Raw genomic sequence first — 57,671 nt, 5'->3', positions numbered from 1 at the left:
CGAAATTCACTGTACGTATGATACTGACAGTAGGAGCGGTAGCGGTACTGAAGCCAGCCTTAGAAAGATAAAAGGTACTATTCACTGGGTATCAATACAACATGCTCTTGAGGCAGAAATCAGGATTTATGACAGGTTATTTACCCACGAAAATCCTGACGGTGATAAGGAAATTGACTTTAAGAGTTACTTAAATCCTAATTCGCTTGATGTTATTAAAGGATATTTGGAACCAAGTTTAAGTGAAGCTAAAGATGGTGACCGATTCCAGTTCCAACGTTTAGGATATTTTTGTGTTGATAGAGATTCTACTACTGAAAAAATTGTTTTCAACAAAACAGTCGGCTTAAGAGACACTTGGGCAAAATTAGAAAGTAAAGAATAACAGATATAAATATTCTCTATCAAAACTCCGGATAACATCCGGAGTTTTTTATTATATATAAATACTATTATTTTTTAGAAATTTATAAATGGTTACTATTAAAACTGACCTTCATAAATTGATTGTAACACATTATTTTTTGTAGGAAAGGTGATTGTAAGGTTATATATGTAAAACCGCTTTATATCTCGTTAATTTAAATTTTTGTTTTATTTAGCCTTCAATTAACTACACATTAACATCCTACAAATGTTAAAGTCTTTACCTTTATAATTATTAACCTAAAAATTCAATAAATTATGGCTGGTAAAACAGAAACAGCAGTAGCTGTATTAGTAGGAGCTGCAATAGGTGCCTGTGTAGGAATTTTATTTGCTCCAGATGAAGGATCAAAAACCAGAAAGAAAATTAAAGACGGTTATGATCATAAAAGAGATGAAATTAAAGATAAGCTTCATGAAATTTCTGAACAGGTAAAAAGTAAATTCGGACATTCTCAGGCAGATCTTCAGTCAGGACTTGACCATTTGGTTGAAACCGTAGAGCAAAAGAAAGAAGATATCATTGCTACACTTGAGAAAAAATTAGAAGAGCTTAAAGGAACGGCAAAAGCTGCTGCAAATAAATAATTAGTTATATGGCATTTGAGGAAATAAAAGAAAATGCTGAGGATTTAAAAAACCAGGCTAAGGAGTTACTGGATGCTAATGTACAGTACTACAAGCTATGGGGTTTTAAAATCTTCATGAAATCAACATCTATGATGCTTAAGGTTATACTTTTAGGCATAATGTTGTTACTTGTTGTTTTATTTTTCTCGATAGCCGCGGCAATCGGTATTGGTTATGCCCTTGATAATATGGCCTACGGATTCCTTATAGTAGGCGGTATTTATTTAATACTGGCCATTATAGTATACTATTATCAGGATAAGATTACCGAGGGACCTTTACTGGCTAATTTTTCACGAATATTTTTTAAAGATTACGATTAGCCATGAAATCAAAAATATATCATAGTTACGAAGAAATCAATAATGACCTTAGAATACTAAAGGTTGAAAAAGATCTTGCGTACCATAAGTTAATCAAAGAAGTTGAAGAAACTAAAGAGAGTCTTCAGCTTAAAAATATAATAGGGGATACACCAAAACGGATATTAAGCATACTTGGTTTGTTTGCCGGACCTTTAAAAAGCCTGGCATTAACCATGTTGTTTAAAAAGATATTTAAATAAAAAGAGCGGCTTACTCAGCCGCTCTTTTCTATTTTAATCTTCGTCGTTATCAAAGTCAGTTTCCGGTTCTATGTATCTGTTAGAATCGTCATCTTTCTTCTTTTTTGAAGCATTTTTCATAGCTTCACCTACCTGGTTTGATGCCGTAAACGATGCTACCATATTGTTTAGCATATCACTACCTGCCTGTGGTGAGTTAGGTAAAAGGATAAGGTTAGAATTTGTATCGCTACCTATAGACTGCAGTGTATCATAGTGTTGTGTTACTACAATAAGTGCCGATGCTTCCTGAGAATTGATACCTACTTTGTTAAGTACATCAACACTTTCTACAAGACCTCTTGCAATTTCACGTCTTTGGTCAGCAATACCCTGACCCTGTAATCTTTTGCTTTCTGCCTCAGCTTTAGCTTTAGCTACAATACGAATTCTTTGTGCTTCCGCTTCATATTCTGCAGCCGATTTTTCCCTGTCGGCAGCATTAATACGGTTCATTGCATTTTTAACCTGAATATCCGGATCAATATCGGTAATAAGTGTATTGATAATGTCATAACCATAAGTGGTCATTGCATCGTTAAGCTCTCTTTTAACTGCAATTGCAATATCATCCTTACGCTCAAAAACATCATCTAGTTTAAGTTTTGGTACTTCAGCACGAACTACGTCAAATACATATGATGTAATTTGATCGTGTGGATATTCCAGCTTATAAAAAGCCTCATATACTTTTTCCTGAATAACTTTGAATTGTACCGAAACCTTCATTTTTACGAATACATTTTCTTTGGTTTTGGTTTCAATAATTACGTCAAGCTGTTGAATTTTAAGGTTTATTCTTCCCGAAATCTTGTCTATTAGAGGTACTTTCCAGTGAAGCCCGGCATGACGTATACTGCCGAATTTACCAAATCGCTCTATAATAGCAGCTGTTTGCTGTTTAACAGTGAAGAATGATGATAGAAATAATATGAATACTATAAACAGTAATACATACAAAAAAACGTTTCCCATGATTAGTTGATTTATTTTTAGTTTTGTTAAGATACGACTATTAGTATAATAAAAAAGCCTCTTGTTACAGAGGCTTTCAAATTTTATAATGTTTCAACGGCTTTTTTAATCCTGTTTACAGTGTCTTCTTTTCCAATTAATGCCATTATATCAAACAAATGAGGCCCTTTTAATGAGCCTACAAGGCTTAAACGGAGCGGTTGCATAACTTTCCCCATTCCTACTTCTTTTTCGCTTATCCAGGCTTTTACAACCGTTTCTAAGTTTTGTGAAGAGAAATCCATAGTATTGTTAATAACCTCGCTTAATTCGCTTAAAAGCGTTCCTGTATCCTCTTTCCAGTTCTTTTTAGCTTTCTCATCATATTCTGTTGGAGCAGTAAAGAAAAAGTCACTTAAGTCCCATAATTCACTTGTAAAAGTAGCACGTTCCTTAACCAGTCCAACAACCTGTTCCACATAATCAACCGGTTTGTTTATACCTTTTTCAAGCAGTGTATGGTTAAATTGAGAGGCTAGTGTACTATTATCCTGTCTAATGAAGTACTGGTGGTTAAACCATTTGTTTTTCTCAGGGTCAAACTTAGCACCAGCTTTATGCACTCTTTCTAAATCAAATGACTGTATCAGTTCTTCCAGTGTGAACAGTTCCTGATCATTACCCGGGTTCCATCCTAACAACGACAGGAAGTTAACAACAGCTTCCGGTAAAAATCCTTCTTCTCTGTAACCAGATGATTTGCTTCCGTCTGCATTAGTCCATTCAAGCGGAAATACAGGGAATCCCATTTTATCACCATCTCTTTTAGATAGTTTACCGTTACCTACCGGTTTAAGTATTAGCGGTAAGTGTGCAAATTCCGGAGCTTCCCAATTAAAAGCTCTGTATAGTAATGAGTGTAGGGGTAGAGAAGGTAACCACTCTTCACCACGTATAACATGGCTGGTTTCCATTAGGTGGTCATCTACTATATTAGCAAGGTGATAAGTAGGCATGCCATCACTTTTAAATAATACCTTATCATCTAAAAGGTTGGTTTCAAACTTCACATCACCACGTATAATATCCTTTAGGAATAAAGTTTCTCCTACAGGTATTTTAAAACGGATAACATATTCTTCACCTGCAGCGATTCTTTTTTCTGTTTCCTCTTTACTAATTCTTAAAGAGTTATCCAGTTTATCCCTGTTGGTATGATTGTATATAAATGTTTTTCCTTGTGCTTCTTCCTGTTTTCTTAAAGCATCAAGATCTTCTGCTGTATCAAAAGCATAATATGCCCAGCCTGTATTAATTAACTGTTCGGCATATTGCCTGTACATTTCCTTACGTTCGCTTTGGCGGTACGGACCATATTTACCCTCTTTACCAATACCTTCGTCAAAAGGTATACCTAACCAGTTAAGGGCTTCAATTATATATTCTTCTGCTCCCGGTACAAAACGGTTTTGATCGGTATCTTCTATTCTTAGGTAAAAAACACCGTTATTTTTTTTAGCAAATAAGTAATTAAAAAGGGCTGTTCTTACCCCTCCAATGTGTAATGGCCCTGTTGGGCTTGGTGCAAAACGTACACGAACTTGTTTGGACATTGTTAATAAATTTTAGCTGCAAAGATACAATTATGATATTTTCAAAAACACCCAAATAAGCTACATATTTAATTATTACATGTAAATACTTAATTATCAAATGTTAAACTTAAAAATTTGAATCTACAGAAAGTAGGATTTTACGTTTAATTATCCGGTAGAAATTGTATTTTTATCAGTTATTAACAATCGACTGTAATTTTGGAGGCAAAAAACATTATTTTCAACAAGCTTGAAGGCTTTATTAAGAAGTACTATACTAATGAGTTAATAAAAGGAAGTATCTTTTTTATAGGGCTGGGACTGCTGTATTTTATATTCACTTTACTTATAGAATATTTTTTATGGCTGTCTACCAGTTGGCGAACTATGCTTTTCTGGATGTTTATAGCTGTCGAAATATTTTTGTTATTTCGGTTCATACTCTTTCCTGTTTTCAAATTATTCAAACTACAGAAGGGTATAGATTATAATGAGGCTTCATCTATTATCGGTAATCATTTTTCTGAAGTAAGTGATAAGCTTACCAATTTTCTTCAGTTATCAAAATCTTCGCATGAGTCAGAATTGTTATTAGCTTCTATAGAACAGAAAGCTAAAAATTTACAGCCTGTACCTTTTGCTAATGCGGTTAATTTTAAAAAGAATTTAAAATACCTGCCATATGCAGCGATACCGGTTTTATTAATTTTAGTATTTACACTTAGCGGAAATTCTTCCATATTTACACAAAGTTTTGATAGGGTGGTGCATTATGACAAGCATTACACGCCACCTGCACCTTTTGAATTTGTTATTGTAAACAATTCACTTACTGCTCAACAGGGAACTGATTTTACTTTAAGAGTTAAAACCGTTGGTAATATTGTGCCAGAGAATACTATGATCACTATTGGTGATGAAAATTACTATTTAGAAAATACTGAAACCGGAGTTTTTGAATATACTTTTGAAAAACCTCTTAAAAATATTGATTTTCAGTTAGTTGCTAATAATGTTACCTCACAAGAGTATCAACTGGCTGTTGTAGCTGTACCAACGATATCAAACTTTGAAATGCAGCTTAATTTTCCGTCTTATCTTCATAAAAAAGCTGAAGTTATTCGTGGAACAGGAAATGCTGTAGTACCCGAAGGGACTAAAGTAACCTGGAAAGTAAGTGCTTTGGCTACCAATAAAATTGAATGGGTTGATAAAGATGAAAGCTTCCTTTTTAATACTACTGATAATGTTTTCTCATTAAGTAAAAACATACTGGGTAACATAGATTATCAGATTATGACTTCTAATGATAAAGTTCAGCATCATGAAAAATTACAGTATGCTATTACTACCATTAAAGATCAATACCCAACTATTGAAGTAGGCACAGCTCCCGATAGTTTGAATTTAAAAAATGAAGTTATATTGGGTCAGGTTTCCGATGATTACGGATTAACCAAACTACAGGTTGTATATTATCCGCAGGGTAACCCCGACAATGCTAAGAAAATGGTATTGCCTGTTAAGAAAGAAACTTTCGACCGATTTTTCTATACCTTCCCACAGGGACTTGATGTGAAGCAGGGCGTTAGTTATGAATACTATTTTGAAGTATTTGATAACGATGTTATACATAATTTTAAGAGTAGTAAGTCTTCAGTTTTTTCTCACAGAGAGTTAACCGATGATGAAAAACAAAATAAGGCTTTACAGGAGCAAAACAGTAACATAAACAGTCTTGAAAAATCAATTAAAAATCAGGATAAACAGCTTAGTGACCTTGACAAACTTCAAAAACTGAATAAGGAAAAATCTGCCTTAGAATATAAAGACCTTAAAAAGGTTGAAGATTTTATTAACAGGCAAAAAATGCTGGAAGAGCAAATGAAGGAATTTTCTAAAAAGCTTAATGATAACCTTGAGGAATTCAACCCGGAAAAGAAGGATGAAAACAAAGAGGAATTGATGAAGCGTTTGGAAAAACAGGAGAAGGAGGCTGAGAAAAATGAAAAACTTTTATCAGAACTTGAAAAGCTTACCGAGAAAATGGAGAAGGAAGAACTGTTTGATAAAATGGAGAAATTCAAACAGAAATCTAAAAGTCAGACTAAAAGTTTAGAGCAGTTGGTTGAACTTACCAAGCGTTATTATGTAGAAAAGAAAGCTGAGCAAATAGCTGATGAACTTCAAAAACTTGGTGTAAAACAAGAGCAATTATCAGAAGATAAAGAGAATTCTGCCGAGAAACAGGAAGATATAAATAAGGAATTTGATAAGCTTCAGGAAGAAATGCGTGAGCTTGAAAAGGCTAACGATGATCTTAAAAAGCCTATGGATATTCCTACTGATAAAAATGAAGAAGAGAATATAGAAGAAGATATGCAAAAGGCAACCGATGAGTTGCAGCAGGACAATAAGCAGGGAGCTTCACCAAAACAAAAATCGGCAGGTGAAAAAATGAAACAAATGGGAGGGCAAATGATGCAGTCCATGATGAGCGGAGGTATGGATATGCTAGAGGAAGATGTAAAAATGCTTCGTCAGATTTTGGATAATCTTTTAGCGTATTCGTTCTCTCAGGAAGATGTAATGAATCAGTTTAAAAATACTACTTCTGGTTCACCAAGTTTTAGTAAATACCTTATCAAACAACAAGACTTAAAGCAACAGTTCCGTCATGTAGACGATAGCCTTTTTGCTATGTCTTTACGTAATCCTAAAATCACAGAAGAGATTACTCAAGAGGTAGGAAATGTTCATTATTACATTGACAAAGCCTTAAATGATTTAGCAGAAAATATAGTTCCACGCGGTGTTTCTAACCAGCAATATGCAGTAACATCTGCTAATAAACTGGCCGATTTTTTAAGTGATCTTTTAAACAACATGCAGATGCAAATGCAAGGTTCAGGTCAGGGGCAGTCTAAGCCCGGTAAAGGTCAGGGGCAGGGAGGTATGCAGCTTAAAGATATTATCCAGAAACAGCAGGGACTTTCAGAACAGATGAAAAAAGGAATGCAGAAAGGACAGAATGAAGGTGATAAACCCGGTGATAGTAAAAGCGGAAAGAAACCTGGTGAAACAGGTGAGGGTGGAACCAGTGGTGAAGGTGAAGCAGGAGATCTTTTAGAGATATATAAAGAACAACAACAGTTACGAGAAGCTCTTGAAAAGGCTCTTGAAAAAGAGGGTATGGGTGGTAATGGTCAGCGTGCTCTACAACAAATGAAGGATATTGAAAAGCAACTTTTAAATAAAGGTTTCAAGAACGAAACACTAAATAAAATGCTTAATCTTAAATACGAACTTTTGAAGTTAGATAAAGCTATTCAACAACAGGGCGAGGAGAATAAACGTCAGTCGCAAACCAATACTAAGGACTTCAAAAATAGCTCGACCAATATACCAGATGAACTTAAAGAATATTTAAACAGCATAGAGATTTTAAACAGACAAAGTCTACCTTTGCGCCCAAATTATAACCAAAGGGTACAAACCTATTTTAAGAACAATGATTAGCTTTAACTACGAAACCGATTTTGAATTGGAAAATGAAACCCTTTATGAGGAATGGGTTTCTAAAATTATAGATTCTGAAGATAAAACAGAAGGAGAAATCAATTACATTTTTTGTGATGATGAATACCTTCTACAAAAGAATATAGAGTTCCTTAATCATGATACTTTAACTGACATTATCAGTTTTGATTACACTATGGGGAACCTTATTAGCGGTGATATTTTTATTTCTGTTGAGAGAGTGAAAGATAATGCAGCCGATTTTAATACTGAATTTATTGAAGAATTAAAACGTGTTATGGCTCATGGTATACTTCACTATTGCGGTTATAAAGATAAAACCGAAGAGGATTCTGCTTTAATGCGGGATAAGGAAAACCAAAAAATTAACCTATTTAACCAATAATAACTATTAAAATTCACCTTACATGTACAAAATTATACCAGCTTTATTATTATGTAGTTCGTCACTTTTTTCCCAAAGTTTAACTGTCGATGAGAGTTTTGATCAGGGAAATGGTTTATCTGTTATGAGTATAGTAAATGATGTTACTCAATTTACTAACGACCAGATTTTATTAATGGGTACTATGAATATGTATAATGGTGTACCGGTTGGTAACATTGCTCTTATTAATAGTGATGGCTCTGTGGATTATAATTTTAATTGCGGTTCATGTTATGATCAAGATATCAGTACTGCTGTTACACAAGGAAACAAACTTATTATAGGAGGTAGTTTTACTGAACTTAATGGTGTTCCAAGGAAATATCTGGCAAGACTTAATGGCGATGGTTCTTTAGATAATTCTTTTGATGCTAGCGATTCTTTTGACGATGTTGTTGAGAATATAAATATATCTCAAATTAGTATTATTGGAAATTATCCTTTTCAGCAATTATATTTTTCTGGTGGGTTTTTAGTAGACGGTATACTTTATGGAAATCCTATTACAAGACTTAATTTTGATGGCAGTTTAGATACAACATTTAATTTCGAAAATATTTTAGATGTTTCTTATATTGAATGTTTTACTGTGCTTGAAAACGGAAAAATTTTAGTTGGAAGTTTAGTTGAAGGATTATTTAGGATTAATAATGACGGGAGTCTTGATGAGTCTTTTAATGTGTTTAATACAGACACCTGTGTTATCAATTCTATGTGTGTGCAGGATAATGGTAAAATTTTGTTAGCAGGCTATTTTAGAAATTATGATACAAATTTAAGGTCACCGCTTGTGAGATTAAATGAAAATGGAAGTGTTGATTATTTTTTTGATTCTTTTGAGGTAAACAGTAACGGTAATAATCAAGAAATTTATTCTATTACAAAATTTAATGATAAAATTATTTGTAGTGGTCAGTTTAGTTCATACTACGGTTTTGATGATTTTCTTGTTTTAAATATGGATGGTAGTTTTGATGAAAGTTTTGACATTGGAGGAGTAACTTCTGAATTTTATGGAGAGAATAATTATATTTCTAAAGCTGTTGTTTTGAATGATAACGAGATAATGATTTATGGTAGGTTTGATAAAGTTGGAGAATCTTCTGTTGTAAATTTAGCACGGTTAAGTTATAATGATTTAAATGCGAATGACTATAACAAGAGTAATGATTTAACTATTTATTCTCAAAATGAAACCACCTATTTTAATTCAGTTAACCAGAATATCTCTAGTATAGAATTTTATGATATTTCAGGCAGACTAATTAACAGTACTATTGTTAATTCTGATACTTATAGCTGTACATTACCAAATAATAGTCTAATTTTGTACCGCATTTTTTTAAATGATGGCACTACAGTTACTGGTAAAGTGATTCGTTAATGTTTCACGTGGAACAGTAGTTTAGGTATCTTTTTTGAGTTTGTGTTCCACGTGGAACATAAATATTTTTTGAGAGTGAATTTTAAAACGTTCCACGTGGAACGTTTGAGTGAGAAGAAAATTTTTAGCGTTCCACGTGGAACAAGATAGGAGAAGTTAAAATGTTTCAAGAAGTATATGATGTAATTGTAGTGGGTGCAGGTCATGCCGGAAGCGAGGCTGCTGCTGCCGCTGCTAATATGGGTTCAAAAACGCTTTTGGTTACCATGAGCTTGCAAAACATTGCACAAATGTCGTGCAACCCAGCAATGGGTGGTATTGCAAAAGGTCAAATTGTACGTGAGATTGATGCGTTGGGCGGGTACTCTGGGATTGTGTCTGATAAGACAGCGATCCAGTTCAAAATGCTCAACAAATCAAAAGGGCCTGCTATGTGGAGTCCGAGGGTACAAAGTGACCGTATGCGTTTTGCTGAGGAGTGGAGATTGATGTTGGAACAAACTCCTAATTTGGATTTTTATCAGGAAATGGTTTCCGGTTTGCTTATCGAGAATGGTAAAGTAGCCGGTATAAAAACATCTCTTGGAATTGAAATCAAATCTAAATCGGTTGTCCTGACAAACGGAACTTTCCTGAATGGATTAATCCATATTGGGGAAAAACAGTTTGGAGGAGGTAGAGCAGGAGAGGGTGCTTCATACGGAATAACTGAAGATTTGGTTAAAGCTGGTTTTGAAGCCGGACGTATGAAAACAGGTACGCCACCACGTGTAGATGGACGTTCTCTTGATTATTCAAAAATGATTGAACAGCCCGGAGATGAAAACCCAGATAAGTTTTCATATTTGGATATAACAAAGCCACTGGTTCATCAACGTTCGTGTCACATGACCTATACGTCAGAATTAGTTCATGATGTGCTTCGTGAAGGATTTGACCGTTCACCAATGTTTAATGGTAGAATTAAAAGTTTAGGGCCGCGTTACTGTCCGTCTATTGAGGATAAAATTAACCGATTTGCAGATAAAGACCGTCATCAGCTTTTTGTTGAGCCTGAAGGATGGAATACCGTAGAGGTTTATGTAAACGGATTCTCTACTTCTTTACCCGAGGATGTTCAGTTTAAGGCACTGCGTTCTGTAACCGGTTTTGAGAATGTAAAATTCTTCCGTCCGGGTTATGCTATAGAATACGATTATTTTCCGCCTACACAGTTAAAGCATACGCTTGAAACTAAACTGGTGGAAAATTTATATTTTGCCGGACAAATTAATGGTACTACCGGATATGAGGAAGCAGCTTCACAAGGATTGATGGCTGGTATAAATGCTCACCTTAAAGTACACGATAAAGATCCGTTTATATTAAAACGTAACGAAGCTTACATAGGAGTACTTATTGATGACTTAATTACTAAAGGTACAGAAGAACCATACAGGATGTTTACTTCGCGTGCCGAGTATAGAACCTTACTTCGTCAGGATAATGCCGATTTTAGGCTAACACCTCTTTCTTATGAAATTGGTTTGGCAAAAGAAGACCGACTTAAAAGAATGGAAAGCAAAAGAGAGCAATCTCACGCTTTCGTAAACTTTTTTAAAGAAACAAGTGTTAAGCCAGAAGAAGCTAACCCGATACTTGAAGAAAAAGGATCTTCGTTAATGAGTCAGCCTGATAAAATGTTTAAAGTATTTTCAAGACCGCAAATTGAACTTGATGATATTTTAAAGTTTGAAAAAGTTCAGGAATACATTAACGAACACAATTTAGATAAAGAAGTTGTTGAGCAGGCCGAAATTCAGGTTAAGTATTCTGGTTATATTGAAAAGGAGAAAAACAATGCTGATAAGCTTAATCGTTTAGAGGATGTAAAAATCCCTCAAAATTTCGATTACGATAAGATTAAATCACTTTCTTACGAAGGAAGAGAAAAAATGAAAAAAATAAGACCCGTAACTATTTCTCAGGCTTCCCGCATTAGTGGCGTGTCGCCTAGTGATGTTTCGGTACTTTTAATTCATATGGGAAGATAATATGAATAGACTAATAATGTTTCACGTGGAACGTAAAATAAAAACCCTTTTTCAAAGAGGGTTTTTTCTGTTTTTGCTGTTTGGAGTTTTACAATCGTGTGTTACACCCAGGCAAGCTATAGATGTGTCCGATTATATTTTAGTTGAGAATGGTAAACAGATTTATGGTAAAGAGGAAGGACTTACCGCTTTTATTTTTCAAAATAATCCTAAAAAAGTAATTTTTGCAGAATTTTTAGGCAATAAGTATAATTTGATGAAGTTTACCGATATTGAATATTGGATTACTTTAGAAGGAATGAAGTTTAAAGTTTTTTTTTATGAAAATGATGAAGTGAACAAATATTTTGACACAACAGATTATGTTGCTTCTAATGTTGTATCTGATTCGGCAGTTGTAGGATCAAAAGTAAAATTCCTGGCAATTTCTGTTGTTAATGAATATAATGAAGATTGCCTGTCTGATTCTTCATTATTCAAAAACATAGTAATTAATTATCTAAAAGACTTAAAGGACGAATACAATAATTTATAATGAATTTTTCAGAAAACAACGTTTATATTACCGTAAAGGATCATTCGGTTTCGGGAGAAGAGTTTCAGTTATTACTGGATACTGATTTGGGATTATTAAAAACCCATCCGCAACCCGCACCCGAAAATTTAGGAAGCTATTACGAAAGTGATGATTACATTTCGCATACTGACGGTAAACGTTCGCTTTTTGAAAAATTATACCATGTTGTAAAACAAAAAGCATTAAGAGATAAATTATCTATCATAAAAAAATACCATCCTGAAAAAGGTAAACTCCTGGATATTGGTGCAGGGACGGGAGACTTTCTTGTAACAGCAAAAAATGACGGTTGGGATAGTTTTGGTATAGAACCAAGTGAAAAAGCTAAAAAAATTGCAGTTTCAAAAGGAATTTCATTCAAAAATGATATAAAAGAACTTGAAAATAGCTCTTTTGATGTGATCACTATGTGGCATGTTTTAGAACATGTTCCTGATATTCAGCAACATATAACCGAATTAAAGCGAATTTTAAAGCCAAACGGACTCATAATCATAGCCGTACCCAATTATAACAGTTATGATGCGAAGCATTATGGAAAGTTTTGGGCTGCTTATGATGTGCCAAGACACCTTTGGCATTTTTCGAAAAAATCCATTAAGCTGCTTTTTTCAAAACAGGGTATGGATTTAATAAAAATCCTGCCAATGAAATTTGACAGTTTTTATGTGAGTCTTCTTTCTGAAAAATACAAAACCGGAAAAATGAATTTTGTAAAAGGATTTTTAACCGGATTACGCTCAAATTTAAAAGCAGCGGGAAATATGGAGTACTCGTCGCTTATTTATGTTATAAAACATGGTAAAAATTAAATAAAACTTCATAAATAAACGTTTGCTGCCTGTAATAAGGAAATGCCTTGACGTTTTTAAAAACGCTCTTAAAAACGATTTATGAAGCCCGATTTTGATTTACATTGTTTATAGCATAGATTTGTTTTCATAAAATTTATTTATGGTTAATTTTTTGCCGTAAATTTTAATAAAAACTTGTTTTTGCATCTTTGATGCGAATTATTACTTTTACCGAAATTTTTTTAAAAATCGAAAAACGCAAATGAAAAAATCTTTATTGATACTTGGTCTTGCCGTTACACTTTTTTCATGTAACAAAAATGAAGGTGGTGCAACCGAATTCAAAACGGCTTATGTTAACACGCAAAAGTTAATGGACGATTCTGAAGCTTTAAAGGATCTTAACTCAAGAAGCAACGTTAAAGGAGAAGAACTTAAAAGGGAACTTAACGATGAGTACCAAAAGTTAAGACTTGATTATGCAAAAGCTCAGGATGAAGCACCAAGAAGAGGAGCGCAATGGGTTCAAACTAAAGCACAGGAATTCCAGGAAAGAGAACAAAAACTTTCTATGATGCAGGATGGTATGATGAGACAGCTTCAGGAAGAGTTTGCTCCGCAAAGGGATAGTATTGTTGAAGAGATGCGTGCATACATCAAAGATTATGGCAAGAAAAACGGTTACGATTATATTTATGGTACCGGTGATTCTGCCAATGTGCTTTATGCTAAAGACAGCTATGAGATTACAGAAGAAATCATTACAGCAGTGAACGCTAAGTTTAAAGGTGAGAATCCTGACGCTGTAAAAACAGAAGAGAAAGCTACTGAAGAAAAAGCAGAAACTACTGAAAAAGAAGAAGCTGCAAAATAATTTCAGTCTTATAATATTAAATTAAGCTCCCAAAAGGGAGCTTTTTTGTTGCCATAAATTTTTTATACTTAATTTCGGGATTCCAATAATTATACGCCTCATGCAAAGTCTATCTACAGCAGCCGAATATACCTTACGTTTTATAAATCAAACTAATAGATCTATTTTCCTTACCGGTAAAGCCGGTACAGGAAAGACTACTTTGCTTAAGGAAATTATTCGTACCACGCATAAAAATGTAGTTGTGGTAGCACCTACGGGTATTGCGGCGCTTAATGCAGGTGGTGTAACCATACACTCCATGTTTCAGTTGCCTTTTGCAGGTTTTATCCCCGATAATGTAACACCACAGGTGACTGATACCGTACGTTTTGAAAATAAAGACAGCCTGCGTAGGCACTTTAAAATGAGAGGGGATAAACAGGCAGTAATCAAAAACATGGAACTGCTTGTTATTGACGAGGTGAGTATGTTGCGAGCCGACTTGCTTGATGCTATGGATTTTATGTTGCGCAATGTGCGTCATAAAGATATTCCGTTTGGTGGTGTTCAGGTGTTGTTTATTGGAGATCTGTTACAGCTGCCTCCGGTAGTAAAAAATGAGGAATGGGAAGTATTGAGTCAGTATTATAGAGGAAAATATTTCTTTCACTCTCAGGTAGTTAGTAGTAATCCGCCGCTGTATATAGAGCTTTCTAAAATATACAGGCAAACCGATGATGCCTTTATATCAATACTTAATAACCTGAGGAACAATGTAATAACTCCAAATGATATAGCGGTTTTAAATAACTACGCCCAACCTGATTTTGATTTGAAAAAAAATCCGGGGTTTATTACACTTACTACTCATAATGCGAAAGCCGATAATATAAACGCCAAAGCACTGGATGAACTGGATGAAAAGGAATTTGTTTTCCATCCTGAAATTGTGGGCGATTTCCCAGAGAAAATCTATCCGGTAGAGGAGGAGCTTAAACTAAAAAAAGGAGCTCAGGTAATGTTTATTAAAAACGACCTTTCTCCCGAAAAGAATTATTTCAACGGGAAAATCGGTATAATCAAATCAGTATCTGATGAAGAGATACTGGTACATTTCCCTGAAGAAGATCTTACCATTGAGGCCGATAAGTACGAATGGAAAAACGTAAAATATCACGTAAACGAAAATACTAAAGAAATAGAAGAAGAGGTTTTGGGTACGTTTGTACACTATCCGCTTAAACTGGCTTGGGCGATAACGGTACATAAAAGCCAGGGATTAACCTTTGACAAAGCTGCGCTCGATGTATCAGGTGTTTTTCTGCCGGGGCAGGCCTACGTAGCGCTTTCACGTTTACGTTCGTTAAACGGGCTTATTTTGCTTTCTCCGCTACAAATGAATGGTCTTACTAATGATATGGATGTAATGGGCTACGCCTCGTCTAAAGTTAAGGAGGAGCAAATGGAGCTGTTTTTACAAAAAGATACGCTTCGTTTTATATTCAATTACCTGAAAAACAGCTTTGACTGGGACGAGCTTACCGATGTTTGGCAACGACATAAACTTACTTACCTGCAGGAAGGACCAAGATCACTTAAATCCAAACACAGGGAATGGGTCAACTTATCTGAAGATAAGATAAAGAAAATGCATACCCCGGGACATAAGTTTATCAGTCAGCTGGCTAAATTGTTTTCCGTGGAACAACCTGATATGAAGTTCGTACAGGAGAGGGTAGAGGCGGCTTACAACTATTTCTTTCCGGTTATGGATAGCCTTGTAACAGGTTTGCTTCAAAAAATGGAAGAGATAAAAAGGCTGAGAAAAGCTAAAGGTTTTTATGAGGAACTCTCAGAACTGGAAGAGTTGCAAACCTATACGGTAATCAGGTTGATGAAAGCTAAAAGACTAATGCTTGCCGTGCTTAATGAGGAAGAGATTATAAAAGAAAATCTTATTACACCCGAAATATACTCATACCGAATTAAGAAACTCGAAACCATACGCAAAAACCTTAAGGATAACCCTGTTACTTTATTGCAGGAGGAAACCGAGGAATATGATAACTATCCGGCGAAAAAGAAACAGCCTAAAAAATCTACGCTTGAGGAGACGTTTGATTTGTGGAAAGAAAAAATGAGTATTGAAGATATTGCCAGAGTGAGGAAACTTACCGAAACTACGGTGCTTAGTCATATTGCCGGACTGGTTCAGCGCGGAAAAATCCAAATTGAGGAAGTACTTGCTGAAGATAAGATTGCCGAGCTTGCCAAAGCCTTTGAAGATTTTGACGGGGAATCACTTACAAATCTTAAAGAAAAACACGGCGAAGCCTTTACCTGGGGTGAGCTACGATTATACAGGGCAAGCCTTAACGATGACGAATAAAAAAAGCCCCTCACTGAGGGGTTTTATATTTTTTGTTTGGTTATTAATATAACCAGTTCAATAACATTACGGTAGGGATAAAATAGATAACAATAGTTCGTGCCCCGTCATAATCTTTGGCAAGACGCTGACCCAATAACAGTAAAAGCAGCGTAGCGCTCGATACTATTGCGGCATAACCGGCAAATTCGGTATCATCGTTCATAAAAATCTGAATGATTCCAATAACCGAAAAAGCACCTGCAACAATCTCAAGGATAAGTACTAAAAGTAATGCGGCCGGAACCTGGTTTTTAATTGCACTTTGTGAAAAATGACCTTTAAGCCACTCTACATTTCCTTTCCAGTCGGCAACTTTATCGTAGCCCGATTGGATAAAAGTTATGGCTAAAAAAATCAGGATAATAATGATAGCTGGTGTCATAATCTTTACTTTTTATGAATTAATCGCGTTAGTTTTATGGAAAGGTCGGTTAGTATAATTTTGGCATTACCGTTTCTTTCAATATGGTATAGTGCGTCCGACAGTTCTTTAAAAATATCATTAATATTATTTCCGTTTACAAACGGAGCAAAATTTTCAAGTTTAAACTTATCGACAGTAGGCTCCATAAAAACCAGTTCTTTTGCCTGATAGTTGAGCAGTAATGCCTGACGGAACATATCGATACAAAAATGGATAAACTGTTTTTGAGCTTCACGGCCAATACCCGCAATCTGTTCGCTCCAGGCAATTAGATCCTGTATGGCAGCGGCGTTTCCTTTTGCTCTAAAAGCGGCGCGTACCCATTGTACAAACCACTCTTCAAAAGGGAAACCGTTATTGTCTTTGTTTAAAATTTGTAATGCCTTATTAAAATTTCCCTGTGCCTGATGGGCAATTTTAAGGGCTTCATTATTGTCAAGTCCTTTTTGGGAAATAAGTGCATCGGCAATAGCCTGCTCACTAAGTCCGCCAAAATGTAATACCTGGCAGCGTGAAAGTATGGTTTGCAGTATATCGTCGTCACTTTCGGCAATCAGCAGGAATATGGTTTTTTGCGGCGGCTCTTCCAGTAGCTTCAGTAATTTGTTGGCTGTTGCTACGTTCATTCTGTCGGCCATCCATATAATCATCACTTTATAACCACCTTCGTATGCCTTTAACGAGAGTGATTTTACAATCTCATGTGCTTCATCTACTCCTATCTGTCCCTGTTTGTTCTGAATATCAATCTTCTTGTACCAGTCAAAAAGTCCGGCATAAGGGGTTTCGGTAATAAACTCCCTCCAGTACTTTAAAAAGTTGGCACTAACAGGATGGCTTTTCACTTCGCTGTTGGTAGCTACCGGAAAAACAAAATGTAAATCGGGGTGTGAAAAATTCTGGAACTTTAGGTTACAGGCAGCATTACCGCTGTTGTTTTCGCTGTTAGTATTGGAGCATAAAATATACTGGGCATAAGCAATTGCCATGGCCAACTTGCCTGATCCTTCGGGACCTACAAAAAGCTGAGCGTGCGGAATCCTGCCGGAATCGGCACTTTTTGTCAAATGGCTTTTAATATGTTCCTGGCCTAATATATCTGAAAAAAGCATAGGGCAAATATAGAAGAATTTATGGGATGATTACCATAATAAACTATTACGTTTTAGTGGTTAATCTCCTAACTGTAAAGCAATGAGACATATATGTTAAATAATGGGGAGCCCCTTATTTTATTATAATTTTTTTAACGGAAAAAACTATATTTGCCTTTAATCAAATTTAAACAACTTAAAATACAGTATGAAGACCCTTAATGATTTTGACTTTAATGGCAAAAAAGCAGTTATAAGAGTAGACTTTAACGTGCCTCTTGATGAGAATTTTAACGTAACTGATGATACAAGGATTGTAGCTGCGAAGCCCACAATAGATAAAATCTTAAATGACGGGGGAAGTGCCATTTTGATGTCGCACCTTGGAAGACCAAAAGGGAAAGAAGAGAAATATTCCCTTAAGCATATTGTTGCCAAAATATCTGAAGTACTTGGTGTTACCGTAAAATTTGTTGAAGACTGTGTGGGTGCTGATGTTGAAGCTGCCGCTGCGGTTTTACAGCCGGGTGAAGTACTGCTTTTAGAGAACCTGCGTTTTTACAGTGAAGAAGAAGCCGGAGACGAAGGTTTTGCAAAACAACTGGCCAATTTAGGCGATATTTATGTTAATGATGCCTTTGGTACTGCACACCGTGCACATGCATCTACAACTATAATTGCAAAGTTTTTCCCTAAAAATAAGTGTTTTGGCTCGCTTCTTGCTAAAGAAATAGAAAGTCTTAATAAAGTGCTAAATGATAGCAAAAAACCGGTAACGGCTGTTTTAGGAGGATCTAAAGTTTCTTCTAAAATAACGGTTATTGAAAACATACTGGATAAAGTAGACCATATGATAATTGGAGGAGGGATGACATTTACTTTTATCAAAGCTCAGGGCGGTAAAATAGGTGATTCTATTTGTGAGGACGATAAACTTGACCTTGCCCTTGATATTCTTGCCAAAGCAAAAGAGAAAAATGTACAGGTACATATTCCTGTAGATGTTATCGCTGCCGATGGATTTAAGAATGATGCAAACACTCAGGTTACTAACGTAACTGAGATACCTGATGGCTGGCAGGGACTTGATGCCGGACCAAAATCACTTGAAAATTTCAGAAAAGTAATATTAGAATCCAAAACCATTTTATGGAATGGCCCACTGGGTGTTTTTGAAATGGAAAGCTTTGCTAAAGGTACAATTGCGTTAGGTAATTATATTGCCGAAGCTACTGAAAGCGGAGCCTTTTCACTTGTTGGTGGAGGTGACTCTGTTGCGGCTGTTAAGCAGTTTGGGCTTGAGCCTAAAATGAGCTATGTGTCTACAGGTGGTGGTGCCATGCTGGAGATGCTTGAAGGTAAAACCCTTCCGGGTATTGCGGCTATTTTAGAATAGCACTGTTAAAATTTATACGAATATTACAAAATTAAAGTTATAGCATGAGTTGTTATTTTTGTAACAATTTGTAATATAACGGTTTAACAAGTAAATTATGAGTAAAAGAACATTGTCTCTGCTGTTAGCAGCATTCTCAATCGGGGCTTTTGCACAGGAAAGTGCAGAGGCCGATGTACAACTGAAGCCGGTAACCAAAATGTCATTTTTGGATTCCATTAAATCAGGATTTGTACGTCATGACGAATTGAGATGTATTGACAGCCTATGGATGAAGGAGTTAACAAACACTGAGTTGTTTGATGACATGCAGGATGATATTGAGATGGTGAATCCTGATGACGATGTGGCTTTTGAGTTATCTACAGAGCTTTTACAGCAAAGGCTTAAGGAACTTGATGCCAAATCGCCGTTTAACATTGAATATAGCAAGGGGCTGGAAAACATTATTAAATCGTACTTAAAAAACAGGCCAAAAAGCTTTTCGCGACTTATGGCTATTTCACAGTACTATTTCCCGATGTTTGAAGAGCACCTGGCAAAATATGATGTGCCTATCGAGATTAAGTACCTGGCTGTAATTGAGTCGGCACTTAATCCGAGGGCAAAATCAAGGGTAGGAGCTACCGGGCTATGGCAATTTATGTATCCTACCGGTAAGCAGTACAACCTTGAGGTAAACTCATATGTTGATGAGCGTTGCGATCCGTTAAAGGCTACCGAGGCGGCTTGCCAGTACCTATCAAGCCTGTACAACATATTTGGCGACTGGGATTTGGTATTAGCTTCCTATAATGCTGGTCCGGGTAACGTAACTAAAGCGATACGTCGTTCTAACGGACAAAAAAATTACTGGAACATTCGTAAAAACCTACCAAGGGAAACACAGGGTTATGTGCCGGCTTTCCTCGCTACCATGTACATTTATGAGTATGGTAAAGAGCATGGTATTACTTCAAACGAAGCTCCGGTAACTTATTTTGAGACCGATACTATTATGGTGAAACGTAAAATGACCTTTAAACAGGTAGCAGATTTGATTGATGTACCGGTTGAGGAACTGGAGTTTCTTAACCCTATATACAAGCTTGATGTTATTCCTTATGTTGCCGATGAGCCGCATTATTTAAGACTTCCAAAAGATAAAATCGGGCTATTCACTTCAAACGAAACGGCAATTTATGCCTATGTAGATTATGAAGACCTGAAGAGGGAAAGACCTAATTTTATTGACGAGAAAGATAAGGAAGCGTTAGCCAGTATAGGTAAAACCACTAAGGTTAGTACAAAATATCACACTGTTCGCAGGGGTGATGTACTTGGGTCAATAGCAAACAAATATGGTGTTTCGGTTTCCGATCTTAAAAAATGGAACAGGGTAAAAGGCAATACTATATATGCCGGACAAAAACTTAAAATACATAAAACCATAATTGTTAACCTGCCTAAAGAAGAAACTGCCGTAGCTGCAAAAACGACAAAACCTAAAAAGGCAGAAACTAAGCCGGAGGTTAAAAAAGCAGAAGAAACTAAAGTGTCTCCAACTGAAGGAGATAACGAGGAAGTAATGGTTGCTGATGCTGAGGAAAAAGTGGAAGAAGCTCTTGAGACTACTGAAACTAAAGTAGCGCTTAAGGAAACTAAAAAACCTAAAACAGCTTATGAGGAAGCCCGTTTATACATTGTACAAAAAGGGGATTCACTTTTCAGTATTGCAAAAAAACACCCAGGTGTAACAGTAGAAAATCTAAAAGACTGGAATAAGCTTAGCGGCGAACATATTAAGCCGGGAATGAAGCTTAAGGTAAGCAGTATAAATTAAACGCATTTCATGTCGGGAATAAAACAAATACTGAATTTTGTTTTTATCCTGTGTATTATTAGCTGTAATAGCGATAGTAGCAGTGATGGCAGCAGTTCTTCAGGAGATATTAATGAGATTTCCATTATCATTGACGATAAACTGTGGAACGGTGATGTAGGTGACAGCCTGCGAAAAAAACTGGCTGCTCCCGTTGAAGGCCTTACACAGGAAGAACCTCTGTTTACCCTAAACCAGTATAACGAAAATATTTTTGACGGAGGACTTACCAAAGGACGTAATATCATTGTAATTGACAGGGATAGTATAAATTCCTTTAAGTTCAAGACAAACAGGTACTGTTCTCCTCAAAACATATTTACCATTAAAGGGCAAACTGCCGAAGAATTACTTTTCCTAATTGAGATTCATACCGATGAGATAGTTAGGAAAATAAGGGAAACCGAAATTGATGAAAACCAAAAAAGGAATGCCAAAACAGGATTGGTAAACCACGGTGTTTTCGAAAAATTCGGGATATGCATTAATGTTCCTTCAAGCTATAATTTTGCCATGAACAGGCATGATTTCCTTTGGCTTAAAAAAGATACTCCCGGCGGAAATACCAGTATTTTAATATACAGGGTGCCTGCCGGTGTTATTGAGCACGACAAAACCATTTTGAACAATATTATCCAAATGAGGGATTCCATAGGTGTTAAGTATATTCACGGTTTGGAAAAGAACACCTACATGATTACCGAAGAGGCGTATTCCCCATATTTTTTTACTACAAGTTATAAAAACAGAATGCTGTTTGAAACCCGTGGAAACTGGGAAATGGCAAACGAATTCATGTCGGGTCCTTTTATAAACTATGCCGTTAGGGATAATGTTAAAAATGATTACTTTATAATTGAAGGGTTTGTTTACAGCCCGTCTACTCCAAAAAGGGATTTGATTGTGGAACTGGAGTCCATAATCAGGTCTGCCGAATTTCTATGAAGCCAATATTCAAAATAAAGCGATTTAACGAGCTTTCTCTTTCTGAACTATACGAATCCCTGCAATTGCGCAGTGAGGTGTTTGTAGTAGAACAAAACTGCGTATATCAGGATGTAGATGGTAAAGACACAAAGGCAATTCATGTTTTAGGCATGTTTGATAATACTGTTGTGGCTTATGCCCGTTTGTTTGAACCAGGCGATTATTTTCAAAACGCCTCAATAGGAAGGGTTGTAATAAGCGAAAAATACCGCGACCGTAAATGGGGTCATGATTTGATAAAAGAATCATTACAAGCCATAAAAACACACTATAATGCCAAAGAGGTAACCATCTCTGCACAGCTATACCTTAAAAAGTTTTATGAATCACACGGATTTATACAACAGGGGGAAGGCTATCTTGAAGACGGCATTCCCCATATTGAGATGAATTTATCTTTTGTTTAGGTTTATACCTTTGTGATAAGGAACTCCACACGACGGTCAAATTCAGAACCTTTGCCTAATGACTGGGTATTTCCGTAGCCTTTGTATGTCATTCTCCTTGCCGGAATTTTTTTAGACACAAGATATTTATAAACTGCATAGGCACGGTTTTTAGATAATTCCCTTTTTTTGGTATCCTTATCTATAGCTTCCTTTTGGAAAGTTGGCGTACAGCAAACATGTCCCTGTATTTCGAACTGAAGGTTTTTGTATTTGTGCAGTATGCGTGCTATTTTGTCCAGTTCCTTACGGGTAGAAAGTTTAAGTTTACTGCTGCCGCGATCAAAAAGAATGTTGCGTAAAATTATTCTGTCTCCTACAACCATTTCCGGTTTAATAGCGTCATAAACTCCGGGATCTAACGGAGGAGGAGGTAATGGTTTAAAGTTTACCAGTACATCCACACGTCTGTTTTTAGAACGCGCTTCCGATACGTTATCAATATCCTCTTCAAGTAAAATCCTGCCACGACCTTCAATGGTAACGATAATCTTGTTTTTTATGCCTTTTGAAACAAGTTTGTCTTTAATCGTATTGGCACGGTTGTTAGACAGTTTGTAGTTGTATTCGTCTTTACCACGGTCGTCACAGTACCCAAAAATCTGGATGCTTTCCACACGGGTAGTATCTAATGCTGTAATAAAGCCAACTACATCGTTAGCCTGTTTTTCATCGAGGTTAAACTTATCAAATTCAAAGTAAACAGAGTGTACGAGCTCCTCCTGTGAAAATGAGATTTTGGGTAGTAATAGTAATAATAAGATGCAGATAAAAGGTTTCATTTGTAAATTTTAGTTAGGATCATCAACTCTTGTCAGATGCAAATCCTCAGGCGGGTGAATTACAATAGGGAACTGCTCTACTTTTACCGAACTGTTGTCCAGCCCGAAAGCACGTCCTTCTGTAAGGCTCACCTTTTTAAGGATAAAGTATATGTCAAGAATAATTCTTTCATACCAAGGCAAATCGTTGTCATAAGACAGGAACTTCTCGATAATCACAAACTTAAAATCACCAATTACATTGTTACGGTTTAGGGACTCATAACGGCTGGTAATATCTACCTCTCCGTTTTTCACCATGTCTTTTACAACGTTTTTAAACATAAGGTTAACCCTTGGCGCCACACGGAAACCAAGATAAAAGTCAACCCTTATCACATCGTCCTTCATTATTTCCCTAACGCGATAATCCATACGGTAAGGTTCGTCTACCACGTTTACGTGAACAAACCAGTAAATATCGGCGCGTTTAGGGCGTTTTTGTAATATCGAATAAATAATTTTCGATTCAATCTCATCGCTAAACTGAGCATTGGTTAAGTATACCAGGTGGGTTGCATATTTTGGTATGGACTTGTCATTACTCAGGTCAGCCAATACGCTTTTGTAATTATCAATTTTCGTGAATTCTGTGTATTCACTACGTATCTTTTTAGCGGTAAACCAAACTGCCATTATAGTGGAAAGCAGTCCGGCGATTATGAGTGATACGTAACCTCCGTGAGTAAACTTACTGATATTAGCAATAAAAAATGAAATTTCTATTGAAAAATATACCATTACGGTAAATAGTATCAGTATAGGGTTGTAACGTTTCATTACCATATAGTAGCCTAATAGGGTAGTGGTCATTATCATACAAAGTACAATGGCTAAACCATATGCAGCTTCCATATTGCCCGATTCCCTAAAGTGCAGTACCACAAATACACAGCCCAAAAACAACAACCAGTTTACCGATGGTATGTACAATTGTCCTCTTAGTTCTGTAGGGAATTTAACCGATACTTTAGGCCAGAAGTTAAGTCGCATGGCTTCACTTATAAGCGTGAACGATCCGCTAATTAATGCCTGAGACGCGATAACTGCGGCCGATGTGGCAATAGCGATACCAACAGGTACAAACCAGTCTGGCATTAGTAAATAGAACGGGTTACCAGGGTTGGAATTATGACTTAACTGTGAAAGGGTTTTACCCGAATGTGATATTAGGTAAGTTCCCTGCCCAAAATAGTTTAAAACCAGCATACTTTTTACAAAGCCCCAGCTTATCCTGATGTTGCTGCGCCCGCAGTGCCCCATGTCGCTATAAAGAGCCTCAGCTCCTGTGGTACAAAGGAAAACAAAGCCCAGCACATAAAAGCCTTCATGGTGTATACTTAGCAGGTGTATGGCATAGTAAGGGTTTAATGCTTTTAGAACAGCGATGTTAGATACCAGTGGGATTATACCCAATATACCCAGCATACCAAACCATATTAGCATCATTGGTCCAAAGAATTTACCAACCAGTTTGGTTCCAAAGCGCTGAATAGCAAATAATATGAAAAGAATACCTATAACGATAGGTACTGTATCGATATCCGGATTGTAAATGCGAAGTCCTTCAATAGCTGAAGAAACCGAGATAGGTGGTGTTATGATACCATCGGCAAGCAGGGCACTACCACCAATGATGGCCGGGACAATAAGTCCGCGTTTTTTTAATCGTTTTACCAGTGTGTAGAGTGAGAAAATACCACCTTCCCCTTTGTTATCTGCCTGTAGGGTAAGTATAACATATTTTACTGTGGTTTGCAGTGTAAGTGTCCAGAATATACAGGATAACGCTCCAAGTACTACTTCTTCCTGTATAGGCAGTTCGCCCATTATGGCTTTCATTACATACAGGGGTGACGTACCTATATCTCCGTAAATAATACCTAAAGTAACTATTAGTCCGCCTAGAGTTACTTTGTTCAAATGTTTGTGACTACTGCTCACGATAACAATAAATTAAAACCGCAAAGGTATACGTTTTTATAAAAATCAATAAATGTATGTAAGATATTTAACCTAAAAAAAATCCCCATACGGTTAAGTATGAGGATTTTCAGGCTTTTATTTTGAAAGAATTTTATTATACTCCGCTGAATTTTTGAGTAAATCAGTCGCTTTTTTAATCTCCGGATTGCTCGTAGTGTAGTATTTATAAAGTCCTTCTTTGTATTGGTATCTGGTTATAATGTCGTCTACAATCAGTTTTTTGATCTCTTCTTTGTTCTGGTCAAGTTCCTTTTCTTCACTCTTTTTAAGTGCAGCAAGCAGCTGATTGTATTCAGCAGCAATAGTTTCATCTACCTTTTCTTTTTTAGCTATTTCCAGCGTTGCTTTTAGTGATTTTTCGGTTTCGGTATCAAAATCAAAATTGGTTGTTTTCAAAAACTGTTTGAATCCGTTATAGTCGGCATCACTAAATGTTGGTATTGCAGTACCCTGATTAGGGTGCTTGTAGTAATAATCAGTTACATAATTAAAAATGGCATCATTACGCTGTAAGGCATCGGCAATAGAGCTTTGTTTGCTTTCTTCCATAACTACATCAGGTAATATACCGCCACCATCATAAACCGTACGCCCGTTGCGGGTTTTAAAGGCATTGTAGTCTTTTTGGTCTATTCTTATGGCTTTACCGTCGGCATCTTTATGGGTGTAATCAAGCGCTTGTATACCACGACCTGAAGGAGTGTAGTAACGTGAAATGGTAACCTTTACCTGTGTGCCGTAAGTAAGTTCAAGCGGACGCTGAACCAAACCTTTACCAAAACTCCTGCTACCTACAACAACAGCACGGTCCAGATCCTGAAGAGCTCCCGAAACAATTTCTGAAGCAGAGGCACTTTTACCGTTTACTATAACCACAAGCGGAATCTCGGTATCAATAGGAGCGCGCTGCGTTTTGTATACGTTATTGTATTTTTCATTTTTAGATTTAGTGGTTACAATAGTTTCATCCTTAGGAAGGAACAGGTTACAAATGTTTACTGCTTCGCCTAATAATCCGCCCGGGTTACCCCTAAGGTCAAGAATGATTTTTGTGGCTCCCTGTTTTTTAAGATCAAGTAGTGCCTCTTTAGTTTCAGATGATGCTTTTGCATTAAACTGAGAAAGTACAATATATCCGGTTGTAGCATCTACCATTGCATAGTAAGGCACAGCATTAAGGTCTACTTCAGTAAGTATCAGTTTTGTACTTAATGTTTTACCCTGACGCAGGTATTTAATATCTATACTTGTATTTTTTGTTCCTTTTAAAAGTTCTCCGGCATCTTCTTTAAAATCAACAAGGTTTACATCGCCAATCTGGATAATTTCATCTCCTGCTTTCAGTCCGGCTTTATCGGCAGGGTAGTCCTTGTAAGGTTCTTTTATTATAAGCCTTCCCTCTTTACGTGTAATAAGCGCACCAATACCGGTATATTCACCAGTGTTATTTATTTTAAATTTGGCCACATCCTGTTCGTTAAAATAAACGGTGTATGGGTCAAGGTCTGCCAGCATGTTTTTTATGGCAATATCCATAAGTTCGCCGGGGTTGGTCTCGTCTACATAGTTAACGTTAACCGTTTTAAACAGGGTTGTAAATATTTCTATTTGCTTTGCGATTTCAAAGAAATCGTTTTTAAAGCTTGCCCCAACAAACAGAAAAGCAACTGCAACTACCGGGATAACATATTTTCTTTTTAGTTTGGATAGCATACTATTATTGTTTTTTTCTTTTGATTCGTCTTCTGATTAAAATAAACACAATTACGAAAATAAGGATAAAAGGCCAAATTTGGATTAAACCGATAAAGAAACTTGAAAGTGAGTTAAACCCTGATTTAAGCGCATTGCCCAGTTTTGCGCCATATGATACTGTGGCGCCCTGTTTTTCGGCAACGGTTTTGTAAAAATAAATGTAAACCGTACTGTATGAAACCTGGTTTTCCAAATACTGTAAACGTGCCTGTTTTGATTCGATTTCCTCACGTATTTCAGAGAGTTCCTTTTCTATTTCCAACATTTCCGAAACCTTATTGGCTTTTTTAAGCAGTTCCAAATAGCGTTCTTCCAGCGCTTTTTTGGTTTTTATGCGGGATTGAGTATCAATATACTCTTCGGTAACGTCGCGGGATGAAATTTCTTTTCTGTCAAAGTACGATACTCCTTTACTGATTTCATCTATAAAATTGTCAAACGATTGGTTAGGTACTCTTATGGTAAGCGAACGGCTTACTGTGTTGTATTCATTTCTTTCTTCATCACTCTGTACCTGTCCATTAAATTTACCAATAGCCTGTTTTATATTGCCGGCAGTAGTTACAAGGTTTTGTGTTTCAAAACGTAGGGTAGCGGTTTTAATGATTTTCGCTTCAGTTTCAACGGTTCTGGCTACACCTCCCTCTATAGACTTATATTTGATTTCATAAGCCGGAGAAGTTTCTTCCACCGCAACTGCATCATCATATAATATCATATTGTCTACGCCTTCAACAGATTTTTTACATGAAATAAGTAAGGCGACAAGACTAAAAGCAAAAAGAAATTTTTTCATAAGTAAAGGTGTTTTTTGTTAAAAACGTAAAAACCTTTACGAATATTACAAAATGTTAAAAAACAGTTTATTGCGCGGTAATCTGAGCTATGAATTTTTCAAACAGCTGTACCGTTTTGGTGTTTATTTCCTCAAAAGATAAACGGTCTTTAGTTTGGTACATCAGCATGTAGGCATAAGGTTGCGGCTGATTTTCAAGTAACAGTTGTTTATTGTGGCGGTAAGTTTCGCGAAGTAAGCGTTTAAAATAATTTCTGTCTACAGCCTTTTTAAAATGCCTTTTTGAAACCGAAACGCCAATTTTTATTGGCCCGGGTTCATTTTCGGGAAGGGGTACATAAACTAAGCGTAAAGGGTACTTTGAAACCGAACGTCCTTCTGCAAACATCAGGTCTATCGTGTTTCTGCTTTTTAATTTTTCCTCTTTAGGATATGTAAACTTCCCTTTTTCCATAAGTGGGGCAAAGGTACATTTTTTTAAAACAGCTTCAGTTTATCTTTAATTAAGAAAATTTTCTTAATATTGTAACAGAAAAAAATACATTATTATGGTTTCTGATCGATTAAAACAGTACATAGAAGCTAAGGGAGTTAGTTACTATGCCTTTGAAAATAGTATAGATGTGAGCCGAGGGAGTATTTCCAAAGCAGTAAAGGACTCCAAGAGTATTGGCTCTAACGTACTTGAAAAAATTCTTTCAGTATATCCGGATCTTAATCCGTCGTGGTTATTAACAGGTGAAGGGGATATGTTTAATAATGATGTTGAGGTTGTAACACCGGATACCGTAAAAACGTACCGACTTAAAACTGACAGGAATATTGAATCGCAGCAAATACCATTGTATGATCTTGAGGCTGTTGCGGGTCTTGTTCCGTTATTCAGCAACAATAAGGCATTAACGCCGGCCGATCATATTTCCATACCGCATCTTCCAAAGTGTGACGGAGCAATTTATGTAACCGGAGACAGTATGTATCCACTGCTTAAAAGTGGCGATATTGTTTTATACAAGGAAGTTAATGATATGGTTAACGGTATTTTTTGGGGCGAAATGTACCTGATAAGTATTGATATGGACGGTGAAGAGTACATCACCGTGAAATATATACAACGCTCACAGGAGCCGGGTATGGTAAAACTGGTTAGCGAAAACAGGCACCATCAGGAAAAAGAAGTTGAGCTTTCAAAAATCAGGGCATTGGCTTTGGTTAAGGCTTCTATCAGGATGAATGCCATGAACTAATATTCTACAAAAAATCCACACCTTCCTTCTACATTTTTACCCGTTTTTCCCCAATATTTTTTATTTAGGGTTAAAAATGGTTTTTTGTTTAAATCGCTGTAAAACAGTAGTGTTTAATGTTTTTTTCTGGTTTAAGGATTAAGGCATTATACTTGTTTTTAAAATAGTAATACCGAGAGGTGTTGCCAACACTTACTGAAATCGAAATTAAAGAATACAATACGGCTGAACCAGCTAATAACCATAAAACCGTAACACACTTTTAGTTGATTGGTTTTTAGCGCCTATATATTTATACAGAAGCAGTGTTTTTTGATTCTATTTTATCTGTTTCAAAAAACCTTCGGGCTTAATTTCTCCGGAGGTTTTTTGTTATCATGAAAAAGCCCTGCATTTGCAGGGCTTTCTTGTATTATTGCTTTACATAAATGTTGTTTTCTTTATTTATGTCGGCCATGAGTTCCATAGGGTCTATCATAATCACCTTTATAGCCGATTTAGGCTTGTTTATGGTGAATTGGTAGGTTGTATGTGCCCAGTCCCAGTTTGCAAGTACTGTGCGCTTTAAATTAGCGTACGGATTGTCTTTTTGGTAGTGCATTAAGCTAAGCGGTACATAGTACGTTTCCTGAGTACCGTCTTCATAAACTACAATAAGGTCCAGTGGCATTGGCATCATACCTATACGCTCCAGTGTAACTGTTGTAGAGTTATTACTGTCACTAATATCTTTAATACTGTAATCAATAGTATTTGTGGTTTGGCACCAGTCGGTTAAATACCAGTCCAGTTCAGCCCCCGATACTTTCTCTGCGGTACGGATGATATCCAGCGGAGTAGGGTGGGTAAACTTATAATCGTGGTAGTAACGCTTAATGGTTTTCATTAGATTTTCCTGACCTATAACATCTATAAGTTGGGTAAGGAAAATAGTCCCTTTACTATAAGCCGATATACCGTAAAGCATATTAAGTGAATACCTGTCGGCATGTGTAGTTAAAGGCTGTTCTTTACCTGTAGAAACCATATAGAAATAGTTGCTGTAGGCATCAGTCCAGGGGTGAGCCTGTTTTTCTTTTTTGTCGTTAGGCAACACGGTTTCCATAGCAAGATCACTAATGAAAGAAGTAAAGCCTTCATCCATCCATTCGTGCTTAGACTCGTTTGAGGCTAAAATATGCTGGAACCATGAGTGAGCAAATTCGTGAGCCGTTACACCTACAAGGCTACCATAGCTGCGGTTACCTGTAATAAGTGTACACATGGCATATTCCATACCACCGTCGCCACCCTGAACAACAGAGTATTGTTTGTACGGATAAGGACCTATGTTTTCGTTATAAAATGCCAGAAGCTCGGCTGTTTTAGGCTGAAGCTTTTTCCAGTTTTCATTGTACTCCGGGTTGTCTTTGTAGAAGAAATGCAGTTCTACACCGTTTGGCCCTATAATTTTGTCGTGTATGTAATCTTTATCAGCACCCCATGCAAAATCGTGTACCATTGGTGCTACAAAATGCCAGGTAAGGGTTTTGGTTTTTCTTGGGTGTTTAACTTTTACACCTTCGTCTTCATAACCTTTACCAATTTCGTTTTTGTTTTGCAGGTAGCCTGTTCCACCAATGGTGTAGTCTTTGTCAATAGTAATTTTTACGTCAAAATCACCCCAAACACCGTGAAACTCACGACCAATGTATGGATCTGCATGCCATCCTTCAAAATCGTATTCGGCAATTTTTGGATACCATTGTGTCATGGAAAGGGCTACACCTTCGGTTGAGTTTCTTCCTGAACGGCGTACCTGTTCGGGCACCTGTCCTTCAAAGCTCAAATTAAAAGTGGTTGATTTTCCGGGTAGTATAGGAGCCGCTAAATCTACTTCCAGTACAGTACCTGCAACAATAGTTTTAGCATCTAAACCATCCTGCTTGAAATTAGATATGTTTAGGAAACCTATCTGATCTGGAGTTAGGGTGCTAATACGACTTTCCTTAATGGTTTCTTCACCTCTCTTAAAGCTTTTTACCATTCTTCCGTCAGGGTCGGCAATAGTTTGCAGCCTGGCATCCATTTCACTTCCCGGCTGGAAAGCATTGTTGTATAAATGATAAAATACACGGCGAAGCGTATCGGGAGAGTTGTTAGTATAAACAAGTTCCTGTGTTCCGGTATAGCGGTAGGTTTTTACGTCCATGGAAACGTCCATTTTGTAATCTACGTGCTGTTGCCAGTAACCCGGGTTAGGGTTGTTGTTTTGGGCAAATAAACCCGAAACGGCAAAAAGTGCAAATAATACTGATTTTTTCATGGGCTTAAAATAAAAAATGGAAGGGAAATTCCCTTCCATTTATCTGATTTATATGAAAATTATTTTCCTCTTGAAATCTGATCGGCCATTATCAGGGCGTTGTAAGCATTTACAATTTTACCTGATTTTGAAGCCTCACTGAACATGATTACTTTTTTATCTTCACCTTCACCTACCTGTACCTGCATGTTTGGTGCTAAACCAGAATCCATAAGGATGTGCTTAACCTGTGAAGCAGAAAGTTTAGGGTAGTAAGCACGTATAAGCGCCGCTACACCGGCAGCATTTGGAGATGCCATTGATGTACCCTGTAGGAATTCGTAATGATTATCTGGAGTTGTTGCATAAATTCTCATACCTGGGCTAAATACGTCTACGTTATTTTTACCGTAGTTAGAGAAAGGAGCTACTAACCCTTTTTCTGTAAGTTTGTTGTTAAGGGCACCAATACAGATAAAGTTATCTGAAAACTCAGGACCTGTAACCATATTATCGTTAGGGTAACGCTCTACACCACCGTTTTTGTCAAGGTAAGCACCTTCGTTACCGGCAGCACAAACAATAAGAACATCTTTTTCTCCTGCATATTTAATTGCATCATATACCCACTCACTGTGTGTAGAGAAGTATTTACCAAAACTACCGTTGATTACTTTAGCACCATTGTCTACAGCATAACGAATAGCAAGAGCAACATCTTTATCATACTCATCACCATCTGGCACAGCTCTTACAGCCATAATTTCTACAACATCGCTGGCAACACCGTCACCACCAATACCGTTGTTTCTAACCTGAGCGATGATACCCGAAACGTGTGTACCGTGTTTAGCACCGTCTTTATCAGGGCCAATTACATTGTTATTACCGTAACCTCTTGAGTTAAAATCATCAGGATTGTCGCCAAGAATTTCACGGGCATTGTATTTTAGGTTAAGGTGGTATTCAAGTTCATTGTTATAGTGTTCTTTGCCTGAATTTATATTATCTATAAAATCTTCTCTTGTATTTTGACTAAGAATCATCATGAAACGATCTCTTACACCATCTAAATTAGGATCTGATATTTCAAGGGTTTTAAGATCCTCAGGAGTATAGTTCTCTTTACCTGTAAGTTTACGGAAAGATTCGTCTGCCTTTAAAATAAGGTTAATCTGTTGTAATGTGCTATATGCCTGATTGTAGTCTTCATCATATTTAGCTTTTGCTCTTTTGTAAGTTTCAGAACCATCGTCCCCTTTTTTAAGGATTCTGATGTACTCCATGTTTTCATGGTTAATGTCACCTAAAAAGTTCCATCCATGTATATCGTCAATGTATCCGTTGTTATCGTCATCAATACCGTTTCCAGCAATTTCTTTAGGGTTGGTCCAAATAACTCCCTGTAAGTCGGGGTGCTCAATATCTACACCAGAATCTACTACACCAACAATAACTTTGGTAGCTTTTCTTCCTTGTAAAAGAGTACTGTAAGCTCTGTCTACACTCATTCCCGGAATGGTATCGGTAAACAGGTCTAAATGACTCCAACGTTCTTCTTGTGTATCAGTAAGGTCAGCTTTCTTAGCTGTGATAGTAGTGTTGATGGCAAGTGGAGTTGCCGTAATTTTTTTAGATGAACCGCAGCTTGCCAGAAATAAAGCCAGGGCAGCTGACAGGTAAATTGACTTGAACTTCATAATTCGTTTTATTTAATTTTTTAAATAGGTCTAATGTATCCTGATTTTGTTACACAAAAATCCTGATTAACATTAAATTAGTATATCACTACACTTGTATACATCTTTTAGGCGCACACCTTTTTCGGTTTGCTGTACTGTAATTATTTCATTGTGAGCATCGTGCTCCAAAAATAAATAATAACCGTTATCGGCAGCGGCATTCATAAATTTAGACTTTTCGTCCAGCGTTAATAACGGGCGGGTATCATAACCCATAACATACGGTAACGGAATATGACCCGCAGTAGGAAGCAAATCGGCCATGAAAACAATGGTTTTGCCGTTATAGTTTATATGCGGAATCATTTGTTTTTCGGTATGTCCGTCTGCAAAAAAGATACCAAAGCCCAGCTCACATTGGTCTAAATAGTCACCATTAGGGCGGTTGATGAACTTAAGCTGTCCGCTTTCCTGCATAGGGATAATATTTTCTTTAAGGAAAGAAGCCTTTTCACGGGCATTAGGTTTTGTTGCCCATTCCCAGTGATTGTTATTTGTCCAGAAGTTAGCGTTTTTAAAGGCAACCTCATATCCGGTACGTTCTTTATTCCACTGTACGCTTCCGCCACAATGGTCAAAATGAAGGTGTGTCATAAACACATCGGTAATATCATCTCTGTGAAAGCCGTATTTTGCAAGGGACTTGTCTATGCTGTGGTCTCCCCAAAGCGAATAGTAGCCAAAAAACTTTTCGTTTTGCTTATTTCCCATTCCTGTATCTATCAAAATCAGCCTGTTGCCGTCTTCAATTAAAAGGCATCTTGCAGCAATATCAATAAGATTGTTGGCATCTGCCGGGTTTGTTCTGTTCCATATCGTTTTAGGAACAACGCCAAACATAGCCCCTCCGTCAAGCTTAAAATTGCCACTTTCTATTGGGTATAATTTCATTGTATTGAGTTTAGAGGTGCCAAATTACTAATTTAAGCCCATATATCATTATAAGTATTGCTTATAATGCAATAAGGAGAAAAAGGTTATCTGCTATTGCAATCTGTAAAAATGGTGGTATCTTTGCACTAAATTTAGATTAAATGTAAATTGTTGAATTATGATAAAAGTTTCTGACACAGCAAGAAAGAAAGTCGCAAGCCTTATGGAAGACGAGGGATTTGATGCTGCTACTGATTATGTGAGGGTAGGCGTTAAAAGTGGCGGATGCTCTGGGCTTTCATACGATTTAAAGTTTGACAAAGAGCTTGGAGAGAATGACAAAGTGTTTGAGGATAACAATATAAAAATTGCCGTAGATAAAAAAAGCTTCCTGTATTTGGCAGGCACAATCCTGGAATATTCTGGAGGATTAAACGGTAAAGGATTTGTATTTAATAATCCAAACGCAAGCAGAACCTGCGGTTGCGGGGAAAGTTTTTCGCTTTAAATCATTTAAAAATTTAATGATTTAAAATTAAAAGATTCTAATCCTGATGACCAAACCCTTTACTGAATTTGAAGTTTATAAGAAGTCAATAATTCTTGCAAAAGTAATTTTTGATTTGATGAAGACGGAAAAACTGGAAAAGGAATATGGATTTAAGGATCAGATTAAAAGGGCAGTTGTTTCAATAAGTAATAATATTGCAGAAGGGTCTGAATACAACAACAATAAACAGTTTGTGAGATTTTTAAAACATGCTAAAGGTAGTTGTGCCGAAGTAAGAAGTATGTTAATCTTATCTGTAGAATTGGAGTTCTGTTCTAAAACCAAAATAGAAGAAGCAATAAATTTAAGTGTTGAAATTTCTAAGAGTTTATCAAAATTTATAGAGTATTTAAAGTTGAGGGCATAAAAAGGATTTGAACCTTAAATGTTTAAATTTTAAATCTTTAAATAAAAGAAAATGAGTAAGTACACAGAAGAAGAATTAAAAATCGAGCTCGAGAACAAGGAGTATGAGTACGGTTTTTATACGGATATAGAATCAGATACGTTCCCTAACGGGCTAAACGAGGACATTGTTCGTGCTATTTCCTTAAAAAAGGAAGAGCCGGAATGGATGACCGAATGGCGACTTGAAGCTTTCAGGGCTTGGGAACAGATGATTGAGCCTGAATGGGCTAACGTACACTATGAGAAACCTAAATTCCAGGATATATCATACTATTCGGCACCAATGAAAAAGCCGAAATATAATAGCCTTGATGAGGTAGACCCTGAACTTTTAGACACGTTCAAGAAACTGGGAATCTCACTAGATGAGCAAAAAAAGCTGGCAGGTGTTGCGGTTGATATCGTGATGGACTCGGTATCTGTTGCTACTACTTTTAAGAAAACACTTGCTGAGAAAGGTATTATTTTCTGTTCTATATCTGAGGCTATCAAGGAACACCCTGAGCTGGTTAAGAAATATCTTGGTACTGTAGTGCCGCAAAAAGACAATTTCTATGCAGCACTTAACTCTGCCGTATTCTCAGACGGTTCTTTTTGTTACATACCTAAAGGCGTAAGATGTCCTATGGAGCTTTCTACTTACTTCAGGATCAATCAGGCCGGTACAGGTCAGTTTGAGCGTACACTTGTTGTGGCAGACGAAGGAAGTTATGTAAGTTATCTTGAAGGGTGTACAGCACCATCGCGTGATGAAAATCAGTTGCACGCTGCTGTAGTAGAGCTTATTGCTCTTGATGATGCCGAGATTAAATATTCTACTGTACAAAACTGGTTCCCTGGTGATAAAACCGGTAAAGGTGGGGTTTACAACTTTGTGACCAAACGCGGACTTTGTGAGAGGAACGCTAAAATTTCATGGACACAGGTTGAAACAGGATCTGCCGTTACATGGAAATATCCAAGCTGTGTGCTTAAAGGTGATAACTCGGTAGGAGAGTTTTACTCTATTGCCGTTACAAATAACTATCAGCAGGCCGATACAGGTACTAAAATGATTCACCTTGGTAAAAATACTAAGAGTACTATTATCTCTAAAGGTATTTCGGCAGGTAAATCACAAAACAGTTACCGTGGTTTGGTACAAATAGCTTCGAGAGCAGAAAACGCAAGGAACTTCTCCCAGTGTGATTCATTACTTATGGGTAACAGCTGTGGTGCACATACATTCCCGTATATCGAATCTAAAAACACCAGTGCACAAATTGAGCACGAGGCGACAACAAGTAAAATTGGTGAAGACCAGGTGTTTTACTGTAACCAAAGGGGAATCCCTACAGAGAAAGCTATTGCTCTTATTGTAAACGGGTTTAGTAAGGAAGTTTTAAACAAGTTGCCTATGGAGTTTGCCGTAGAAGCACAAAAACTACTGGAAATAAGCCTTGAAGGTTCTGTAGGTTAATCAATTATTAAAAAATACACCATTATATATTTTTATGTTATCAATAAAGAATTTACACGCAAGTGTTGAAGATAAAGAGATTTTAAAAGGTATAAACCTTGAAGTAAAAGCAGGAGAGGTTCATGCTATAATGGGCCCTAATGGTTCTGGTAAAAGTACCCTTTCTTCTGTTATCGCAGGTAAAGAGGACTATGAGGTAACCGATGGGGAAATTGTTCTTGAAGGAGAAGATATAGGCGAACTGGCACCTGAAGAGAGAGCACACAAAGGTGTTTTTCTTTCTTTCCAGTATCCGGTAGAGATTCCGGGAGTATCTGTAACAAACTTTATGAAAACGGCAATCAACGAGAGCCGTAAAGCTAAAGGTTTAGAGGAGATGCCGGCTAATGAAATGCTTAAGTTAATCCGCGAGAAATCAGAATTATTAGAAATAGATAGGAAGTTTTTATCACGTTCGTTAAATGAAGGTTTTTCGGGTGGTGAGAAAAAACGTAATGAGATATTCCAAATGGCTATGCTTGAACCAAAGCTGGCTATTCTTGACGAAACCGATTCAGGCCTTGATATCGATGCACTTCGTATCGTAGCAAACGGTGTGAACAAACTGCGCAGTAAAGACAATGCTGTAATTGTAATTACTCACTACCAAAGGCTGCTTGACTATATTGTTCCTGATTATGTTCACGTACTTTACAATGGTAAGATTGTAAAATCAGGAGGTAAAGAGCTTGCTTATGAGCTTGAGGAAAAAGGTTACGACTGGATAAAATCAGAGAATTAATTCGGTCTGAGGTCTAAAGTCTAATAGTCAAAAGGTTGTTTAATGGCTAAGTTCAGTTCTTTTGAGGAAATTAATTCATGGCAAAAAGCCAGGGTTTTCAACAAAAGGATTTAGAAGTTACCGAAACAAGAGCTTTTAAAAATGATTTTGACCTTGCCAGACAAATAAGAAGGGCTTCGGTTTCTGTTTCATCAAACATTGCAGAAGGCTTTGAGCGAAATACAGATAAGGAATTCATTCATTTTTTATATGTAGCAAAAGGTTCTGCAGGAGAGGTAAGGTCACAGTTGTACTTAGCTTTTGATCTGGAGTATATAGACAGACAGGTGTTTACAGAATTACTTGTCGAAATAGGAGAAATATCCAAGCTGCTTAGCGGCTTTATAAAATATCTGAATAAATAAAGTACAAAGTAGAGGTCTTTATGACTTTCAACTTTATAAACTTTTGACTTAAATGGATTTAAAAGAGAAATTATTATCTTCTTTCATGGCTTTTGAAGAGCGTGTGGATGTAAATGCCGATTTACATAACATACGCACAGAGGCTATAAAGAATTTTGAAAATAAAGGGTTTCCTACCAAAAAGGAAGAAGCGTGGAAATATACTTCGCTTAATGCAGTACTTAAAAATGACTTTAGCGTATTCCCAAAACAGGAAAATGCATTAAGTTATGCAGAGGTTAAAAAATATTTTCTGCATGAGATTGATACCTATAAAGTTGTTTTTATAGATGGTATATTCAGTTCTTTCCTTTCTTCCACTACACACGAAGGTCTTGACGTTTGCCTGATGTCATCGGCATTAACAAAACCTAAGTACAAGGAAGTAATAGATACTTATTTTAATAAGATTGCCAATAAGGATGAAAGCCTAACTTCATTAAACACGGCATTTGCCCATGAAGGTGCTTTTATAAATATCCCAAAAAATAAGATAGCCGATAAACCTATTGAGATTATTAGTTTCTCTACAGGCAATGAGGCAGCCCTTATGGTACAGCCAAGGAATTTGGTTGTTGTTGGTAAAAATGCGCAAGTACAAATTATTGAAAGACATCAGAGCCTTAACAGCAATCCGGTGCTTACTAACGCTGTTACCGAGATTTATGCTCATGAAAACGCTAATGTGGATTATTATAAAATCCAGAATGACGTTTTAACGGCTAATCTTATAGACAATACTTATATTTCACAAAAGCGTGACAGTAACGTGAGTGTTCATACCTTCTCATTTGGCGGTAACATAACACGTAACAACCTTAACTTTTATCATGAAGGTGAAAATATAGACAGTACGCTTAAGGGTATTACAATTATTAGTGGTAAGCAGCACGTAGACCATTACACGCTTGTAAACCACGCTCAGCCAAACTGTGAGAGTCATCAAAACTACAAAGGTATTTTTGACGGAAGCTCTACAGGTGTATTTAACGGTAAGATTTATGTTGAGAAAATTGCTCAGAAAACCGATGCTTTCCAACAGAATAACAATGTATTGTTAAGTGATAAGGCTACTATAAATGCTAAACCACAGCTAGAGATTTTTGCTGACGACGTAAAATGTTCACACGGATGTACTATTGGACAGCTTGACGAAGATGCGATGTTTTACATGCAGTCAAGAGGTATTCCTCAAAAAGAAGCCAAAGCTTTATTGATGTACGCATTCTCTAATGAGGTTATTGATAGTATCAGAATTACTGAGCTTAAAAACAGAATCAATAAAATTATAGCAACAAAATTAGGAGTAAACATGGGCTTTGACCTGTAATTACCAACAATTTTATAGTATAAAAAAGCAGCGCTGTTGGCGCTGCTTTTCTTTTATTTAGAATTAATAAAAATAATTTGGATATGTGATAGCGCCTGAGTAGATTTGCAATTTAGAATTAATCTAATTTAAGTTTAATAATGCAGCGCATTACAAAATTATTTACACCAATAGCTTTTTCGTTAAGCATAAGTCTATTTGCTCAAGAGCACGTAATTGATTCTACAAAGAATACAAAGCTCGATGAAGTTATTGTAACAGGCCAAATTGAACCTCAATCCATAAAAAAATCAGTATTTAATGTCAGGGTTATCTCTAAAGAGGATATACAAAGACAGGCAGCTAATAACCTTGGCGATGTTTTAAACCAGTATCTCAATATTGTGGTAAGACCTAACAGTAGTGATGGGAGATCTTCTGTTAGTATGTTTGGGCTTGACGGTCAGTATTTCAAAATATTAGTAGACAATGTACCTATGGTTAGTGATACAGGGCTGGGTAACAATGTAGATCTTACCCAAATTAACCTTGACGATGTGGAGCAGCTTGAAATAATTGAAGGTTCAATGGGGGTTACCCATGGTGCTAATGCAGTTAGTGGAGTGATTAATATAATCACAAAAAAATCTACCAAAAACAAATGGGATATCACCGCAACGGTGCAGGAAGAGACCATAGGCAATGAATATGAGCCTTTAGGTAAAGAAGGAAGACATATACAGGCTTTACGTGCAGCACATGAGATTAATGATAACTGGTTTTTTTCTATAGGAGCTAACAGAAACGATTTTCAGGGTTTTAAAGATAACAGGGGAGGAAAGGACTTTACTGAAAACACGAGTGATATTGAATATCAGAGGGGCTATAGCTGGCTTCCTAAGGAACAGTTTTTTACCAATGCCCTTATTCGTTATCAAAAAAACGGCATGCGTTTGTTTTACAGGTTTGAATACCTAAATGAGGATATTGATTATTATAATCCCATTGTGTCAAATGAGTTTTCAGAACAAGCAAATAGTGTGATGAGAATAAGTACAGACAGGAGATATTATACAGATAAGTTTTATCATCATTTAAACGGCGTAGGAAAGCTTTTCTCCACTTTAGACTATAATGTATCATTGTCATACCAAACGCAGCAGAGAGAGCTCGAACAGTTTAAATATTACATACAAACGGGAGAGGAAGCAAACAACGAAACAAAACCATATCAGGAAACCGATGTAATATATTCTACCGGTACGCTGTCAAACTTCTTTAAAGAGAAAAAGTTTGACCTACAGTTTGGGTATGAGTTTGTAAATACAAACGGTTACAGCTCTTCGGTTACAGGTTTGTTTAATCCTACAGAAAATTCACAGAATACAGACAGAAGGCTTGAAAACTATGATTTTTTTGGTGTAGCAGAGATTAGTCTGTCAGACAGGTTCTCAATCAGGCCGGGCTACCGTTACTCTTTCCAGTCAAAGTTTGATGACCAATGGGCAGGCTCATTTGGTATGAGGTATCTGTTTAATCATAATATTGAGGCAAGGGCATCATACGGAAGGTCATACAGAACTCCTAATTACGACGAACTGTACACTTATTTTGTAGATGCAAACCATAATGTACAGGGTAACGAGCAACTTATACCTGAAACAAGTAACTCGGCTGAAGCCAGCATTAAAAAAATGAGTTTTTTCGACTCAGGGCTTAAACTGTCAAACAATATCAATTTTGCCTATATGGCGGTTAATGACAGGATAGAACTGGCAGTGGTACAAACAACACCTATGTTAGAGTCAAAATACATTAACATAAGTAAGTATCAAATGTGGAATGTATCTACCGGTCATCAGGTAGGATATAAAAATTTATCGGCAAAAGTAGGATTTACCATTGCAGGAATATCAAGAAAAATAGACAACGGATTAGCTGTTTCAGATGATAAATTCTTAACCAATTACCAGTTTAACGCTAATCTGGCCTATACTGTTCCAAAATGGAAAACAACATTCTCTGCTTTCTATAAACTTAACGGAAAACAACAACAGTATATAGAAAGTACAGATGCTTCAAGTGGTGATGTTATTTATGTTTTACAGGAACTTGAAAGTTTTGGATTACTGGATGCATCTGTAAAGAAAACCTTTTTTGATAAGGCATTTGATGTAACATTAGGCGCCAGAAATTTACTCAATATTGTAAATGTGCGTTCAAACATAGGCGCTTCAGATGCCCATACTACAGGATCAACCAATAACCTTTTAGGTTATGGAAGATCCTTTTTCCTAAAGCTAACTTATAATATTAATCTATAATTATTTATACAATCATACATATGAAAAAGTTATTTCTCTTTCCGGTTGTAGCTCTGTTTTTAGCGAGCTGTAGCAGCGACGATAACAATAATGATCCGGTAATAACCGATCCGGTAAATAATGAACTTATAACATTTGGGGGTGAAACTAATCCGCTTGAAGTAGGAGGGGCTACAGAGCCTAATCAGGTATATGTTGACCTTAGCGGTACTAGTGCTTCACCTGTTATAAGAGATAGCTGGGACTTAGGTTTTTATTCTGGTAGCGAGTTCAGGATAATTATTAATGGTGCAGTACGAATGGCTGCCAAACAACTTGAGACAACTGATATTACCGAAACAGTTGAAGAAGATATTAGTGTAGCTGTAGGTACTTTTGACTCTGCTAACATGGCTTATGTTGATAACCCCCAGGGGGAGACTTTTGGTACTGCTTTTGGAGAACTTGCAACCAGCGAGGCAGAAGCTAAAGTGTTTTTAGTAAACCGAGGAAGTGAAGTACCAACTACAGAACCTGCTGCCGGTTCTTCAAATGTTGCAGGAGACCCAAGAGGATGGAAAAAAGTTAAGATTTGGGTTGATGGATCTGATTATAAAATACAATTTGCCGATTTAGCTTCAGTAGATTTTGAAGAAGTAACTATAAGCAAAAATTCACAGTATAATCATGTTTATTTTAACTTAGGAAACGGAGAAGTTGTTCAGGTTCAACCGCAAAAGGACAGTTGGGATATGAATTTCACTACGTTTACAAACGAAGTATTTCAGGGAGATATTTCTTCAGGAGCCTATTTCTACTCTGATTTTATAGTTATTAATACGCTTGCAGGTGTTACGGCTTATAAAGTTGAAGGAGGACAGGATACTTTTGACGCCTTTACAGCTCTTGATGTTGTACCTTCAGAATTTAGCGATGATCAAAGGGCTATAGGTTCCGAATGGAGAAATGTAACACCTGTACAGCTTTATGATGATGTTTTCTTTGTACTTAAAGACAGTGAAGGAAACTTATTTAAAATTAAATTTATTTCAATGCTTGATACAGAAGGTCACAGAGGGTTTCCTTTGTTTCAATACCAGCTTCTGTAAGCAATTACAATAGGATCATTTTAATATTCATAGCTAAAAAAAGCAGTAGTTAAGTTAGTTTTTGTTTTTACTGCATCCCGACCGGATTTCATAGTTACCGGTCGGGATTTTTTCTGTTTATAAGGTAAATATTGGCCAATAAAAAACCCCGCATAAGCGGGGTTCACAATTTAAAGATAACACGAATTATAACGAAGCGACAAGTTCTCGCCACTCTTCAAGTTCAGGTATGCCCGGTTTTCTTTTTCCAAAAAACTGAACGATAATTTCTCCCAGTTCGTTGTATACCTCAATGGCAGTTACCATACCGTCTTCGGTTGGTTTTCTAACAATCCAGGTTTGGGCAATTTTATCCATATCAAGGTGTAGGTTAAAATCAGGATCCATTACATTAAACCAGTTGTTGTGCCACATGGTTTTTCTTACCAGTCCGGTATGTATCTGGATATTCCCTCTGTTACCTACAAAGCACATAATAGGGGTTTTTGTTTCTGCAGCACCTTCCAGCATTTTTACCACAGCTTCTTTTTCAATCTTCTTAGCAAAGTTCTCATTTGGAGCTAAACGCAATGCCTGCGTTCTGGTAACGACAAACTTTTTAAGCATACCAAAGAACGCGTGGGTGTCTTTTAGGTTCTCCCAAGCTTCCTGAAAGCCTTTTACGTCTATTTCAGTATCCGGTTTCTCGTCAATGTTTAATGCAACCGCTACTGTAGGCTCTTCTGTACCTTGGTTGTCTGATGTGTATTTTGTAACGAGTTCATCAAAAGCGGCTTCGTTGCTGTCTTTAGTCAGGTATATTTTATGGATAGCTAAACCGTCTTTACCAAAAAACTGCAGACTTTTACGATCTCCGTGCTCTGATTTTTCGCTTACGGCAAAAGCCTTGTCCCAATGAGCAAGGAAAATACGTAAATCGATATCCTCACCAACAAAAAGACCTGCAAACGGGCTACTGAAATCTGGGTTAAGGTAAACACCTTTTCTTTCGTGTACACACTCGTCATTGCGGGTTAGTGCCATTACTTTACCAAGCTTTTCAATTTCTGTAAGTATAGCAGCAAATTCAGGCTTAAGTCGGGTTACCGTTTCTCCGGTTTGTGTAGCTAAAAGCTCAGCTTCGCTTACACCAAGTTTTTCGGCAGCATTACGTATTCTCAAATGTGGGTTTTCGGCCTTAAGGGCATCCCACTGCGATTTAAGGTTATTGGTTATAGTATCCATAATTCGGGTATTTATTATTATGTTCCAAAAATTATTAACGGGTTATTATTAACAGGATTAGGGCAAACCGTACAGGGAAAATTATACACTTTGCTTATTATCTCGGGTGTAAACACTTTCTCCGGTGTGTTGTGTGCCACTACCTGTCCTTTTTTCAAAAGCATTATCCTGTCGGCAAACTGAGCGGCAAGATTAAGGTCGTGCAATACCATTACTGCGGTATTGCCCTTTTTAGTAAAGTTTTTAATGGTGTGCAGTATCCTATGCTGGTGCAGTACATCAAGGTTATTAAGTGGCTCGTCTAAAAAAACTAGCTTATTCAACACCTCGTTGTCAAGTTGGGTAAGTACACGTGCCAGATGTACACGCTGTTTTTCTCCGCCCGAAAGCGAATTGTAATCACGACTTTCCAAATGTGCCACATCGGTCTCTTCCATGGCTTTGATTGCCGCCTCATGGTCTTTTTGATTTGGGTTGGCGTTAAAATAAGGATAACGCCCCATCATCACAACATCTTTGCACGCCAGCGGAATGTCATGACTGTTGTTTTGTGAAAACTTAGCTTTGTTATGTGCCAGTTCCATTTGTTCCCATTCTTCAAAAGTTCTTTTTTTAAAGAAAATTGGTTCTCCGTTCTTTCCTGTTTCGTTTGCTAATAAACTTAGCAAGGTCGATTTTCCGGCACCGTTAGGCCCTACTATTACTAAGAGTTCACCATAGTTAACCGATATATCTATGTTGTGCAGTATAGCATGCTTTTTATGCGAATAGGATATTTTGTAGGCTTCCAGCATATTACATTGATTTTCGGTTTCTTATTAGTATTACTATAAAAATAGGGGCACCCATAAAGGCAGTAAGTATACCTATAGGCACTTCTGAAGGCTGTGCTATGGTTCGGCTGATGGTATCTGCCGTAAGGAGGAGTATTCCGCCCATCACGGCAGACAGGGGCAATATTACATTATAGTTGGATTTAAACAGTAGTCTTAAAATATAAGGAACTATAAGGCCTACAAAGCCTATGGTTCCGGCAAAGGCTACAGAGGTACCTACCATCAGCGCTGTTAACAACACTATTTGCTTTTTTATTTTCTCTACCGGAATTCCCAAATGCTGTGCATCACGTTCGCCAAGCATCATGGCATTAAGCGCTTTCCCTTTATTGATAAGGAAAACATAGGAAACCAGTACGATTACGGCTAAAATGAGGTTTTTGGTCCAGGTTGCTCCTGCAAGGCTCCCCAGATTCCAAAAGGTAAGATCCCTTAGCTGCTCTTCTTTTGAGATGTAGATAAGGAAACCGGTTATGGCAAACCCAAGTGCAGTAAATGCCACTCCGCAAAGCAGCATAACAACCACGTTAGTCTTACCGTTTGATGTAGAAATACGGTATACCAATATCATGGTTAGCAGTGCGCCGATAAAGGCCATTATGCTAAGCAGTGAGAAATGGAAAACTTCGGGGATATATTGTTTAAATGAACTTCCTAATACTATGGTAAGTGCAGCAAATAAAGATGCACCCGATGTTATCCCGATAAGATCGGGTGTGGCAAGAGGGTTTTTAAACATACCCTGTAAGCAGGTGCCCGATACTGCTAAAGCACTGCCTATAAGCACTGCCATGGTAATGCGTGGCAAACGAAGGTTTAAAAGTACAAAGCGGTCGCTTTGTGATATTGAACTGTCTCCCGACAGTATGCCCGAAAATAACTCTGCCACCGAGTGTTTTTCAAAGGCATATACTCCCATATAAAGGGAAACTACTGCCAGTGTAACCAGCAGTAGTATTCCGGAGGTAATATATAACGAGAGCTTATTTTGCATTTTCGGCCAGCTGACTGTTTAATTGTACTGCTGCTTCTCCAAGACGTGGTCCGAAACCACTTAAAAGAGCACCGTCCATTATGATTATCTTTTTGTTTTTACCGGCATTGGTTTTGTCTACACCCGGTATTTTAAATACACCCTGTGGACCACCAAGGCTACCAACGCCTGAATCAAACATTAATATAACATCCGGATTCCCTTGTAAAAGGGCTTCAGGAGTTAGGGGTTTGTACTCTTCAAATCCGGTAACGGCATTAGCAGCACCTGCAAGTGTAATTACTTTATCTACAGGAGTATTAGTTCCGCTTACCATTAACATGTTGGCACCACGGGCATAAATGAATAATACTTTTGGCTTGTTTTCTAAATGCTGTACTTTGGCAAGATCTGTATCTATTTTATCCTGCAGGGATTTATAGTTATCGTTGTGAAGTGTGTTTGCCACTTCTTCAATTAGTTTCTTAGTTCCTTCCGGGCTTATTTCCTGAGTATAAATTTGTGTTTCTATACCGGCAGCTTTTAGTTTTTCTGCCAGTTCAGGGCTAATGTCTGTACTAGTTCCCAGTATCAGGGTAGGTTGCAGTTCCATTATGGTTTCTACCGAAAGGCTTCTAACATGTCCTAAATCCTTAGCAGTAGTTTTAACCGACTCCGGGTAGGCACTGGTAACATCTACACCAACCAGTTCACTTTCATGACCCAGGGCAGCTATTATTTCGGTTACGGCTCCGTTTAGCGATACAATACGCTGACCTTCTACAGGAGTTTCAGCTTCCTGTTCTGTTGTCGTTTCTTTGTTATTATTGGTATCTTTTTTACATGAAGTATCTGTAAATAAAGCGATTGTAAGTAAAGTTAGAAGGCTTATTTTTTTCATTTGTATAATGATATTGTTTTTAATGAATCTAAATTAAAGCAAATGTATTATTTTTATTTAGAATGAAAAAAAATAAGAATGTTAAAATAAAATAGCTTCACGGTAAGTTTACGTAAGTCGCAGTTTGATAGCTAAAATCTATTAAGTGATATTTTAAAACTGTGTCATTTATTCTGTTATTACAGAAACAAGACGTAAATTTGTACCCAATTTGTTGTAAAGCCATTAGTTGGCAAAAAATAGAGGAGAAGAAAAATGTTTGATATAAAAGCTGTAAGGGCTGATTTCCCGATACTTAACCAAACCGTAAACGGTAAACCGCTGGTATATTTTGATAATGCCGCAACATCACAAAAACCGCAGGTGGTTATAGATGCAATTTCAAAATACTATGGAGAGATAAACTCCAATATACACAGGGGTGTACATACCCTTAGCCAGTTGGCAACCGATGCCTACGAGATTTCAAGGCAAAAAATCCAAAAACACATTAATGCCAAAAATAGCTACGAAGTGCTGTTTACAGCAGGTACTACACATGGTATTAACCTTGTGGCAAACGGTTTTGCGGCATTTGTAAAGGCTGGCGATGAGGTAATGGTATCGGCAATGGAACACCACAGTAATATAGTGCCGTGGCAAATGCTTTGTGAAAGAGTAGGAGGTAAGCTGGTTGTTATCCCGATGAATGAAAACGGTGAACTTATCATTGAGGAGTTTGAAAAACGCCTTTCAGATAAAACCAAACTGGTTGCCGTTAACCACATTAGTAACTCACTGGGAACCATTAACCCGGTAAAACACATTATTGATAAGGCACATGCTGTAGGCGCAGCGGTACTTATTGACGGAGCTCAGGCGGCACCGCACTTAAAAATTGACGTACAGGAGCTTGATTGTGATTTTTATGCTTTATCAGGTCATAAAGCATGTGGTCCAACAGGTAGCGGTATACTGTATGGTAAAGAAGAATGGCTTAATAAACTGCCTCCTTACCAGGGTGGTGGTGAAATGATAAAAGAGGTAAGCTTTGAAAAAACTACCTATGCCGATTTACCTCATAAATTTGAAGCAGGTACACCAAATATTGAAGGAGGTATTGTACTGGGCACGGCTATAGATTACCTTAACTCAATAGGGCTTGATAACATAGCAGCTTATGAGCATGAACTACTGGTTTATGGTACCGAAAAGCTACTGGAAATTGAAGGTCTTAAAATTATTGGTACGGCTAACGAAAAAACATCGGTAATATCGTTTAATGTGGGTAACATTCACCCATATGATATTGGTGCTATTGTAGATAAAATGGGTATTGCCGTGAGAACCGGTCACCATTGTACACAACCGGTTATGGATTTCTTTAAAATACCGGGAACCGTAAGAGCTTCGTTTGCTTTTTACAATACCAAAGAAGAAATAGATGCTCTTGTTACCGCTGTTAAGAAAGCGCAAACAATGTTGGGTTAAATTTTAAAATACCTACTTTTACCATAAAAAGTATTGTATGAAAAAGTTTGCAGCAATTGTACTATTGGCGCTTTTTGCCGTAGGATGTGCATCGGCACTTAAAAAGGAAAGCGATAAGATTTCGTTTGAGTATGAAGCCATAACCAGGGGCAGTTACAAAAAGGTAATTGTAAAGCAGGATACGGTTATTACTATTAAAGACAGAGATCTGAAGGATGTTGTTACAGCCGGACTTAAAAATGGTGAGTGGAACAGCCTTTTAAAATCGCTTGAGGGTGTAAACCTTGAAGGACTTAACGAAATTAAGGCTCCAAGTGTAAAGCATCAGGTAGATGCAGCACCAATAGCAAACCTAAAAGTAATACGCGGAGATAAAACCTACCAGAGCAAAAGCTTTGACCACGGTAATCCGCCACAGGAAATAAAAGATGTTGTAGATAAAATTATGGCAGCATCTGATTTTAAAAAGAAATAAAACAAAATGGATATCAGAGAGATTCAGGAAGAGATAGTAGACGAATTTTCAATGTTTGATGATTGGGAAGAGCGTTACCAGTATGTAATTGATTTAGGTAACTCACTTCCGCTGATTGATGAGCAATATAAAACCGAAGAGAATATTATTAAAGGATGCCAGAGCAAGGTTTGGCTTCACGGGGAGCAAAAGGACGATAATATTGTTTTTACTGCCGATAGTGATGCCATACTTACTAAAGGTATTATAGCCATACTTATTAGGGTATTCTCTAACCAGAAAGCAGCCGATATACTGGAGGCCGATATGTCTTTTATCGATGAGATAGGACTTAAGGAGCATTTATCGCCTACCAGAGCAAACGGACTGGTTTCTATGATTAAACAGATTAAAATGTATGCCCTGGCATTCCAGGCTAAAAACTAAAATACTATGGAACAGCAAATTGATACTGCACAGCTGGGGGAAGAAATTGTAAAGGTTTTAAAAACTATTTATGACCCTGAAATTCCGGTTGATATTTACGAACTGGGACTGATATATGATGTAATGGTGAATACAGATCATGAGGTAAAAATACTTATGACACTTACATCGCCAAACTGCCCTGTGGCAGAAAGCCTTCCGCAGGAAGTAGAAGAAAAGATTACCAAAATTGAAGGTGTAAAAGCTGCTGAGGTTGAGATTACTTTCGATCCACCCTGGACACGCGACCTTATGAGTGAAGAGGCTAAGCTGGAGCTTGGTATGCTTTAAAAAAGTGCTCACTTATCAGTTGCATTGAGCACAGTTTGTCATTCTGAATGAAGGGAAACGAAATGAAGAATCTCAGGTTGTATTTTGAGATCCTTCCTTCGTCAGGATGACAACCTCTAATGTAAATATAATGGAACAAGAAGAAATAGTAAACAGGGTGGCAAACAGCGCCCTTCAGGTTTTTGACCTGGAAGATTATTACCCGAAAGAAGAACGAATAGCTATAGATATTACCCAGTGGCTTTGGCAGGGACTGGTGCTTAAGGAAAAAGATTTCCGTGAGGCATTAAAAGACCATAACTGGGAACAGTATCAGGATAAGTATGTGGCAATATACTGTAGTGAAGACGCTATTGTGCCCGCATGGGCCTACATGCTTATTACTTCATACTTACAGCCTTTTGCTAAAAGTGTAATGCAGGGAGAACTACATCAGCTTGATGTGAAGATATATAACGACATCCTTAACGGATTGGACTATTCTCCTTATGAAGGGAAACCTGTAATCATTAAGGGGTGCTCGCATAAACCGGTACCCGAAGAAGCCTATATGTTAGCCATGCAAAAACTTATGCCTGTAGCCAAGAGTATTATGTTTGGAGAGGCCTGTTCATCAGTACCTTTATACAAAAAACCTAAGGTTTAACTTTTCATTAACTGTACGGTTTTACTGCTATTTACATATATTTGCGTAAAACCCCAACACAGTTATTATGAAAAAAGTACTATTTGCAGTAGCGTTATTTGGTTTTATAACGGCTAAGGCACAGGATCAAAATGCCGCGGCGGCCGATAACGATACCATTGGCCCATGGACGAAAAAAGGGAACGCATCCTTATTGTTTAACCAGTCAACTTTTGACAACTGGATTGCCGGTGGTGAAAACAACATATCGGGGAGTGTAGGTATAAACTACGATATAAACTACAAAAAAGGCCCGTGGACGTGGGATAATAAGTTTATTGGCGCCTACGGTCTTGTAAGAACTAAAAACAGCTCATTTATCAAAAAAACCGATGATAAGATAGAAATTAATTCGGTACTGGGTAAACAGGCGACCGAAAGATGGTATTATTCTGCCTTTTTAAACTTTAAAACCCAGTTTGCAAAAGGATACAAATACGGGACCGATGAAAATGGTGCAGAGATAAGAGACGAATATACAAACTTTATGTCTCCGGGTTACTTGCTTTTTGGTCCGGGTATGCTGTATAAAAAAGACGATAATTTTAAGATAAACCTGTCTCCGGCTACTTCAAAAATTACTTTTGTAGATAAGAATTTTACGCTGCCCGATGCTGCTTATTTTGGTGTGGACGAGGGTAAGTCAATACGCTACGAACTGGGTTTCAACGCGTCGGCTTACTATAAGGTTGAGGTATGGGAAAACGTATCGTTTGAAAACATACTTAACCTGTATTCCAACTACCTTGAAGATCCTCAAAATGTCGATTTGGACTATCAGCTTAACATAGTAATGAAAATAAACCGTTACTTAACCACTAACCTGTCGTTTCAAACAATTTATGACGATAACGCCTATAGAGGTTTCCAGATACGTCAGGTGTTTGGTGTAGCAGTTAATTACGGATTTTAATTAGCGAAAAACTTAGTATAAAAACAAAAATCCGGCGCTGTAAAGGCCGGATTTTCTTTATTCTTTTTCCTCAGAATGATTTTCCTTATAATCAGGATAAAGGAAATTGTTATAAGGAAAACGTGTTATGTGTATTTCTCTAACAGCTTCATAGACTTTTTCCCTAAATTCTTCGAAATTTTCTTTGTTAGTTGCCGAGATGAAAAGTGCATTTTTCTCTCCCACATTGCTCATCCAGGTAGCTTTCCACTCTTCAAGGCTATAGTGCTTAGATGTCCTTTCTGTCATCAAATCATCTTCATCAATAACAATCGGCTTGTAAGCATCAATTTTATTGAAAACCATTATAGTAGGCTTGTCAATGCTGTCAATGTCCTGTAAGATTTGGTTAACCGATGCGATGTGATCTTCAAAGTCAGGATGCGAAATATCTACAACATGTAAAAGCAGGTCGGCTTCACGAACTTCGTCCAGCGTACTTTTAAACGATTCTACCAGTTGTGTAGGCAGTTTTCTGATAAAACCAACAGTGTCTGACAAAAGGAACGGAAGGTTTTTAATAACAACCTTTCTTACTGTAGTATCCAGTGTGGCAAACAGTTTGTTCTCTACAAACACCTCACTTTTACTTATGGTATTCATAAGGGTAGATTTACCTACGTTGGTATATCCTACAAGAGCAACTCTAACTAAAGCTCCGCGATTGCTTCGCTGTACAGACATTTGTTTGTCAATGGTTTTGATCTTGTCTTTTAAGAGGGCAATTCTGTCCCTAACAATACGACGGTCGGTCTCAATTTCCGTTTCACCGGGACCACGCATACCAATACCACCCCTTTGTCTTTCAAGGTGGGTCCACATTCCCGACAGTCTTGGTAACAGGTATTGACACTGTGCTAACTCTACCTGTGTACGGGCATAAGATGTTTGTGCTCTTTGGGCAAAAATATCGAGTATAAGATTGGTTCTGTCAAGCACCTTACATTCGCCAAAAATCTTTGTTATATTTTTTTGTTGAGCAGGTGATAATTCATCATCAAAAATTACAGTCGAAATATCATTTTCTTTAATGAAATGATGAATTTCATCCATTTTTCCGGTACCCAAAAAGGTTTTAGGGTTAGGTTTCTCCATTTTTTGGGAAAAACGCTTTATCACCTCACCACCGGCTGTAAATGTTAAAAATTCTAACTCATCAAGGTACTCAGATAGCTTTTCTTCGGTCTGATTTTGTGTTATAATTCCAACAATTACAGTTTTTTCAAACTTAATTTCTTCTTTCTCCAGCATAAATGTTATTTAAAGAGTGCAAAAATACAAAATATATGAAAGTTGATTTTGTAAAAAAATCGAGGATAATTTAATGAAAACGTTAAATGAAAACAAAAAGTTACTAAAATGTTATATTTTTTTAATTTTGATTTCTTAATTCTACCAAAACTAACATAATTCTATGAGAAAATTTACTTTCATGATTTTCATGTCATTATTTTCTATTGCCAGTTTTGGACAGTTGGCAATGGAAGGTTTTGAGACATGGCCCCCAACAGATTGGGGAATTTATGACAATGGTGTAGGTACTGGTACGACTACCACTTGGGTACAAAGCCCATTAGGAAGTCCTATTCAGCCCCCTTATGAAGGCAGTTATGCTGCTTACTGTTCGTCACAAAGTGTGCCTTCGGGTACTCCGGAAGACTGGTTGGTTACACCACAGTTTACTGTACCGGCTAACCCTCAGTTGCGTTTTTATAACATGACTATACAGCCAGGAGGGCAGCAAACGGTTCTAAAAGTGATGATTTCCACTTCATCAGATCCGTCATCTTTGGCAGATTATACTTTGCTTGAAGATTGGAATGATGAGGAAATTGATGCTAGTGATTACCAACTTACAACGGTTAACTTGCCTGCAAATGTTGTAGGGCAGGATGTTTATCTTGCTTTTGTAAGATCTGGAGGAAACAGCGGTGGAGGTGACCACTGGCTGGTAGACAACGTAAGTGTTGTACAACAATGTTTGAGTCCAACTAACCTAACATTTACTAACCCAGGGTTAGATAGTGTAGAGATTAACTGGGATGCTAATGGTGCTACAGCTTGGGAAATAGAGATAGTTCCTATTGATGAAGCGCCTACAGGTGTTGGTGTACCATATGCAGGTACATTGCCATATCAGGCAACAGGGCTTGAATCAAGTACTGTTTATAAAGCCTATGTACGTTCGGTTTGTGATTCTGATGGAAACGTTAGTGACTGGACAAATCCGCTTAACTTTAGTACAGTAGCGCTTGGTGCAACATGTGCAGCGCCTATAGAGATTACTTCTTTACCATACTCTACTACAGATAATACAGCAGGATATGGAGATGACTACAGTGGTTCTCCGGGAGCTTCAGGCTGTGGAACAACTAGTGATTACCTTAATGGTGACGATGTTGTTTATGCATATACAGCACCAACAGATGGTGTAATTAGTATTGATGCTACTAACTTAGGAAACTTTGCAGGAGCTTTTGTTTATGAAAGCTGTGATGATATAGGTGTTAACTGTATTGCCGGGGGAACCGGTAACGGTACGAACCCTATTTCTATGCCAATAATAAATGTTACAGCGGGTACTACATACTATGTTGTAATATCTACATATGCTGCACCACAATCAACACCATATACTTTAACAGTACAGGTTGTTAACTGTGCACCGCCTACAAACTTAACGGCAACAAATATTGATGACGCATCGGCAGATCTTTCATGGGATGCAAATGCTGCCACATCATGGGAAGTGGTAATTCAGGACAATGGCGCGGGTATCCCTACAGGTGCCGGTACTACAGTAACTACAAATCCTAACTTTGATGCTACTGCAAAAACAGATGGTACTCCGTTTGCTCCTTCAACTAACTATGAATACTATGTAAGAGCAGACTGTAACGACGGTACTTTTAGTGCCTGGGCAGGACCTTTTGCTTTTACAACTACACAAATACCGGGGAACCTGGATTATAGTGATGATTTTGAAACAGTAACAGGCTGGACATTAAGTAATGGTACTTCTGTAAATAAATGGATTATAGGTAACGCTGTAAATAACGGCGGTACTCAGTCGCTTTACATCACTAATGATAATGGTGTTTCTAATGCCTATACAAACTCAACTACTACTGTAGTTCACGCTTTTAGAGATATTCAAATGCCTGCAACTATAGACGCATTAACATTATCTTTTGACTGGAGAGCAGATGGTGAAAGTACTTATGATTATTTAAGAGTATGGTTAGTACCTGCTACATTTAACCCTACCCCGGGAACATTAATTAATAATAATAACGGTGTACAAATAGGGGGTAACCATAATCAGAATACTACCTTTACTACCGAAGAGTATTATGTTAATGTTTCTGCTTATGCAGGTCAGGTAATGAGACTTGTTTTTGAGTGGAGAAATGATTTTAGTGGCGGTACAAATCCACCGGCTGCTGTAGATAACGTTAGCCTTGAGTTTGTTGATTGTCCAATTCCAACTAACTTAACTGCTGGTAGTGAAACTTTAAACGGTGCTACTTTCGACTGGGATTCACCTACATCGGTAACACCTACGTTTGACTACTATATAAGTGAAGATAATACAGCTCCGGATGATACTACAACACCTACAGGTAACGTATCTGCCGAAGATGTAACATTAAACAATTTAAATCCGTCTACAATGTACCACTTCTGGGTAAGAAGTAACTGTGGTAGCGGAAGCACAAGTTTATGGGTTGGTCCTGTAACAATTAACACGTTACAAATTCCGGCTCAGCTTGATTTTAGCGAAGACTTTGAAGGAACAATTAACTGGACATTAAATAACGGTACTCAAACTAACCAATGGATAGTAGGTACTGCTACAAGTAATGGTTCGGGTAGTTCTCTTTATATAACTAATGATGGCGGTGTAACTAACTCTTACACAAATAATTCAGAATCTGTAGTTCATGCATATAGGGATATTGAAATTCCTGCAGGCGCAGAAGAATTATATCTTACTTTTGACTGGAAAGCACAAGGAGAAAGTATTTATGATTATTTAAGAGTATGGATTGTTCCGGTTACTTTTAGTCCGGTAACTGGTACTCAGATTAACGGTGGTAATGGCGACCAGATAGGCGGCAATTATAATCAGAATACTTCATGGACGTCTGAAGGCGTTGTTGTACCTGCTACAGATTATGAAGGGACAACTATTCGACTGGTGTTTGAATGGAGAAACGATGGTAGTGCAGGTACAAACCCTCCTGCTGCCGTTGATAATGTTAATTTATCACTTATTACATGTCCGGCTCCGGATAACGTAACTGCGGACAACTTAACGCAAACTACGGCAGATATTGCATGGGAAGCACCTGAAACAGCTCCTTCTTCATACGATTATTATGTAAGTACTTCAGGGGCTACTCCTGATGGTGATACTACTCCTACAGGAAACGTTACGGATACAAATGCGACAGCTACAGACTTAACTCCGGGCGCAACACATTATGTATGGGTAAGAAGTAATTGTGGTACAGATGACTATAGCTTCTGGGTAGGGCCGGCAGTATTTATTTTGCCTCAGGTTCCTGCGCAAATGGACTTTGAAGACGATTTTGAAACTGAAGTTTCAGAGTGGTCTTTAAGCAATCTTGGACAGCCTAATGTTTGGGTTGTGGGTACAGCTGTAAGCAACAGCCCTGATACATCACTGTATATTACAAACGATGGTGGTATAACTAATGCTTATACTGCCAGCCAAGGTTCTACAGTACATGCCTTTAGAGATATTGAGGTTCCTGCAACTATAGCAGATGTTCAACTTTCATTTGACTGGAAATCAGCAGGAGATACTTCTGAAAATGATTATTTCAGGGTATGGTTAGTACCGGTAACTTTTATTCCAACTCCGGGTACTCAAATAACTAATGCAGATGGTCAGCAATTAGGAGATGAATATAGTCAGAATCCTGAATGGACAACAGAAACACAAATCTTTAATGCTTCTGCTTATGCCGGGCAAACGGTTAGATTAGTGTTTGAATGGAGAAATAATACGTTTACTGAAGTACAGCCACCGGCAGCTATTGATAATGTAATGTTTAAAGTTGTAACCTGCCCTCAGCCAACAGATTTATTAGCTGAAGCAGTACAGGGAGCTTCTTATATCAACCTTTCATGGACTCCAACAGGTTCTGAAACACAATGGGAAGTTGTAGTTCAGACTGCTGGAACAGGTAACCCTGGTGATGAGCCTACAACATCTGTAATAGTTACTGATGATCCTTCATACATAGCTAATGATATACAATCAGGTGAATATTATGAATTCTATGTTAGAGCTATTTGTGATGAAAACAGTTCAAGCATATGGTCAGGTCCGCAATTGTTCTCAATATTCAATCCGCCTGGATGTGCTAATGTTGAGGTATTTGATCCGGAACTTGAAGTTATATTGCCAGGAAGTGAATTTATAGTTTGTTCAGATGAAGATAACTGTGTGCCTTTAAGTGCTAATTACTTACTTACAGGTGGAACAACTTCTTATGAAATAGAATCTATTGAATATGCTCCACCATTCCCATTCACCGGAGGTACTCCGGTATCGGTTGGTACAGATGACGTTTGGTCTCCGGTGGTAGAGCTTCCTTTTGAATTCTGTTTCTTTGGAGACATATATTCTGAAGTAATTGTTGGATCTAACGGTGTTGTTTCTTTTGATACATCTGATGCAGAAGGTTATTGTCCTTATTCGTTTAGCCAAACAATTCCAAATGCCGGATTCCCTATCCTTAATGCTATTTATGGTGTGTATCAGGATATCGATCCTAACCAGGATAATGATGTAGCTAACCCGGATATTAACTATCAGGTACTGGGTACTTATCCTTGTCGTGCACTTGTAGTTAACTTCTCTGAGGTAGCTCAGTTTAGTAGTGCATGTAACGACGATCCAAACATTGGTGCACAAACAACACAAATTGTACTTTACGAAATCTCTAACGTAATTGAGGTTTATGTTGGTAACAGAGTACCATGTACATCATGGCAAAATGGTGTTGGTGTACTTGGACTTCAAAATGCAGACGGTACTGAGGCTTATGTTCCTACAGACAGAAATACAGGAGCTTGGACTGCTACAGAAGAAGCTTGGAGATTTACTCCTAACGGTGATACAAATGTTGTATTTGAATGGTTACAAGACGGGGTTTCTTTTAGTGATGAAAAAGATATTACTGTTTGTGTTACAGATCCTACAACACTTACAGCACGTGCTACTTATACAAACTGTAATGGTGAACTTATCGTTAAAGAAAGTGATGTTACTCTTCGTTTAGGTGAAGAAGTTACTTTTGGGGAGCTATCTGATGTTGGTATTTGTGTAGAAGAGGGAACAGTTGCTGTAAACCTTAATGATGCAATTGCTGATTTTGTTGCTGATTTAAGTAATCCTGATAACTTTACTATAACATTCTATGCCACTGAAGAGGCAGCTCTTGCAGGTGGAGATGATAATCTTGATGTTGAGTTTGAGGCAACCGGAAACGAAACAATTTATGTAAGAGTTCAGGAAAACGGAAGTGAGTGTTTACATATTGGATCGTTTGATATTATGATTTCTAATAACGCTCCAGAATTCACTTTAGAAGGAGAAATTGATGTTTGTGAAAATGAAACGTCTACTCTAACAGTACAGCCAATTAACTTTGATATTGCAGACGCTACTTTTACCTGGACATTAGACGGTGCTGATTTACCGGATACAGGTGCAAGTATCAATACTACACAGTCAGGTGTTTATGAGGTTAGTGTTATGGTTGAGTGTGAAACTACCGAGGCTGTAACTGTTACTATACACCCTGTACCTGTTGCTGATGTAATGGAAGATGTTACAGAGTGTGATTCTTTTGTACTTCCGGCATTAAGTGAAAACAATAACTATTACACAGGTCCTGAAGGTACAGGCGATGTACTTGCTGTTGGAAGTGAAATAGCTGAAAGTCAAACTGTTTATATTTTTGCTCAAACACCTAATACTGATTGTACAGATGAGACAAGCTTTGAAGTTAGTATTGTTCCAACACCTATTATTAG

Annotated in this window: 49 protein-coding genes (1 of these 49 running past the window's edge); 32 read left to right on the top strand and 17 right to left on the bottom strand. The window is 37.3% G+C overall.

The window, feature by feature from the left end:
- The 4 genes from GN157_RS16030 to GN157_RS16015 all read left to right on the top strand — a co-directional run.
- On the top strand, positions 1-385 hold the final stretch of the coding sequence (locus tag GN157_RS16030) for a glutamine--tRNA ligase/YqeY domain fusion protein (RefSeq protein WP_157484503.1). The gene continues 1,301 nt to the left of window position 1, outside the view; the window shows 385 of its 1,686 coding nt (coding positions 1,302-1,686); its start codon lies beyond the left edge, outside the window; its stop codon occupies positions 383-385.
- 299 nt (positions 386-684) lie between these two features.
- Positions 685-1,014 (top strand): YtxH domain-containing protein, encoded by a 330-nt coding sequence (locus tag GN157_RS16025; protein ID WP_035131719.1) that lies wholly within the window; start codon positions 685-687, stop codon positions 1,012-1,014.
- Between the two features lie 8 nt (positions 1,015-1,022).
- Positions 1,023-1,379, top strand: coding sequence for a phage holin family protein (locus GN157_RS16020; RefSeq protein WP_157484502.1), 357 nt, complete (start codon positions 1,023-1,025; stop codon positions 1,377-1,379).
- Positions 1,380-1,381: 2 nt separating this feature from the next.
- On the top strand, positions 1,382-1,621 hold the full coding sequence (locus GN157_RS16015) for a DUF6327 family protein (protein ID WP_157484501.1): 240 nt from the start codon (positions 1,382-1,384) through the stop codon (positions 1,619-1,621).
- Positions 1,622-1,654: 33 nt separating this feature from the next.
- Here GN157_RS16015 and GN157_RS16010 read toward each other — a convergent pair whose 3' ends face one another.
- Both GN157_RS16010 and gltX read right to left on the bottom strand, forming a co-directional pair.
- Entirely contained in the window at positions 1,655-2,635 is a 981-nt protein-coding gene (locus GN157_RS16010) for an SPFH domain-containing protein (RefSeq protein ID WP_035131724.1), read from the bottom strand.
- An 83-nt stretch (positions 2,636-2,718) separates the two neighbouring features.
- On the bottom strand, positions 2,719-4,227 hold the full coding sequence (gene gltX / locus GN157_RS16005) for a glutamate--tRNA ligase (protein ID WP_157484500.1): 1,509 nt from the start codon (positions 4,225-4,227) through the stop codon (positions 2,719-2,721).
- A 201-nt stretch (positions 4,228-4,428) separates the two neighbouring features.
- Here gltX and GN157_RS16000 point away from each other — a divergent pair, with 201 nt between their 5' ends.
- The 8 genes from GN157_RS16000 to GN157_RS15965 all read left to right on the top strand — a co-directional run bounded on the left by GN157_RS16000 (position 4,429) and on the right by GN157_RS15965 (position 16,209).
- Complete coding sequence (locus GN157_RS16000) at positions 4,429-7,728, top strand: DUF4175 family protein (RefSeq protein WP_157484499.1); 3,300 nt, start codon at positions 4,429-4,431, stop codon at positions 7,726-7,728.
- On the top strand, positions 7,721-8,134 hold the full coding sequence (gene ybeY / locus GN157_RS15995) for an rRNA maturation RNase YbeY (RefSeq protein WP_157484498.1): 414 nt from the start codon (positions 7,721-7,723) through the stop codon (positions 8,132-8,134). The genes GN157_RS16000 and ybeY overlap by 8 nt, the downstream gene beginning before the upstream one ends.
- A 22-nt stretch (positions 8,135-8,156) precedes the next feature.
- Positions 8,157-9,560, top strand: a complete 1,404-nt coding sequence (locus tag GN157_RS15990; protein WP_157484497.1) for a delta-60 repeat domain-containing protein — start codon at positions 8,157-8,159, stop codon at positions 9,558-9,560.
- Between the two features lie 161 nt (positions 9,561-9,721).
- A complete protein-coding gene (gene mnmG / locus GN157_RS15985) occupies positions 9,722-11,593 on the top strand; it encodes a tRNA uridine-5-carboxymethylaminomethyl(34) synthesis enzyme MnmG (protein WP_157484496.1) in 1,872 nt (623 codons plus the stop codon).
- A 1-nt stretch (position 11,594) separates the two neighbouring features.
- A complete protein-coding gene (locus GN157_RS15980; RefSeq protein ID WP_157484495.1) occupies positions 11,595-12,128 on the top strand; it encodes a hypothetical protein in 534 nt (177 codons plus the stop codon).
- The gene (locus tag GN157_RS15975) at positions 12,128-12,982 is read left to right on the top strand and encodes a class I SAM-dependent methyltransferase (RefSeq protein ID WP_157484494.1); all 855 of its coding nucleotides are present in this window, start codon (positions 12,128-12,130) and stop codon (positions 12,980-12,982) included. The genes GN157_RS15980 and GN157_RS15975 overlap by 1 nt, the downstream gene beginning before the upstream one ends.
- Before the next feature lie 244 nt (positions 12,983-13,226).
- Entirely contained in the window at positions 13,227-13,838 is a 612-nt protein-coding gene (locus GN157_RS15970) for an OmpH family outer membrane protein (protein ID WP_157484493.1), read from the top strand.
- 100 nt (positions 13,839-13,938) lie between these two features.
- Positions 13,939-16,209: a helix-turn-helix domain-containing protein gene (locus tag GN157_RS15965; RefSeq protein ID WP_157484492.1), complete on the top strand. Its 2,271-nt coding sequence runs from the start codon at positions 13,939-13,941 to the stop codon at positions 16,207-16,209.
- 43 nt (positions 16,210-16,252) lie between these two features.
- Here the strand turns inward: GN157_RS15965 and GN157_RS15960 are convergent, their stop codons facing one another.
- Complete coding sequence (locus GN157_RS15960; RefSeq protein ID WP_157484491.1) at positions 16,253-16,633, bottom strand: DoxX family membrane protein; 381 nt, start codon at positions 16,631-16,633, stop codon at positions 16,253-16,255.
- Positions 16,634-16,638: 5 nt separating this feature from the next.
- On the bottom strand, positions 16,639-17,787 hold the full coding sequence (locus tag GN157_RS15955; RefSeq protein ID WP_157484490.1) for a DNA polymerase III subunit: 1,149 nt from the start codon (positions 17,785-17,787) through the stop codon (positions 16,639-16,641).
- A 190-nt stretch (positions 17,788-17,977) separates the two neighbouring features.
- Here GN157_RS15955 and GN157_RS15950 point away from each other — a divergent pair, with 190 nt between their 5' ends.
- The 4 genes from GN157_RS15950 to GN157_RS15935 all read left to right on the top strand — a co-directional run bounded on the left by GN157_RS15950 (position 17,978) and on the right by GN157_RS15935 (position 22,420).
- Positions 17,978-19,165, top strand: a complete 1,188-nt coding sequence (locus GN157_RS15950) for a phosphoglycerate kinase (RefSeq protein ID WP_157484489.1) — start codon at positions 17,978-17,980, stop codon at positions 19,163-19,165.
- Between the two features lie 97 nt (positions 19,166-19,262).
- Positions 19,263-20,987 (top strand): LysM peptidoglycan-binding domain-containing protein, encoded by a 1,725-nt coding sequence (locus tag GN157_RS15945; protein ID WP_157484488.1) that lies wholly within the window; start codon positions 19,263-19,265, stop codon positions 20,985-20,987.
- A 9-nt stretch (positions 20,988-20,996) separates the two neighbouring features.
- Positions 20,997-21,971, top strand: a complete 975-nt coding sequence (locus GN157_RS15940) for a DUF4837 family protein (RefSeq protein WP_157484487.1) — start codon at positions 20,997-20,999, stop codon at positions 21,969-21,971.
- Entirely contained in the window at positions 21,968-22,420 is a 453-nt protein-coding gene (locus tag GN157_RS15935) for a GNAT family N-acetyltransferase (protein ID WP_157484486.1), read from the top strand. Before GN157_RS15940 ends, GN157_RS15935 begins: the two co-directional genes overlap by 4 nt.
- 2 nt (positions 22,421-22,422) lie before the next feature.
- Here the strand turns inward: GN157_RS15935 and GN157_RS15930 are convergent, their stop codons facing one another.
- From GN157_RS15930 to rnpA, 5 genes are all read right to left on the bottom strand, one after another.
- Positions 22,423-23,241 carry an OmpA family protein gene (locus GN157_RS15930; protein WP_157484485.1) on the bottom strand — a complete coding sequence of 273 codons (819 nt, stop codon included), beginning with the start codon at positions 23,239-23,241 and terminating at the stop codon, positions 22,423-22,425.
- Positions 23,242-23,250: 9 nt separating this feature from the next.
- Positions 23,251-25,224, bottom strand: coding sequence for a KUP/HAK/KT family potassium transporter (locus GN157_RS15925; RefSeq protein ID WP_317163550.1), 1,974 nt, complete (start codon positions 25,222-25,224; stop codon positions 23,251-23,253).
- A 117-nt stretch (positions 25,225-25,341) separates the two neighbouring features.
- Entirely contained in the window at positions 25,342-26,979 is a 1,638-nt protein-coding gene (locus GN157_RS15920) for a S41 family peptidase (RefSeq protein ID WP_157484483.1), read from the bottom strand.
- A 4-nt stretch (positions 26,980-26,983) separates the two neighbouring features.
- Positions 26,984-27,817: a DUF4349 domain-containing protein gene (locus GN157_RS15915; protein ID WP_157484482.1), complete on the bottom strand. Its 834-nt coding sequence runs from the start codon at positions 27,815-27,817 to the stop codon at positions 26,984-26,986.
- Positions 27,818-27,884: 67 nt separating this feature from the next.
- Positions 27,885-28,271 carry a ribonuclease P protein component gene (gene rnpA / locus GN157_RS15910; protein ID WP_157484481.1) on the bottom strand — a complete coding sequence of 129 codons (387 nt, stop codon included), beginning with the start codon at positions 28,269-28,271 and terminating at the stop codon, positions 27,885-27,887.
- A gap of 94 nt (positions 28,272-28,365) precedes the next feature.
- Here rnpA and GN157_RS15905 point away from each other — a divergent pair, with 94 nt between their 5' ends.
- The gene (locus GN157_RS15905; protein WP_035131755.1) at positions 28,366-29,064 is read left to right on the top strand and encodes a S24 family peptidase; all 699 of its coding nucleotides are present in this window, start codon (positions 28,366-28,368) and stop codon (positions 29,062-29,064) included.
- A gap of 412 nt (positions 29,065-29,476) precedes the next feature.
- Here GN157_RS15905 and GN157_RS15900 read toward each other — a convergent pair whose 3' ends face one another.
- The 3 genes from GN157_RS15900 to GN157_RS15890 all read right to left on the bottom strand — a co-directional run bounded on the left by GN157_RS15900 (position 29,477) and on the right by GN157_RS15890 (position 33,981).
- A complete protein-coding gene (locus GN157_RS15900) occupies positions 29,477-31,369 on the bottom strand; it encodes a M1 family metallopeptidase (protein WP_157484480.1) in 1,893 nt (630 codons plus the stop codon).
- Between the two features lie 59 nt (positions 31,370-31,428).
- Entirely contained in the window at positions 31,429-33,048 is a 1,620-nt protein-coding gene (locus GN157_RS15895) for a S8 family peptidase (RefSeq protein ID WP_157484479.1), read from the bottom strand.
- 72 nt (positions 33,049-33,120) lie between these two features.
- The gene (locus tag GN157_RS15890) at positions 33,121-33,981 is read right to left on the bottom strand and encodes an MBL fold metallo-hydrolase (protein WP_157484478.1); all 861 of its coding nucleotides are present in this window, start codon (positions 33,979-33,981) and stop codon (positions 33,121-33,123) included.
- Between the two features lie 160 nt (positions 33,982-34,141).
- Here GN157_RS15890 and GN157_RS15885 point away from each other — a divergent pair, with 160 nt between their 5' ends.
- The 8 genes from GN157_RS15885 (at position 34,142) to GN157_RS15850 (ending at position 42,325) form a co-directional block, all read left to right on the top strand.
- Positions 34,142-34,471 (top strand): HesB/IscA family protein, encoded by a 330-nt coding sequence (locus GN157_RS15885; protein WP_035131760.1) that lies wholly within the window; start codon positions 34,142-34,144, stop codon positions 34,469-34,471.
- A gap of 46 nt (positions 34,472-34,517) precedes the next feature.
- Complete coding sequence (locus GN157_RS15880) at positions 34,518-34,880, top strand: four helix bundle protein (protein ID WP_157484477.1); 363 nt, start codon at positions 34,518-34,520, stop codon at positions 34,878-34,880.
- Between the two features lie 51 nt (positions 34,881-34,931).
- Positions 34,932-36,380, top strand: a complete 1,449-nt coding sequence (gene sufB, locus GN157_RS15875; RefSeq protein WP_157484476.1) for a Fe-S cluster assembly protein SufB — start codon at positions 34,932-34,934, stop codon at positions 36,378-36,380.
- Between the two features lie 34 nt (positions 36,381-36,414).
- Positions 36,415-37,161, top strand: a complete 747-nt coding sequence (sufC, locus tag GN157_RS15870; RefSeq protein WP_035131764.1) for a Fe-S cluster assembly ATPase SufC — start codon at positions 36,415-36,417, stop codon at positions 37,159-37,161.
- Between the two features lie 77 nt (positions 37,162-37,238).
- On the top strand, positions 37,239-37,565 hold the full coding sequence (locus GN157_RS15865; protein ID WP_231749153.1) for a four helix bundle protein: 327 nt from the start codon (positions 37,239-37,241) through the stop codon (positions 37,563-37,565).
- A gap of 52 nt (positions 37,566-37,617) precedes the next feature.
- Complete coding sequence (gene sufD / locus GN157_RS15860) at positions 37,618-38,934, top strand: Fe-S cluster assembly protein SufD (protein ID WP_035131769.1); 1,317 nt, start codon at positions 37,618-37,620, stop codon at positions 38,932-38,934.
- A 140-nt stretch (positions 38,935-39,074) separates the two neighbouring features.
- On the top strand, positions 39,075-41,237 hold the full coding sequence (locus tag GN157_RS15855; protein ID WP_157484475.1) for a TonB-dependent receptor plug domain-containing protein: 2,163 nt from the start codon (positions 39,075-39,077) through the stop codon (positions 41,235-41,237).
- Positions 41,238-41,257: 20 nt separating this feature from the next.
- The gene (locus tag GN157_RS15850) at positions 41,258-42,325 is read left to right on the top strand and encodes an HmuY family protein (RefSeq protein WP_157484474.1); all 1,068 of its coding nucleotides are present in this window, start codon (positions 41,258-41,260) and stop codon (positions 42,323-42,325) included.
- 186 nt (positions 42,326-42,511) lie between these two features.
- Here GN157_RS15850 and GN157_RS15845 read toward each other — a convergent pair whose 3' ends face one another.
- The 4 genes from GN157_RS15845 to GN157_RS15830 are packed head-to-tail and all read right to left on the bottom strand — an operon-like array spanning position 42,512 to position 46,259.
- On the bottom strand, positions 42,512-43,549 hold the full coding sequence (locus tag GN157_RS15845; RefSeq protein ID WP_157484473.1) for a hemin-degrading factor: 1,038 nt from the start codon (positions 43,547-43,549) through the stop codon (positions 42,512-42,514).
- A gap of 17 nt (positions 43,550-43,566) precedes the next feature.
- The gene (locus tag GN157_RS15840) at positions 43,567-44,343 is read right to left on the bottom strand and encodes a heme ABC transporter ATP-binding protein (protein WP_157484472.1); all 777 of its coding nucleotides are present in this window, start codon (positions 44,341-44,343) and stop codon (positions 43,567-43,569) included.
- Between the two features lies 1 nt (position 44,344).
- Positions 44,345-45,379, bottom strand: a complete 1,035-nt coding sequence (locus tag GN157_RS15835; protein WP_157484471.1) for a FecCD family ABC transporter permease — start codon at positions 45,377-45,379, stop codon at positions 44,345-44,347.
- Complete coding sequence (locus GN157_RS15830; protein ID WP_157484470.1) at positions 45,369-46,259, bottom strand: heme/hemin ABC transporter substrate-binding protein; 891 nt, start codon at positions 46,257-46,259, stop codon at positions 45,369-45,371. The genes GN157_RS15835 and GN157_RS15830 overlap by 11 nt, the downstream gene beginning before the upstream one ends.
- 255 nt (positions 46,260-46,514) lie before the next feature.
- Here GN157_RS15830 and GN157_RS15825 point away from each other — a divergent pair, with 255 nt between their 5' ends.
- The 6 genes from GN157_RS15825 (at position 46,515) to GN157_RS15800 (ending at position 50,558) form a co-directional block, all read left to right on the top strand.
- Positions 46,515-47,729, top strand: a complete 1,215-nt coding sequence (locus tag GN157_RS15825) for an aminotransferase class V-fold PLP-dependent enzyme (RefSeq protein WP_157484469.1) — start codon at positions 46,515-46,517, stop codon at positions 47,727-47,729.
- A gap of 37 nt (positions 47,730-47,766) precedes the next feature.
- Positions 47,767-48,204 carry a hypothetical protein gene (locus GN157_RS15820; protein WP_157484468.1) on the top strand — a complete coding sequence of 146 codons (438 nt, stop codon included), beginning with the start codon at positions 47,767-47,769 and terminating at the stop codon, positions 48,202-48,204.
- A 6-nt stretch (positions 48,205-48,210) separates the two neighbouring features.
- Positions 48,211-48,630: a SufE family protein gene (locus GN157_RS15815; protein WP_157484467.1), complete on the top strand. Its 420-nt coding sequence runs from the start codon at positions 48,211-48,213 to the stop codon at positions 48,628-48,630.
- A gap of 6 nt (positions 48,631-48,636) precedes the next feature.
- A complete protein-coding gene (locus GN157_RS15810) occupies positions 48,637-48,960 on the top strand; it encodes an SUF system Fe-S cluster assembly protein (protein WP_035131788.1) in 324 nt (107 codons plus the stop codon).
- A 130-nt stretch (positions 48,961-49,090) separates the two neighbouring features.
- A complete protein-coding gene (locus tag GN157_RS15805; protein WP_197429478.1) occupies positions 49,091-49,606 on the top strand; it encodes a DUF2480 family protein in 516 nt (171 codons plus the stop codon).
- A gap of 67 nt (positions 49,607-49,673) precedes the next feature.
- A complete protein-coding gene (locus GN157_RS15800; protein WP_157484465.1) occupies positions 49,674-50,558 on the top strand; it encodes a DUF3078 domain-containing protein in 885 nt (294 codons plus the stop codon).
- 57 nt (positions 50,559-50,615) lie between these two features.
- On the opposite strand, the gene hflX is transcribed toward GN157_RS15800, so the two are convergent.
- Positions 50,616-51,848, bottom strand: coding sequence for a GTPase HflX (gene hflX / locus GN157_RS15795; RefSeq protein ID WP_157484464.1), 1,233 nt, complete (start codon positions 51,846-51,848; stop codon positions 50,616-50,618).
- Between the two features lie 163 nt (positions 51,849-52,011).
- On the opposite strand from hflX, the gene GN157_RS15790 reads away from it, so the two are divergent.
- Positions 52,012-57,671, top strand: a 5,660-nt coding sequence (locus tag GN157_RS15790; RefSeq protein ID WP_157484463.1) for a fibronectin type III domain-containing protein, incomplete at its 3' end; no start/stop codon positions are given.

Source organism: Flavobacterium rakeshii (assembly GCF_009741375.1).
GTDB classification, from domain to species: Bacteria; Bacteroidota; Bacteroidia; order Flavobacteriales; family Flavobacteriaceae; genus Flavobacterium; species Flavobacterium rakeshii.
The sequence above is the reverse complement of the archived record's forward strand: the minus strand, read 5'-3'. Positions and strand labels throughout refer to the sequence as shown.

What these genes read in the sequence shown, in the direction of transcription:
- GN157_RS16025 (WP_035131719.1), top strand. Translation starts at nt 685, where the DNA reads ATGGCTGGTAAAACAGAAACAGCAGTAGCTGTATTAGTAGGAGCTGCA.
- GN157_RS16020 (WP_157484502.1), top strand. Translation starts at nt 1,023, where the DNA reads ATGGCATTTGAGGAAATAAAAGAAAATGCTGAGGATTTAAAAAACCAG.
- GN157_RS16015 (WP_157484501.1), top strand. Translation starts at nt 1,382, where the DNA reads ATGAAATCAAAAATATATCATAGTTACGAAGAAATCAATAATGACCTT.
- GN157_RS16010 (WP_035131724.1), bottom strand. Translation starts at nt 2,635, where the DNA reads ATGGGAAACGTTTTTTTGTATGTATTACTGTTTATAGTATTCATATTA.
- gltX (WP_157484500.1), bottom strand. Translation starts at nt 4,227, where the DNA reads ATGTCCAAACAAGTTCGTGTACGTTTTGCACCAAGCCCAACAGGGCCA.
- ybeY (WP_157484498.1), top strand. Translation starts at nt 7,721, where the DNA reads ATGATTAGCTTTAACTACGAAACCGATTTTGAATTGGAAAATGAAACC.
- GN157_RS15990 (WP_157484497.1), top strand. Translation starts at nt 8,157, where the DNA reads ATGTACAAAATTATACCAGCTTTATTATTATGTAGTTCGTCACTTTTT.
- mnmG (WP_157484496.1), top strand. Translation starts at nt 9,722, where the DNA reads ATGTTTCAAGAAGTATATGATGTAATTGTAGTGGGTGCAGGTCATGCC.
- GN157_RS15980 (WP_157484495.1), top strand. Translation starts at nt 11,595, where the DNA reads ATGAATAGACTAATAATGTTTCACGTGGAACGTAAAATAAAAACCCTT.
- GN157_RS15975 (WP_157484494.1), top strand. Translation starts at nt 12,128, where the DNA reads ATGAATTTTTCAGAAAACAACGTTTATATTACCGTAAAGGATCATTCG.
- GN157_RS15970 (WP_157484493.1), top strand. Translation starts at nt 13,227, where the DNA reads ATGAAAAAATCTTTATTGATACTTGGTCTTGCCGTTACACTTTTTTCA.
- GN157_RS15965 (WP_157484492.1), top strand. Translation starts at nt 13,939, where the DNA reads ATGCAAAGTCTATCTACAGCAGCCGAATATACCTTACGTTTTATAAAT.
- GN157_RS15960 (WP_157484491.1), bottom strand. Translation starts at nt 16,633, where the DNA reads ATGACACCAGCTATCATTATTATCCTGATTTTTTTAGCCATAACTTTT.
- GN157_RS15955 (WP_157484490.1), bottom strand. Translation starts at nt 17,787, where the DNA reads ATGCTTTTTTCAGATATATTAGGCCAGGAACATATTAAAAGCCATTTG.
- GN157_RS15950 (WP_157484489.1), top strand. Translation starts at nt 17,978, where the DNA reads ATGAAGACCCTTAATGATTTTGACTTTAATGGCAAAAAAGCAGTTATA.
- GN157_RS15945 (WP_157484488.1), top strand. Translation starts at nt 19,263, where the DNA reads ATGAGTAAAAGAACATTGTCTCTGCTGTTAGCAGCATTCTCAATCGGG.
- GN157_RS15940 (WP_157484487.1), top strand. Translation starts at nt 20,997, where the DNA reads ATGTCGGGAATAAAACAAATACTGAATTTTGTTTTTATCCTGTGTATT.
- GN157_RS15935 (WP_157484486.1), top strand. Translation starts at nt 21,968, where the DNA reads ATGAAGCCAATATTCAAAATAAAGCGATTTAACGAGCTTTCTCTTTCT.
- GN157_RS15930 (WP_157484485.1), bottom strand. Translation starts at nt 23,241, where the DNA reads ATGAAACCTTTTATCTGCATCTTATTATTACTATTACTACCCAAAATC.
- GN157_RS15920 (WP_157484483.1), bottom strand. Translation starts at nt 26,979, where the DNA reads ATGCTATCCAAACTAAAAAGAAAATATGTTATCCCGGTAGTTGCAGTT.
- GN157_RS15915 (WP_157484482.1), bottom strand. Translation starts at nt 27,817, where the DNA reads ATGAAAAAATTTCTTTTTGCTTTTAGTCTTGTCGCCTTACTTATTTCA.
- rnpA (WP_157484481.1), bottom strand. Translation starts at nt 28,271, where the DNA reads ATGGAAAAAGGGAAGTTTACATATCCTAAAGAGGAAAAATTAAAAAGC.
- GN157_RS15905 (WP_035131755.1), top strand. Translation starts at nt 28,366, where the DNA reads ATGGTTTCTGATCGATTAAAACAGTACATAGAAGCTAAGGGAGTTAGT.
- GN157_RS15900 (WP_157484480.1), bottom strand. Translation starts at nt 31,369, where the DNA reads ATGAAAAAATCAGTATTATTTGCACTTTTTGCCGTTTCGGGTTTATTT.
- GN157_RS15895 (WP_157484479.1), bottom strand. Translation starts at nt 33,048, where the DNA reads ATGAAGTTCAAGTCAATTTACCTGTCAGCTGCCCTGGCTTTATTTCTG.
- GN157_RS15890 (WP_157484478.1), bottom strand. Translation starts at nt 33,981, where the DNA reads ATGAAATTATACCCAATAGAAAGTGGCAATTTTAAGCTTGACGGAGGG.
- GN157_RS15885 (WP_035131760.1), top strand. Translation starts at nt 34,142, where the DNA reads ATGATAAAAGTTTCTGACACAGCAAGAAAGAAAGTCGCAAGCCTTATG.
- GN157_RS15880 (WP_157484477.1), top strand. Translation starts at nt 34,518, where the DNA reads ATGACCAAACCCTTTACTGAATTTGAAGTTTATAAGAAGTCAATAATT.
- sufB (WP_157484476.1), top strand. Translation starts at nt 34,932, where the DNA reads ATGAGTAAGTACACAGAAGAAGAATTAAAAATCGAGCTCGAGAACAAG.
- sufC (WP_035131764.1), top strand. Translation starts at nt 36,415, where the DNA reads ATGTTATCAATAAAGAATTTACACGCAAGTGTTGAAGATAAAGAGATT.
- GN157_RS15865 (WP_231749153.1), top strand. Translation starts at nt 37,239, where the DNA reads ATGGCAAAAAGCCAGGGTTTTCAACAAAAGGATTTAGAAGTTACCGAA.
- sufD (WP_035131769.1), top strand. Translation starts at nt 37,618, where the DNA reads ATGGATTTAAAAGAGAAATTATTATCTTCTTTCATGGCTTTTGAAGAG.
- GN157_RS15855 (WP_157484475.1), top strand. Translation starts at nt 39,075, where the DNA reads ATGCAGCGCATTACAAAATTATTTACACCAATAGCTTTTTCGTTAAGC.
- GN157_RS15850 (WP_157484474.1), top strand. Translation starts at nt 41,258, where the DNA reads ATGAAAAAGTTATTTCTCTTTCCGGTTGTAGCTCTGTTTTTAGCGAGC.
- GN157_RS15845 (WP_157484473.1), bottom strand. Translation starts at nt 43,549, where the DNA reads ATGGATACTATAACCAATAACCTTAAATCGCAGTGGGATGCCCTTAAG.
- GN157_RS15840 (WP_157484472.1), bottom strand. Translation starts at nt 44,343, where the DNA reads ATGCTGGAAGCCTACAAAATATCCTATTCGCATAAAAAGCATGCTATA.
- GN157_RS15835 (WP_157484471.1), bottom strand. Translation starts at nt 45,379, where the DNA reads ATGCAAAATAAGCTCTCGTTATATATTACCTCCGGAATACTACTGCTG.
- GN157_RS15830 (WP_157484470.1), bottom strand. Translation starts at nt 46,259, where the DNA reads ATGAAAAAAATAAGCCTTCTAACTTTACTTACAATCGCTTTATTTACA.
- GN157_RS15825 (WP_157484469.1), top strand. Translation starts at nt 46,515, where the DNA reads ATGTTTGATATAAAAGCTGTAAGGGCTGATTTCCCGATACTTAACCAA.
- GN157_RS15820 (WP_157484468.1), top strand. Translation starts at nt 47,767, where the DNA reads ATGAAAAAGTTTGCAGCAATTGTACTATTGGCGCTTTTTGCCGTAGGA.
- GN157_RS15815 (WP_157484467.1), top strand. Translation starts at nt 48,211, where the DNA reads ATGGATATCAGAGAGATTCAGGAAGAGATAGTAGACGAATTTTCAATG.
- GN157_RS15810 (WP_035131788.1), top strand. Translation starts at nt 48,637, where the DNA reads ATGGAACAGCAAATTGATACTGCACAGCTGGGGGAAGAAATTGTAAAG.
- GN157_RS15805 (WP_197429478.1), top strand. Translation starts at nt 49,091, where the DNA reads ATGGAACAAGAAGAAATAGTAAACAGGGTGGCAAACAGCGCCCTTCAG.
- GN157_RS15800 (WP_157484465.1), top strand. Translation starts at nt 49,674, where the DNA reads ATGAAAAAAGTACTATTTGCAGTAGCGTTATTTGGTTTTATAACGGCT.
- hflX (WP_157484464.1), bottom strand. Translation starts at nt 51,848, where the DNA reads ATGCTGGAGAAAGAAGAAATTAAGTTTGAAAAAACTGTAATTGTTGGA.